This is a genomic window from Planococcus chinensis (genome assembly GCF_020071995.1).
GTDB lineage: Bacteria > Bacillota > Bacilli > Bacillales_A > Planococcaceae > Planococcus > Planococcus chinensis_A.
Window position 1 is genome coordinate 169,395 of sequence record NZ_JABWTK010000003.1, and the last position, 56,503, is coordinate 225,897.

61 protein-coding genes (2 of these 61 only partly in view) are annotated in these 56,503 nt (G+C 47.0%); 43 read left to right on the forward strand and 18 right to left on the reverse strand.

What is annotated here, in order from left to right:
• On the reverse strand, positions 1-685 hold the 5' portion of the coding sequence (locus HU147_RS06380; RefSeq protein ID WP_224075459.1) for a YkvI family membrane protein. The gene continues 395 nt to the left of window position 1, outside the view; only the first 685 of its 1,080 coding nucleotides appear in the window; its start codon is at positions 683-685; its stop codon lies beyond the left edge, outside the window.
• Positions 686-932: 247 nt separating this feature from the next.
• A complete protein-coding gene (locus HU147_RS06385; protein WP_224075460.1) occupies positions 933-1,247 on the reverse strand; it encodes a general stress protein in 315 nt (104 codons plus the stop codon).
• Positions 1,248-1,376: 129 nt separating this feature from the next.
• Between HU147_RS06385 and HU147_RS06390 the strand changes: the two genes are divergently transcribed.
• The 6 genes from HU147_RS06390 to HU147_RS06415 all read left to right on the forward strand — a co-directional run bounded on the left by HU147_RS06390 (position 1,377) and on the right by HU147_RS06415 (position 6,775).
• Positions 1,377-2,111, forward strand: a complete 735-nt coding sequence (locus HU147_RS06390; RefSeq protein ID WP_224075461.1) for an MBL fold metallo-hydrolase — start codon at positions 1,377-1,379, stop codon at positions 2,109-2,111.
• Between the two features lie 134 nt (positions 2,112-2,245).
• Positions 2,246-3,223, forward strand: a complete 978-nt coding sequence (locus tag HU147_RS06395) for a cation diffusion facilitator family transporter (RefSeq protein ID WP_224075462.1) — start codon at positions 2,246-2,248, stop codon at positions 3,221-3,223.
• Positions 3,224-3,310: 87 nt separating this feature from the next.
• Positions 3,311-4,318, forward strand: coding sequence for an LLM class flavin-dependent oxidoreductase (locus tag HU147_RS06400; protein ID WP_224075463.1), 1,008 nt, complete (start codon positions 3,311-3,313; stop codon positions 4,316-4,318).
• Positions 4,319-4,336: 18 nt separating this feature from the next.
• Complete coding sequence (locus HU147_RS06405; RefSeq protein ID WP_224075464.1) at positions 4,337-4,978, forward strand: NAD(P)-dependent oxidoreductase; 642 nt, start codon at positions 4,337-4,339, stop codon at positions 4,976-4,978.
• A gap of 155 nt (positions 4,979-5,133) precedes the next feature.
• On the forward strand, positions 5,134-5,403 hold the full coding sequence (locus HU147_RS06410; RefSeq protein ID WP_224075465.1) for a hypothetical protein: 270 nt from the start codon (positions 5,134-5,136) through the stop codon (positions 5,401-5,403).
• 85 nt (positions 5,404-5,488) lie between these two features.
• On the forward strand, positions 5,489-6,775 hold the full coding sequence (locus HU147_RS06415) for a purine/pyrimidine permease (protein ID WP_224075466.1): 1,287 nt from the start codon (positions 5,489-5,491) through the stop codon (positions 6,773-6,775).
• Between the two features lie 33 nt (positions 6,776-6,808).
• On the opposite strand, the gene pepF is transcribed toward HU147_RS06415, so the two are convergent.
• Positions 6,809-8,626, reverse strand: coding sequence for an oligoendopeptidase F (pepF, locus tag HU147_RS06420; protein WP_224075467.1), 1,818 nt, complete (start codon positions 8,624-8,626; stop codon positions 6,809-6,811).
• A gap of 710 nt (positions 8,627-9,336) precedes the next feature.
• On the opposite strand from pepF, the gene HU147_RS06425 reads away from it, so the two are divergent.
• From HU147_RS06425 to HU147_RS06440, 4 genes are all read left to right on the forward strand, one after another.
• Positions 9,337-9,816 (forward strand): PaaI family thioesterase, encoded by a 480-nt coding sequence (locus HU147_RS06425; protein WP_224075468.1) that lies wholly within the window; start codon positions 9,337-9,339, stop codon positions 9,814-9,816.
• A 182-nt stretch (positions 9,817-9,998) separates the two neighbouring features.
• Positions 9,999-11,057 (forward strand): LLM class flavin-dependent oxidoreductase, encoded by a 1,059-nt coding sequence (locus HU147_RS06430; protein WP_224075469.1) that lies wholly within the window; start codon positions 9,999-10,001, stop codon positions 11,055-11,057.
• Positions 11,058-11,068: 11 nt separating this feature from the next.
• On the forward strand, positions 11,069-12,019 hold the full coding sequence (locus HU147_RS06435; protein ID WP_224075470.1) for an ATP-grasp domain-containing protein: 951 nt from the start codon (positions 11,069-11,071) through the stop codon (positions 12,017-12,019).
• A gap of 98 nt (positions 12,020-12,117) precedes the next feature.
• A complete protein-coding gene (locus tag HU147_RS06440) occupies positions 12,118-12,312 on the forward strand; it encodes a hypothetical protein (RefSeq protein WP_224075471.1) in 195 nt (64 codons plus the stop codon).
• A gap of 19 nt (positions 12,313-12,331) precedes the next feature.
• On the opposite strand, the gene HU147_RS06445 is transcribed toward HU147_RS06440, so the two are convergent.
• A complete protein-coding gene (locus HU147_RS06445) occupies positions 12,332-12,631 on the reverse strand; it encodes a hypothetical protein (RefSeq protein WP_224075472.1) in 300 nt (99 codons plus the stop codon).
• Between the two features lie 133 nt (positions 12,632-12,764).
• Here HU147_RS06445 and HU147_RS06450 point away from each other — a divergent pair, with 133 nt between their 5' ends.
• Complete coding sequence (locus HU147_RS06450) at positions 12,765-13,445, forward strand: hypothetical protein (RefSeq protein WP_224075473.1); 681 nt, start codon at positions 12,765-12,767, stop codon at positions 13,443-13,445.
• A 46-nt stretch (positions 13,446-13,491) separates the two neighbouring features.
• Here the strand turns inward: HU147_RS06450 and HU147_RS06455 are convergent, their stop codons facing one another.
• The 3 genes from HU147_RS06455 to HU147_RS06465 form a co-directional block, all read right to left on the reverse strand.
• A complete protein-coding gene (locus tag HU147_RS06455; protein WP_224075474.1) occupies positions 13,492-14,187 on the reverse strand; it encodes a hypothetical protein in 696 nt (231 codons plus the stop codon).
• A 51-nt stretch (positions 14,188-14,238) separates the two neighbouring features.
• Positions 14,239-15,504 carry an erythromycin esterase family protein gene (locus HU147_RS06460; protein WP_224075475.1) on the reverse strand — a complete coding sequence of 422 codons (1,266 nt, stop codon included), beginning with the start codon at positions 15,502-15,504 and terminating at the stop codon, positions 14,239-14,241.
• Between the two features lie 115 nt (positions 15,505-15,619).
• Positions 15,620-15,889 (reverse strand): GNAT family N-acetyltransferase, encoded by a 270-nt coding sequence (locus HU147_RS06465; RefSeq protein ID WP_224075476.1) that lies wholly within the window; start codon positions 15,887-15,889, stop codon positions 15,620-15,622.
• Positions 15,890-16,063: 174 nt separating this feature from the next.
• Here HU147_RS06465 and HU147_RS06470 point away from each other — a divergent pair, with 174 nt between their 5' ends.
• From HU147_RS06470 to HU147_RS06480, 3 genes are read left to right on the forward strand one after another with little or no spacing between them, the layout of a single operon-like run.
• A complete protein-coding gene (locus HU147_RS06470; RefSeq protein WP_224075477.1) occupies positions 16,064-16,993 on the forward strand; it encodes an ABC transporter ATP-binding protein in 930 nt (309 codons plus the stop codon).
• Positions 16,986-17,249, forward strand: coding sequence for a hypothetical protein (locus tag HU147_RS06475; RefSeq protein WP_224075478.1), 264 nt, complete (start codon positions 16,986-16,988; stop codon positions 17,247-17,249). Before HU147_RS06470 ends, HU147_RS06475 begins: the two co-directional genes overlap by 8 nt.
• Positions 17,246-17,764, forward strand: a complete 519-nt coding sequence (locus HU147_RS06480) for an ABC transporter permease (RefSeq protein ID WP_317985495.1) — start codon at positions 17,246-17,248, stop codon at positions 17,762-17,764. Before HU147_RS06475 ends, HU147_RS06480 begins: the two co-directional genes overlap by 4 nt.
• Positions 17,765-17,945: 181 nt before the next feature.
• On the opposite strand, the gene HU147_RS06485 is transcribed toward HU147_RS06480, so the two are convergent.
• A complete protein-coding gene (locus HU147_RS06485; RefSeq protein ID WP_224075480.1) occupies positions 17,946-20,363 on the reverse strand; it encodes a bifunctional diguanylate cyclase/phosphodiesterase in 2,418 nt (805 codons plus the stop codon).
• 362 nt (positions 20,364-20,725) lie between these two features.
• Here HU147_RS06485 and HU147_RS06490 point away from each other — a divergent pair, with 362 nt between their 5' ends.
• Positions 20,726-21,643, forward strand: coding sequence for a catalase family peroxidase (locus HU147_RS06490; protein WP_224075481.1), 918 nt, complete (start codon positions 20,726-20,728; stop codon positions 21,641-21,643).
• A 38-nt stretch (positions 21,644-21,681) separates the two neighbouring features.
• On the opposite strand, the gene HU147_RS06495 is transcribed toward HU147_RS06490, so the two are convergent.
• The 3 genes from HU147_RS06495 to HU147_RS06505 all read right to left on the reverse strand — a co-directional run bounded on the left by HU147_RS06495 (position 21,682) and on the right by HU147_RS06505 (position 25,388).
• Entirely contained in the window at positions 21,682-23,121 is a 1,440-nt protein-coding gene (locus HU147_RS06495; RefSeq protein WP_224075482.1) for a Glu/Leu/Phe/Val family dehydrogenase, read from the reverse strand.
• 106 nt (positions 23,122-23,227) lie between these two features.
• Positions 23,228-24,721 carry a glycine betaine uptake BCCT transporter gene (locus HU147_RS06500; RefSeq protein WP_224075483.1) on the reverse strand — a complete coding sequence of 498 codons (1,494 nt, stop codon included), beginning with the start codon at positions 24,719-24,721 and terminating at the stop codon, positions 23,228-23,230.
• A 106-nt stretch (positions 24,722-24,827) separates the two neighbouring features.
• On the reverse strand, positions 24,828-25,388 hold the full coding sequence (locus HU147_RS06505; protein ID WP_224075484.1) for an SLOG family protein: 561 nt from the start codon (positions 25,386-25,388) through the stop codon (positions 24,828-24,830).
• A 151-nt stretch (positions 25,389-25,539) separates the two neighbouring features.
• Here HU147_RS06505 and HU147_RS06510 point away from each other — a divergent pair, with 151 nt between their 5' ends.
• The 17 genes from HU147_RS06510 (at position 25,540) to HU147_RS06590 (ending at position 40,719) form a co-directional block, all read left to right on the forward strand.
• The gene (locus HU147_RS06510; protein WP_224075485.1) at positions 25,540-26,490 is read left to right on the forward strand and encodes a threonine/serine dehydratase; all 951 of its coding nucleotides are present in this window, start codon (positions 25,540-25,542) and stop codon (positions 26,488-26,490) included.
• 70 nt (positions 26,491-26,560) lie between these two features.
• Positions 26,561-26,713 carry a YfhE family protein gene (locus tag HU147_RS06515; protein WP_224075486.1) on the forward strand — a complete coding sequence of 51 codons (153 nt, stop codon included), beginning with the start codon at positions 26,561-26,563 and terminating at the stop codon, positions 26,711-26,713.
• Positions 26,714-26,894: 181 nt separating this feature from the next.
• Positions 26,895-27,668: an SDR family oxidoreductase gene (locus tag HU147_RS06520; protein WP_176294422.1), complete on the forward strand. Its 774-nt coding sequence runs from the start codon at positions 26,895-26,897 to the stop codon at positions 27,666-27,668.
• A 151-nt stretch (positions 27,669-27,819) separates the two neighbouring features.
• Positions 27,820-28,377 carry a TetR/AcrR family transcriptional regulator gene (locus tag HU147_RS06525; RefSeq protein ID WP_224075487.1) on the forward strand — a complete coding sequence of 186 codons (558 nt, stop codon included), beginning with the start codon at positions 27,820-27,822 and terminating at the stop codon, positions 28,375-28,377.
• An 18-nt stretch (positions 28,378-28,395) separates the two neighbouring features.
• Positions 28,396-29,283, forward strand: a complete 888-nt coding sequence (locus HU147_RS06530) for a 3-hydroxyacyl-CoA dehydrogenase family protein (RefSeq protein WP_224075488.1) — start codon at positions 28,396-28,398, stop codon at positions 29,281-29,283.
• Positions 29,280-30,059 (forward strand): enoyl-CoA hydratase, encoded by a 780-nt coding sequence (locus HU147_RS06535; RefSeq protein WP_224075489.1) that lies wholly within the window; start codon positions 29,280-29,282, stop codon positions 30,057-30,059. The genes HU147_RS06530 and HU147_RS06535 overlap by 4 nt, the downstream gene beginning before the upstream one ends.
• A gap of 13 nt (positions 30,060-30,072) precedes the next feature.
• Positions 30,073-30,477: an acyl-CoA thioesterase gene (locus tag HU147_RS06540; protein ID WP_224075490.1), complete on the forward strand. Its 405-nt coding sequence runs from the start codon at positions 30,073-30,075 to the stop codon at positions 30,475-30,477.
• A gap of 3 nt (positions 30,478-30,480) precedes the next feature.
• Positions 30,481-31,548, forward strand: coding sequence for a phosphotransferase family protein (locus HU147_RS06545; RefSeq protein WP_224075491.1), 1,068 nt, complete (start codon positions 30,481-30,483; stop codon positions 31,546-31,548).
• Positions 31,549-31,562: 14 nt separating this feature from the next.
• On the forward strand, positions 31,563-33,335 hold the full coding sequence (locus HU147_RS06550; RefSeq protein ID WP_224075492.1) for an acyl-CoA dehydrogenase family protein: 1,773 nt from the start codon (positions 31,563-31,565) through the stop codon (positions 33,333-33,335).
• 11 nt (positions 33,336-33,346) lie between these two features.
• Positions 33,347-34,321 carry a quinone oxidoreductase family protein gene (locus HU147_RS06555; protein WP_224075493.1) on the forward strand — a complete coding sequence of 325 codons (975 nt, stop codon included), beginning with the start codon at positions 33,347-33,349 and terminating at the stop codon, positions 34,319-34,321.
• Positions 34,322-34,343: 22 nt separating this feature from the next.
• Entirely contained in the window at positions 34,344-35,285 is a 942-nt protein-coding gene (locus HU147_RS06560; RefSeq protein ID WP_224075494.1) for an MBL fold metallo-hydrolase, read from the forward strand.
• Positions 35,286-35,302: 17 nt separating this feature from the next.
• Complete coding sequence (locus HU147_RS06565) at positions 35,303-36,217, forward strand: ketopantoate reductase family protein (protein ID WP_224075495.1); 915 nt, start codon at positions 35,303-35,305, stop codon at positions 36,215-36,217.
• A 108-nt stretch (positions 36,218-36,325) separates the two neighbouring features.
• A complete protein-coding gene (locus tag HU147_RS06570) occupies positions 36,326-38,068 on the forward strand; it encodes a carbon starvation CstA family protein (RefSeq protein ID WP_224075496.1) in 1,743 nt (580 codons plus the stop codon).
• Between the two features lie 64 nt (positions 38,069-38,132).
• On the forward strand, positions 38,133-38,390 hold the full coding sequence (locus HU147_RS06575; RefSeq protein WP_036810625.1) for a cory-CC-star protein: 258 nt from the start codon (positions 38,133-38,135) through the stop codon (positions 38,388-38,390).
• Between the two features lie 24 nt (positions 38,391-38,414).
• Entirely contained in the window at positions 38,415-39,341 is a 927-nt protein-coding gene (locus tag HU147_RS06580; protein WP_224075497.1) for an ArsA family ATPase, read from the forward strand.
• Positions 39,342-39,356: 15 nt separating this feature from the next.
• Positions 39,357-40,337 (forward strand): zinc-binding dehydrogenase, encoded by a 981-nt coding sequence (locus HU147_RS06585; RefSeq protein WP_224075498.1) that lies wholly within the window; start codon positions 39,357-39,359, stop codon positions 40,335-40,337.
• A gap of 73 nt (positions 40,338-40,410) precedes the next feature.
• Positions 40,411-40,719, forward strand: a complete 309-nt coding sequence (locus HU147_RS06590) for a DUF4870 domain-containing protein (RefSeq protein WP_224075499.1) — start codon at positions 40,411-40,413, stop codon at positions 40,717-40,719.
• A 210-nt stretch (positions 40,720-40,929) separates the two neighbouring features.
• Here HU147_RS06590 and HU147_RS06595 read toward each other — a convergent pair whose 3' ends face one another.
• Positions 40,930-41,370 (reverse strand): YtoQ family protein, encoded by a 441-nt coding sequence (locus tag HU147_RS06595; RefSeq protein ID WP_224075500.1) that lies wholly within the window; start codon positions 41,368-41,370, stop codon positions 40,930-40,932.
• A 64-nt stretch (positions 41,371-41,434) separates the two neighbouring features.
• Positions 41,435-41,656 (reverse strand): transcriptional regulator, encoded by a 222-nt coding sequence (locus tag HU147_RS06600; RefSeq protein ID WP_224075501.1) that lies wholly within the window; start codon positions 41,654-41,656, stop codon positions 41,435-41,437.
• 128 nt (positions 41,657-41,784) lie between these two features.
• On the opposite strand from HU147_RS06600, the gene HU147_RS06605 reads away from it, so the two are divergent.
• From HU147_RS06605 to HU147_RS06635, 7 genes are all read left to right on the forward strand, one after another.
• Positions 41,785-42,951 (forward strand): exonuclease SbcCD subunit D, encoded by a 1,167-nt coding sequence (locus HU147_RS06605; protein WP_224075502.1) that lies wholly within the window; start codon positions 41,785-41,787, stop codon positions 42,949-42,951.
• A complete protein-coding gene (locus HU147_RS06610; RefSeq protein WP_224075503.1) occupies positions 42,948-46,040 on the forward strand; it encodes an SbcC/MukB-like Walker B domain-containing protein in 3,093 nt (1,030 codons plus the stop codon). Before HU147_RS06605 ends, HU147_RS06610 begins: the two co-directional genes overlap by 4 nt.
• A 94-nt stretch (positions 46,041-46,134) precedes the next feature.
• Positions 46,135-46,788, forward strand: coding sequence for a hypothetical protein (locus tag HU147_RS06615; RefSeq protein WP_224075504.1), 654 nt, complete (start codon positions 46,135-46,137; stop codon positions 46,786-46,788).
• 13 nt (positions 46,789-46,801) lie between these two features.
• Positions 46,802-47,014, forward strand: a complete 213-nt coding sequence (locus HU147_RS06620) for a hypothetical protein (RefSeq protein ID WP_224075505.1) — start codon at positions 46,802-46,804, stop codon at positions 47,012-47,014.
• A gap of 536 nt (positions 47,015-47,550) precedes the next feature.
• Entirely contained in the window at positions 47,551-48,819 is a 1,269-nt protein-coding gene (locus HU147_RS06625; RefSeq protein ID WP_224075506.1) for an acetyl-CoA hydrolase/transferase family protein, read from the forward strand.
• Between the two features lie 132 nt (positions 48,820-48,951).
• Entirely contained in the window at positions 48,952-49,356 is a 405-nt protein-coding gene (locus tag HU147_RS06630) for a MarR family winged helix-turn-helix transcriptional regulator (protein WP_224075507.1), read from the forward strand.
• Between the two features lie 21 nt (positions 49,357-49,377).
• Positions 49,378-50,553, forward strand: a complete 1,176-nt coding sequence (locus tag HU147_RS06635) for an MFS transporter (protein ID WP_224075508.1) — start codon at positions 49,378-49,380, stop codon at positions 50,551-50,553.
• Positions 50,554-50,590: 37 nt separating this feature from the next.
• Here HU147_RS06635 and HU147_RS06640 read toward each other — a convergent pair whose 3' ends face one another.
• Both HU147_RS06640 and trhA read right to left on the reverse strand, forming a co-directional pair.
• Positions 50,591-51,370, reverse strand: coding sequence for a 2-keto-4-pentenoate hydratase (locus tag HU147_RS06640; protein WP_224075509.1), 780 nt, complete (start codon positions 51,368-51,370; stop codon positions 50,591-50,593).
• A gap of 117 nt (positions 51,371-51,487) precedes the next feature.
• Positions 51,488-52,135, reverse strand: coding sequence for a PAQR family membrane homeostasis protein TrhA (trhA, locus tag HU147_RS06645; protein ID WP_224075510.1), 648 nt, complete (start codon positions 52,133-52,135; stop codon positions 51,488-51,490).
• A gap of 139 nt (positions 52,136-52,274) precedes the next feature.
• Here trhA and HU147_RS06650 point away from each other — a divergent pair, with 139 nt between their 5' ends.
• Both HU147_RS06650 and HU147_RS06655 read left to right on the forward strand, forming a co-directional pair.
• Positions 52,275-52,850, forward strand: coding sequence for a DUF1836 domain-containing protein (locus tag HU147_RS06650; RefSeq protein ID WP_224075674.1), 576 nt, complete (start codon positions 52,275-52,277; stop codon positions 52,848-52,850).
• Positions 52,847-53,293: a YaiI/YqxD family protein gene (locus tag HU147_RS06655; protein ID WP_224075511.1), complete on the forward strand. Its 447-nt coding sequence runs from the start codon at positions 52,847-52,849 to the stop codon at positions 53,291-53,293. The genes HU147_RS06650 and HU147_RS06655 overlap by 4 nt, the downstream gene beginning before the upstream one ends.
• A 53-nt stretch (positions 53,294-53,346) precedes the next feature.
• Here the strand turns inward: HU147_RS06655 and HU147_RS06660 are convergent, their stop codons facing one another.
• The gene (locus HU147_RS06660; protein WP_224075512.1) at positions 53,347-54,450 is read right to left on the reverse strand and encodes an S-layer homology domain-containing protein; all 1,104 of its coding nucleotides are present in this window, start codon (positions 54,448-54,450) and stop codon (positions 53,347-53,349) included.
• 170 nt (positions 54,451-54,620) lie between these two features.
• On the opposite strand from HU147_RS06660, the gene HU147_RS06665 reads away from it, so the two are divergent.
• Complete coding sequence (locus tag HU147_RS06665; RefSeq protein WP_224075513.1) at positions 54,621-55,340, forward strand: type 1 glutamine amidotransferase domain-containing protein; 720 nt, start codon at positions 54,621-54,623, stop codon at positions 55,338-55,340.
• Between the two features lie 12 nt (positions 55,341-55,352).
• Here HU147_RS06665 and HU147_RS19570 read toward each other — a convergent pair whose 3' ends face one another.
• Together HU147_RS19570 and HU147_RS06675 are read right to left on the reverse strand one after the other, a co-directional pair.
• Entirely contained in the window at positions 55,353-55,535 is a 183-nt protein-coding gene (locus HU147_RS19570; RefSeq protein WP_224075675.1) for a DUF4996 domain-containing protein, read from the reverse strand.
• The gene (locus HU147_RS06675) at positions 55,536-56,216 is read right to left on the reverse strand and encodes a glycerophosphodiester phosphodiesterase family protein (protein ID WP_224075514.1); all 681 of its coding nucleotides are present in this window, start codon (positions 56,214-56,216) and stop codon (positions 55,536-55,538) included.
• A 128-nt stretch (positions 56,217-56,344) separates the two neighbouring features.
• Here HU147_RS06675 and HU147_RS06680 point away from each other — a divergent pair, with 128 nt between their 5' ends.
• Positions 56,345-56,503, forward strand: the start of a protein-coding gene (locus tag HU147_RS06680; RefSeq protein WP_224075515.1) for a general stress protein. The gene runs 324 nt beyond the window's last position; only the first 159 of its 483 coding nucleotides appear in the window; the start codon lies at positions 56,345-56,347; its stop codon lies beyond the right edge, outside the window.

A 56,503-nucleotide genomic window follows, 5' to 3' on the forward strand; every position in this document is an offset into this window, starting at 1 on the left:
AAACTCCGAGTCCGAGGCCGCCAAAAAGACCGCCGCGTGCTGCAATTTTTTCATCTTTTTCGGTGCTGCCCATAACAATGGCCATGGAAGCTCCGACTGCAATATTAAAAGAGGCATAGTTCAGAGCGGACAAAAACCAGTTGGGAACAGCTGACAGCTGTTCTTTGGCAATCGGATCCAATAAAGAAAATGCTGAATCCATCGTTGCTAAACTATAAACCGCAAGAATGACAACCATCAAGATAAGAAAAGGCGTAATGCCTCCGATAATGGCAATGACTTTTTCCACATTCAGCATAATCGTTAAAATGACCAGCACAATCAGAAGGGTGCTTCCGAGAGCTGCCGGAAGGCCGAACTGCTGAGTGAAAATTGATCCGGCTCCGGCAACCATTACGACGCCTACGCCAAATAGCGTTAAGATAATTATATAATCCACAATCGTGCCGAGAATTTTTCCACTGATTCCATAAATAACATCTTTATGGGAGGTCTTTTGCATTCGGCTGCCTAAGCGTGTTAAGCTCATGCCGAGATAGGCAAACATGACCGTTGAAATAAGCGCAGCTAAAATGCCCATGAGGCCGAAACTTGTAAAGTACTGCAGGATTTCTTGTCCGGAAGCAAATCCAGCCCCGACAATAATGCCGATAAAGGCACTTCCCATTTTTAAACTCTTCTTCATATATATCCCCCTTGAAGTTATTTTCTCCTCATAGAAGTTATCCTCTCTATAATTAGAAAATTAACCTTATTCAAATATAACAAATCAAAGTAAGCGTTTCAATAGAGGAAAAGAGGGGGAAGCAGGACACGGCTATATGACTACAGGTATGGAAGACCTTTCCCAATAAAACTATAAAAACAGTCCAGAAATATTATAAAAACATAGAAAACCCACCTTCCGTACGGAAGATGGGCATGAATCTGTATTATGCATTCTTGTTGGCAATAATGACAAGTTTGCCTTTATCGAGTTCTTCTTCATATTCTGCAGCTTCATCGGTCGTTAAACCGGCTGCTGCCATTTCCGAGCGCAATTGGTCACCGCGTGAAACGGTCATGTTTTTCAAGGATTTTAAGAAGCCGCCGACTTGTTCTGTATCCAGGGCATCGGCAATATCAGCTTCACGGCGTTTGTCGTGTGCAAATACATAAATTTCATCGTGTGTGTATCCTTGAGTCTCCAACTTTTCAATTTCTGCCTTCGCCTGTACGGCGTTTTCTACGGTCATTTTTACTGTCAAAATAATCCCTCCAAAATTTATTTGTTAAGATCTATCTACTCTCATACATACCACTATGGCTCATCCATTAAACAAGATAGCTAAGCAGCAATCCGGTATACTATAGAAAAAACCGAGGGAGCGATTTGAATGAAGGTTACAACGATTGGGATTTGGGGAGGTTATCCGAATAAAAACGAAGCCACATCCTCGTTTTTGCTGGAACATGACGGATTCCGCTGTTTAGTAGACTGCGGCAGCGGCGTATTGGCTGCTGTCCAAAACTATACGGAACTGCGCCATCTGGATGCAGCGGTCATCAGCCACTACCATCCGGACCATGTGGCAGACATTGGCGTGCTTCAGCATGCGGCTATGGTCGGAATGCAATTGAAGGAATGGGATACACCGTTTCCGATTTATGGCCACGACCGGGATCCGGCTATGTTCGAAAGCCTGTCGTATAAAGGCGTGACAGAAGGACGGCCAATTGACGTTTCCCGTGAAATGCAAATCGGCCCTTGGCAAGTATCCTTCTGTGAAACCATTCACCCGGTTTATTGTCTGGCACTAAAATTTACAGCCGCCGGAAAATCGGTCGTGTTTACAGCGGATACGGAATGGACAGACGATTTGGTGCCTTTTTCAAAAAATGCGGAGCTGTTGGTCTCGGAAGCGAACTTATACGAAAAATACCTGGGCATTATTAAAGGGCATATGAGCGGGAGCCAAGCCGGGCAACTCGCTGCCCAGGCGGGTGCGAAAGAATTATGGCTGACCCATTTGCCGCAGTACGGAAACATCGAAGAAATCCTGGAAGCAGCCAAAAAAACTTATAGTGGAAAAGTTCAGTTTGCGGAAATTGGACAAACTGTTGAAGTTTGATAAACAACCGGCGGGGAGTTCTGCCGGTTGTTTATTTTTTTTTGCAGAAAAAATTACGTGTTTTTCTTCAAGAATCAGGGAAATAAAAAGAGAAATAACTTTTGAATCGCAGAAGACGGAAAGGGCGCTGACAGATGAAGGAATTTATAAGATTATTAAAAATGGGCAACAAATCAGCAATGTGGGCAGCCATTGTCAATTTAGTGGTGGGCTTGATCAAAACAGCGGCTTATTTACTATCAGGAAATGTCGCGATGTTCGCAGAAATGATGCATAGCTTCGGAGACGCAGCGAACCAGTTTTTCGTGTTCATCGGTTCGGCATTCAGCAAGAAAGCCCCGACAGAACGCTTTCCCGGCGGTTTTGGACGTTTAGTAAATCTTGTTCTGCTGGGAGCCGTATTAATCGTTGGCGTTTTGGCTTATGAAACGATTGTGGAAGGCCTTCACCATATCTCGGATACCGTGCATTCTGAAGAAGGGTTCTGGCTGAATATCGGCGTCCTGGGTGCAGCGGCTTTATTGGAAGGCTTTGTTTTGTACAAGGCGATGCGGGAAATTACGGAGCACCTGCCGGAAGAAAAGACGCGGGGATTGAAGTTTATCCCAGCGAGCTATAAAAACGTGAAAGATGCGAAACCGGCTACGAAACTCGTGTTTTTGGAAGACAACGTAGCAGTAGGAGGAGCGCTGCTTGCGTTGGTTGCCATTGTGCTGGCCACATATACACCGTTTCATAGCGCCACAGGCTACGCTTCGATCATTATCGGAATCATGCTGATTTTGGTAGTTGGACGTGTATTCCTTGATAATGCGGCAGGCGCTTTAGGAGCGGCAGATGTGAAAATGCAGGCCAGAATCGGCGCCAAGGTTCTGCAGCATCCGAAAGTGAACGATATCCAGGACCTCGATGTTATTAAAGAAGGCGACCACTTTCATGTGGAATTAAAGCTGGAAGTAGATCCTCAAATGACGATTGCAGAAGCGGATGACATTCGGGATTATATTGAAAAACGGATTAAAGAAGGGGTGCGGGGCGTCACAGATGTCATCATTGAATTTGATGAAGACGACCAGGTCCCTACGTGGATTCAACCAAACGGCAAAGCCTGATGATGGTCTTGCCGAGCAGATAGCTTGTATTCAAGATATTTTGGTTCTATGGTTAAATGGCAGCTTGAATTGAAAGGAAGTTATTTGATGAACCAACATATAAAAACATTGCCAGTATCCGTTCTGGATTTGGTTGCCATTTCCGAAGGGCAGACAGCAAAAGACGCACTTGAGGATATGGTCAGCCTGGCCCAGCACGTGGAAAAATTGGGGTATCGCCGCTTTTGGTTGTCAGAACACCACAATTCGCCGACACTTGCGAGTTCTGCGACATCGATTTTGATTTCTAAAGTGCTGGACCATACAGAGTCCATCGAAGTAGGTTCAGGAGGCGTCATGTTGCCGAACCACACACCGCTTGTCGTAGCCGAACAATTTGGGACATTGGAAACAATGCATCCGGGGCGCGTGAATCTGGGCCTCGGCCGCGCGCCGGGCACCGACATGCAAACTGCGCATGCCCTGCGCAGAACGACACAGGAAACAGCCTATGTGTTCCCGCAAGACGTAGTGGAACTGCAAAACTATTTAGGTCCGATTGAACATCAGGGCATGGTTCATGCCTATCCGGGAGTCGGAACCGAAGTGCCGATCTTTATTCTTGGATCGAGTACATCCAGCGCCCAGCTCGCTGCGCGGTTAGGATTGCCTTACGCATTTGCTGCGCATTTTGCGCCGCAGCAGCTGAAGCAGGCGATCCAGATTTACCGCAGCCAGTTCCAGCCATCTGAATACTTAGCTGAACCTTACGTTATTGTTTGTGTCAATGTAGTAGCGGCAGAAACAACCGAAGAAGCGGAAAGACTGTCAACTTCCAGCCAGATGTTCTATTTAAATGTGGTGAGAGGCACGAAAAATCTTCTTCAGCCGCCGGTTGATACGATGGACGGCAAATGGAGTTTATACGAAGAAAACGTGGCACGAAGCATGTCACAGTATACATTCATGGGAGACCGGGAAGCCGTCAGCGGCCAGCTGCGCTCGTTCGTTGATGAAGTGCAGATTGACGAATTGATGGCAGTTTCCTATATTTATGATCAGGAAAAGAGAAAGCGTTCATTTGAGATACTGAAGGATTCTATAGACCAACTATAAAAAATGGAGGCGGTCAGAATGAAAATCGGGATTATCGGTGCCACGGGAAAAGCAGGAAGCATGATTTTGAAAGAGGCGGTTTCAAGAGGCCATGACGCAACAGCTATCGTCAGAGACGCGGCGAAAATGGAAGATGCGTCCGTGAAGGTTTTGGAAAAAGACGTTTTCAGTTTGACGTCTGAAGATCTTAAGGCGTTTGATGTGGTCGTGAATGCTTTTGGTGTACCTCCGGAAAAAGCAGAGCAGCACGTTGAAGCGGGAAGAATACTGATTCAAGCGCTACAAGGGGCTCCGGACACCCGGTTGATCGTCGTGGGAGGCGCAGGCAGTCTATTTGTCGACGAAGCAAGAACCACCCGATTGATTGAAACACCGGAATTCCCGGATGCGTTTAAAGCCATTGCATCGAACCAGGGGCAAAACCTGGCCGACCTTGAAGCAGCAGAAGGTATCAGCTGGACTTTTATGAGCCCGGCAGCATTTTTTGATGCCGACGGCAAACGGACGGGCCAGTATCAAATCGGCGAAGACAGCATCACCGTCAACAAAAAAGGCAAAAGCTACGTCAGCTATCCGGACTATGCCATTGCTTTGGTGGATGAAATTGAAAATCCTCGGCACATCAATAAACGCTTTACCGTTGTATCGGAAAGCCGTTAACTTTTCAGCTTTTTTGAACCGGACGGAATCCCGGCATAGATGTACGGGAATTGCCAACAGTTCGCCACGAAATGTTCACGTTCCTTTCTAAAGTGGAATTTGCTTTCCTGTATAATGGAGGGAAACTTCAACATATAAAGGCGGGAAACAAAGCAATGGAATTTTTATATTTTCCTGAAGATAAATCAGAATACATTCCAGGGATCATCTCGGTAGTCATCATTTTCATTTTGTCGATTCTGATTGTATGGCTTTTGATCAGAGCTTCCAGAAAACAAGTAAAGCAATTGGAAGAGCAAGGTTATCCGGTTGTTTACCATAAAAATAGCGAAATTGGCAGTAGCCAGGAAGACAAAGTTGAAATTCCGGCGGAGCAGAAACAAAATGCCCGGAAAAACGATTTTGAACGCGACAAGAAGTCCTGAATTCTTCAGGGCTTCTTTTTTTATGTCCAGAAAAAGGGGTATACTCAAAAGATAGAATAGCTTTCAGGAATTGGAGCAATGGAACATGAAAAATTTATTTGGCGGAGTTCAATGGGCGGTCTTTCTTTTGGCGTCCTCCATTGCTGCTCCGATCGCCATTGCCAATGTGTTTGGCATGGACAGCGGCGACACGGCTTTATTCGTCCAGCGGACGATTTTCGTGCTGGGCATTGCCTGCCTCGTCCAGGCCTGGCTTGGGCACCGGATGCCGATAAACGAAGGGCCAGCCGGCTTGTGGTGGGGAATCTTCATTGTCTATGCAGGGCTAATCGGCGTTATGTATCCTACAATGGAAGCCTCCTTGCAGGCCTTGCAAAGCGGCTTGCTTTACAGCGGAGGGCTATTCGTCGTTTTTGCCTATACCGGAGTAGTCCGGAAAATGAAAACCTTGTTCACCCCGACGATTACGTTTGTTTACTTGTTGCTTCTTGTCCTGCAATTAAGTGAATCGATCATCGGCGGCTTGCTCGGCATTGTGGAAGCGGGGCAGCCGGTGGATTTGCTGGTTTTGCTTGGGGGAATTGCGGTTGTGAGCATCACATTTTTCCTGATGGACCATCGAACAGCCTGGGTCAATCGCTATTCAGTATTGCTGGCGATTGCAGCGGGCTGGCTGATTTTCGCATTGTTGAATAAAACAGAACGCATCACCTTCAATCCGGATGTCATTGTGGCATTGCCGGAAATGCTGGTATTTGGTCCGCTTGTCTGGGACAGCGGCATGTTTGTGACGGCGCTTTTCCTGACCATTTTGCTCATTGCCAATATGATGGCATCGATCCGGGTAATGGAAATGGTGCTGAAAAATAACTTTTCCATTGAACGGGAAGACCGTGTCAAGCAGGCGTCTGTAGCCTCCAGCATCAACCACGTGCTGGCGGGCCTGTTCTCCGCCATCGGGCCGGTACCGATTTCAGGCGCAGCCGGGTTCGTCAGCGCCACGCGGAATCCTTCCATCAAACCATTCATCATGGGCGGCTTGCTTGTTACGTTTATCAGTTTGTTTCCCAACTTGATGGCTGTGCTTGCAGCCTTGCCGGCACCTGTCGCCTACGCTGTGATATTTGCCATCTTTACAAAAATGGTGGAAATGGCGTTTAACGAGCTGTCGCAGGAAAAAGACAGCGAACAGGCCTATAAAGTCTCCGCGTTCGGCTTGATGATCGGTGTTGGCTTCATGTTCCTGCCGCCGGAAAGCGTAGCGGAACTGCCGGCAGTAGTCGCCGCCACGTTCTCAAACGGGCTGATCACCGGAACACTGGCAGCGATTGCCATCGAACAGTACCTGCTATGGAGAAAAAAATCCCGTTAAAAAAGGAGGAGCACATGAGTGCTCCTCCTTTTATCATTTCGCTACTTCTTCAATTTCTTCTGTCAACGTAACCAGCTCATCAATCAATTCGCCGATGTAAGCAATCGTATCGCGTAAAGGCTGTTCCGTTGTGATGTCGACGCCGGCCATTTGGGCAAGCTCGACAGGTGTTTTGGTGCCGCCGGCTTTTAATACTTCAAGCCATTCGTCGACCGCCGGCTGTCCTTCATTCAAAATGCGTTTGGACACTTGCGTGGAAATGGTCAACCCTGCACTGTACGTGTATGGATACAAGCCCATATAGTAATGAGGCTGGCGCATCCACGTCAGTTCGGCGCCTGGTGTGATTTCCACTGCGTCTCCCCAGAATTCTTCGAGTACCCCTCGTTTGAGGCTATTCAACACACCGGCGTTGACGCTTTGCCCGGCATCGATGCGTTCGTACACTTTGCGCTGATAAGCCGCTTCAAGCAAATGCGTCACAAAGTTGTGGTAATACGTTCGAGCCACGATGGAAGAAATGACCCAGCGCTTGAATTTCGGATCATCTGAATTTTTGAGCAGGTGGTTCGCTACCAGCATTTCGTTCATTGTAGAAGGTGCTTCGATAAAATAAAGCGACGGGCGCGCGTTGAACAGGTTTTGTTCACGGTTTGCGTTATAGAAATGGCCGGCATGGCCAAGTTCATGAGCCAGAACGAATACTTCGTTCATACGGCCGGTCCATGAAATCAGGATATACGGATGGTTGCCGTAAGGGCTTGAACAAAATGCCCCGGTCGACTTGCCGGTGTTTTGGGCAAAGTCGATCCAGCGCTCTGAATACGAGCGTTCCACCATTTCCAAGTAGTCATCTCCCATGATGCCAAGTGCGTCATTGATGTATTTTTTGGATTCTTCCACCGTAATCTCCGGTTCGTAGGAAGGGTCCAGCGAGATTTTCAAGTCTGCAAATGTCATTTTATCCAAACCGTGCGCTTTTTGAAGCAATTTCGCGTATTTCCGCATGTGCGGCGCCAATTCTTTCATGATCAAGTCGATTTGGCGATTGTATAAGGAACGATCCACTTCCTGATTGAACAATAAATAATCAAAGGTGGTGTCGTAGCCGCGCAAGTCGGATGTGGTTTTTTCTGTTTGGAGCTGCATGTCATATGTTTTCGCCGTCGTGTGCTGGTATTCTTTCAGCTTATTCGAAAAGGCGGTAAATGCGGTGCGGCGAAGTGCAGCATCCGGCTCTGCTTCCCAATCGCCTTCAAACGATACGTAGCTGAGCGGATAGCTTTTGCCATTCACTTCAAAATCATCGAAAGCCATATCGACCATTTTGGTGGTGTTGTACAAGCCGTAAGGCGCGCTGAATGTAGAAGAATAGGCGGCCAGAGTTTTTTCTACTTCGGGATGCAGCTGATGAGGCTTTCTCCGAATCAAGTCTTTTAAGTAAACTTCAAATTCCTTAGACTGCTCCATGGCAGATTTCAGCGTTTCTTCCGGCAATGCCAAAAGCTCGCTCGTAACAAAAGATAATTGGCTGCTCATTCTTGCAGAAACAGAGCCGAATTTGCTTGAACGCATTTGGGCTTCGTCGTTTGTCTGGTCGGTGCTTAACGACAGGCTTGCATATGTACTGAGAGGAACCAGCTTTTCCAAAAGCGCCAAGTAAGCAGTAAGCACATCTACCACCGAAGCCGCATCTTGGATATTTCCTTTGAATTGCTTCTGGAATTCGGCTACATCCTGTTCCAATGTATGTAAGCTTTCGTTGAATTCTTTGTCGGATGCAAATAGGCTATTCAGATCCCATGTTTCTTCTGCGGGGACCTCTGACCGTTGGGGCAAACTTTTTACCATACTATCTCTCCTCTTTTATTACGGATGTCGAACTAACCTTTAGTATAAAGGGAACAATAAAAAAAGTAAAAAAATAATTAATTTATTTTAAAAATTCGAAAAAAGAGGTTTAAAAAAGAAAAGCACGTGGTACATATAAAGTACAAGGCGGAATAACGTAGGGAAACGCGTATAAACGAAGTAAGTTTATGAACGCATCCAGACGATAACTTGCACAGCCTTGGCGGAAAATTTTGCTTTACTGGCGATAGTTACTCTTGTCAGAGACCGAAAGTACCAGTGGTTTCTCTCCAAAAGAAGTGAATCAAATCAGTAAAAGAAGTAAGTTTTTTGTGGAAGTGCATCTAAACGTTTAACTGCAAAACATTTTATTCGCTGAGAAGTAGATGCGAACCAAAAGCCTTAATGGCAAAAAGCAGTTAGCGCAACAAACTGCATTGGCGAGGGTTACAATTTCGTCAGAGCACGAACAAGTTAGTTGTAGAAGGAATTGAATAAAAAAATTTTCCGCGTGCAAAACCCCTCTACGGTTTTATTGAGGGGGCAGAAAAAGGAAAAGCATGATCTGATGAAAAGGATCATGCTTTTTCCTTTGCATTTTTTCCTCTTAACAAATCAGAATACTTTATTTATTTTCGAACCCTTATGATAAACTAGTAAAAAGATTTGACGCTCTGCAACTAAACCATACATAGAAAAGGGGAACTGACATGAACGAGACAATTATGAACGCCATACAGGATGACTACCCGGAAGAATTTGCCTGGTGCTACGGATGCGGCCGCCTGAATAAGGAAGGCCATCATTTCCGCACGAAATGGAACGGTGAAGAAACAGTTACTTTATACAAGCCGGATCCGGCACACAAAGCAATCCCCGGTTTTGTCTATGGCGGATTGATTGCTTCGCTGATCGATTGCCACGGGACCGGTTCAGCATCGCTTGCCCTGCACCGGAAAAATGGTTTTGAACCCGGAAGCGGGGAAGAACCGCCGCGTTTTGTTACAGCATCTCTCCATGTGGACTTTATGAAACCGACGCCTGAAGGAATCGTGTTGAAAGCGATTGGGCATGTGGAAGAAATTCATCCGAAGAAATTTAAAGTGAAAGTGGAAGTATTTGCGGATGATTCCATTTGCGCCACTGGAGAAGTAACGGCAGTAGTTATGCCGAAATCATTCGGAAAATAAGCAGCAAAATGCAAGGCTGGTCCGGTCTAATTCATGCACACTTCATCCAAGTAGTGTGCTAAAATTTTATAACCTAGTTTACTGGTAAGAATACATAGCTTTATAGTATAATCAAGAAGTTCTTTGAAAGTGATTGAAAGTTTTCACGATTGAGATTTTATAAGTAAAGGGAGCGAATGAGGATGAAATATGGGTTTTGGCTGCCGATTTTCGGCGGATGGCTACGCAATGTAGAAGATGAGAAGATGCCGGCAACATTTGATTATGCCAAACAAGTCGTACAGTCAGCTGAAAAATGGGGCTACGATACCACCTTGATCGCTGAACTGAACTTGAACGATATAAAAGGGATGGAAGCCGATTCACTGGAAGCTTGGTCTACAGCGGCTGCCTTGGCAGCTGTAACGGAGAAAATCGAAATCATGACAGCGATCCGCCCGGCTTTCCACAATCCGGCTGTCACAGCCAAAATGGCCGCCAATATTGACCGGATTTCAAATGGCCGTTTTACACTGAACGTCGTGTCCGCTTGGTGGGCAGAAGAAGCACGCCAGTACGGCGGGCAATTCACCGAGCACGATGAGCGGTATGACCGCACAGACGAATTTTTACAAGTCGTCAAAGGCATGTGGACCGAAAAGGAATTTTCTTTTAAAGGAAAGTACTACGATATCCAGAACGCACGCTTGGAGCCGAAACCGGTCCAAACACCCAATCCGATTCTTTACGCTGGCGGAGAAAGTCCGCGCGGCAAAAAGTCGATTGTGGAGTCGTGTGATGCGTACGTTATGCATGGCGGCACGGTAGAAGAAATCAAAGCAAAAGTTGAAGACATGAAAAAGCTGCGCGAAGAAGCCGGAAAAGCGCCGCTGCAATCGTTCGGCATGGCCGCTTATGTGGTTTGCCGTGATACCGAAGAAGAAGTGAAAGCGGAATATGCCCGCATCGTCGATATGAAAGATGCCAGCGGCTATGTCGGCTACAACGATTTTGTTTCAAAATCACAATTGGAACAGCAAGTGAAGCTGGAGGACTATTCCGTATCGAACCGCGGCTTGCGCCCGAATTTGATCGGTACACCGGAACAGATTGCCGACCGTATTCTGGCTTACGAAGAAGCGGGACTGGATTTGCTGCTGCTGCAATTCTCGCCGCAGCTGGAAGAAATGGAACGCTTTTCGAAACAGGTAATGCCGCTGGTAGAAGAGAAACGGCGAGCTTTGGAAACATTGTCTAATTAGGAGGAACCCACATGACTGAAAAAATATATGTAATTCACGAAAATGAAGAATGGACAACACATCTTTTTAAACGCCTGGATGAATTGGAATTGCCATACGAAGACTGGTTTATCAATGAAGGCCTGGTCGACTTGACCGAAGCGCCGCCGGAAGGTGTATTTTACAGCCGGATGAGTGCGTCTTCTCATACAAGAGGGCACCGATACGCACCGGAATTGACGGAGTCCTTGCTTGCCTGGCTTGAGCACCATGGCCGAAAAGTCTTTAACGGCAGCCGCGCTTTGCGTTTGGAAGTCAGCAAAGTCAATCAGTATATGGCATTGAACGCTGCCGGCATCCAAACACCGAAAACGATTGCTGCCAACGGCAAAGAGCAAATTGTGAAGGCAGCAGAAAAACTTGGCGAGTCTTCTTTCATCATTAAACACAACCGTGCCGGTAAAGGCCTTGGCGTGCAATTATTCCATTCAATGGAAGCTTTGCATGAATACTTGAACGGCGGCGGTTTTGAACCGTCAATCGACGGCATCACCCTGGTTCAGCAATATATCCAGGCGCCGGAGCCGTTTATCACGCGCTGTGAATTTGTCGGCGGCAAGTTTGTCTATGCCGTACAAGTGGATACGTCAGAGGGCTTTGAATTGTGCCCCGCAGATGCATGCCGAATCGACGATTTGTTCTGCCCGGTTGGCGAACAAGTGGAAGAAAAACCGAAATTCCAAGTGGTGGAAGGATTCGATGATCCGATTCTTGCCAAATATGAAGAATTCCTTCGCCAAAACGGGATTGCAGTTGCGGGAATCGAGTTTATCCGCAATGCAGAAGGCGATATTTTCACATATGATGTCAACACAAATACCAATTACAATGCAGATGCCGAAGCTGCTCATGGCACATACGGCATGTTGGAACTTGCAACCTTCCTTGGCAAAGAGCTAAAAGGCGCAAAAGTTACTGCATAAAGCACGGGCATCGCTGAAATCAGCGATGCTTTTTTTGGTTTAAGGCGAATGGGTTAAGGGGAAAATTAAGTAACGGGATTTAATCGAGAAAGGAATGGATGATTATGGAGAAAGAACGCAATGAGGAAGAGCTAGTCGAAGCCGAAGAGCTGGAAGAAGAAGCAGCGGAGCCGGCGGAAGACGATTCGCGTTTTGATAAGATCTACAGCAAGGTGGCTTCAAACCGCTATGAAAATCTGCGGACAAGCTATATTGAAAATAAGGCAAAAGAACTTCGGAAAAGAAAAAAGTAAAGGTCGGGTGCCGGTGCACTCAATCTTTACTTTTTTCTGCTTCTTCCGCTACTACGAAAGCCAAGTCGTCGTTTCCGAAAATCTGTAAAACTTCCAGCATAGTTGCGGTACCGACTTCAATTTCTGCCGGATCTGTTTTCGTTTCTTCCACCACGTTCAAAAGCGCCTCATTTGCAGGCTGATGCGGATAAGCACGTGTATACAGCGCAACAGGATCAAGGTCGTGGTTGTGGCACCAATGCACAAAGAGGCGAATCATCGTGTCTTCATCCTGCTGGTATTTCTTGATGATGTATTCATCGCGGTTTTCAAATTCCATAAGGCACATCCTTTCACAGATTCTTTGTCCGTTATACCATATCCGGCGAGACAATTCGAGTGGATGCATGGACTTATGCTGTTTTTTCCTCTAGAATGAAGCCGAGAGAAATGATAGCATCGGAGGGTAAAAAATGAAATTACTTCAAGTGAGAAAGGGACAACTCGTCTATTTTAACAACGAGTTACATAAAGTCTACTCCGTGAAGCCGTTAGCGAAAAAATCCGTCTTGATGTTCCGGTTAAAAGACATGGAACAAGTAGCGAGCAAAGCAGAGCAGGTCTCGTACTACAAACCGAAACACCTGGATTCGTTCCTGTTCCTGGGAGCGCGTTATACGCTTCGGGACGATATTCCGGCAGAGCCAGGCGGCTATATTTTCATCACAAAGCCGGATCCGGATTACATGGACCATTATTCGCTGAATGAATTTGAAAAAGTCGAATCGGTCGAAGGAAAAGACGTAGTGACCACACGCCAAAATACGGTGAAGTTCAAGGAATTCTTTGTCATGGTGCCGGGCGAAGAACCAGGCAGCAATGACATCACGTATTTGGACAAATCAAAAGTCGCACCTGAACAATTGGAAGAAGACGCCCAATTGGAAGAAAAGCTGAGAGAAGAAAATGCAATCAAGCCTTCTATCGGAGACGTTTACTTAAACTTGGATAACGGGGCAATGGCAATGGTCATTGCAATCGAACAAGACATTGTCACCATGGGAACAGGCGACAAACTGACTTTCCACGCCTTATACAAATCCGACAGCTGGAATTACTTGTATTCTCTTAACAGTACCGACAGCGACCTGTAAGCAAGAAGACTTAAAAAGGATGGCCCTTGGGCCATCCTTTTTGCTTTTATTCGGGTTCAACGATATGGAATTCCTTCAGCATCGCATAGAAGCGGGCACCGTGTCCTTCGGCTGCTTCAAGGAAATAGCGTTCGGTGATGACGAAACTTCCGGATTGGCCGTTGCTGATGACGTAGGCATGGACGACCGGGTCATTCCATTGCTGACCGCCATTCGCAATGCCGTGAAGCTGGTAGCCTTCTACCGGTTCCGTCACCTGCTCGACTTCTCGCAAATCCGGAAATTCCACTTTCAATTCGGCTTCAAATTCCTCCACTAAAACTTCCGGTGCGGTATCCGGCACTTGTTCGATGGTCATGGACACTTCCGGGAAATTCTCGGGAAGGGCTTCTTTAGTGGTAATGGCATCCGGGCTATCGCCTTCGCCGCTCACCATTTTGTAGCGCTCTTCATCAATGTAAATGACGTAAGCGCAATCTTTTCCTTTGTTTAAGTGCATGATCACTTTTTCTTCCATGCCTTCAATTTGGACAACGACTTCTTTTTCTTCTTCAAAATTTTCTTTAGTTGATGCTTTTCCCTCTTTTTCTCCGGCTTCGACTTTGTTGCCATCGGCTGACAGGCCATCTTCAGATTGCACACTTTCTTTCAACGGATTGTTCCATATGTCGCTTTGAAAACTAAATAGCACGAGCAGAACGGCAGCTGCAGCAAACAAGAAGAGAAACATGGTTTTTTTCATGGTAGCTAACCCCTTTCTTCTATTGCCCCGTGCAGGGTTCTCCAGTGTTATTTACACAACAGTGTTTTGGATTTCCAATGGAATTAAGGCCTTGGTCCGGTCAATGAATACAAAGGCGTCATAGCGGCTTGCGATGCGGGAAGGGACGTAATTGCCGTACGCTTCATGTTCCGGATTGTAGACGACTCCAATTGCCCGGTGTCCGGTCCAGCGGTCGAAGGAGGAAAAGTTGCCGGAATCGAACAGCAGGTATTTATCGTGGGCGCCGGTGCGGTGCAGAATTTCTTCCCACGAGTTAATGCGGGCAGGAGGGACCGCCATCACTTCATACGGAACGCCCCAGGATTGGGAGGCAATGACGGTGCCTTCATATGTGCCAAAGCCGACCGCAAAAACGTCTTCCGGCCGGTTTTGTTCACGGAGGACCTGTCCGACATTCAGCATGCCGTCATTTCGCATATCGGTTGCCCTCGCATCGCCGATATGGGTATTGTGTTCCCAAATGATGATCTTGGCGTCTTTTCCGTGATAATCACGGACTTCGTTGATCGCTTCAACCATATGTTCATCCCGGATGTTCCAGGATATTTTGCCGCTCTTGACCATGGCCCGGTAGTAATCTTCCGCGTTTTTTGTAACCAATGCATTGATTTCCAAGTTGAGTCCGTTTTCTTGTTCGTCCCGGTATTGCTCTTCGTTTGCCCGTATGGAAGCCAGCAGTTTCGACACTTCGTCCACGCAAACGGTGGAGAAGTTCGCTGAAGAGATGGCGTAGCCTTCCGGTTCCCGGTTGAATGGCTCAAAGCAGGAAAAAGCTTTTTTCGCGAGTTCCAGGTCGGCCCCGGTCGGGTTGGTATGGGTCAGGTAATGGACAACCTCATCCATGGATTCCCACAAGCTGTAAATATCAATGCCATAAAATCCGGTTTTTGTTGCGCTATGTTCATTATGCAGTTTCAGCCAATCGATAAACTCTGCAATTTCTTCGTTGGCCCACATCCAGGTCGGCCAACGGGTAAAAGCCTGCAGCACTTCATGCGCCGTTTTTCCGCTATGCCCATAGCCTTTTATGAAGCGATTGACTTGCTGGGAAGATGGCCAGTCGCCTTCTACCGCAATGAGTGAAAAGCCTTTTTCCTGAATCAAGCGTTTGGATAATTCTGCACGGACCGTATAAAACTCGGAAGTTCCATGGCTTGCTTCTCCAAGCATGACAATTTTGGCGTCGCCAATTGCTTCAATAATCGGCGATAAGTCTGCGGGAGAATCAAATGGTTGGGCGTGTATTCTGACCGCTTCTTCAAGTGATTGTTCCACGTGGAAAACTCCTTTCCAGCTCGCTTGTTACTCCTACTGTTCCCGCATCTGCACATCTAAAACAAGAGCTGGAAAAAGACAAATAAAAAACACCTGCTAAAAAGCAGGTGCCGAATTATTTTGCTAAGACATCTTGAAATTCGGGAGTTTTTTCAATAACAGAGTGAGCGAATGGGCATTGCGGATCAATGGTTTTTCCTTCATTGCGTGCATATTGCACGACTTGCTCGACCAGTTTTTTTCCCATGCCTTGCCCTTCCAGCTGCGGCGAAACTTCGGTGTGGTCCACCGTCAATACATCACCATTTGGTACATACGAAATAAATCCAAGTTCCTCTGAATCTTTCACGACGACGAATCGATTATTGTCTTGTTTGATATCCATTCAGCTGCCTCCTTTGATTTGCTTTCCTTTCTGTATTCCCGGTTTGGCAGAAGTTATTCAAGTACTTGGGTTTGTTTGGAAAAAGAATTGAATTTTCAGTCTGGGAAGATCATACTGTGGGCATAAAGCCAGTGAGGAGTAAGTTCAAGTCAAGCGTAAAAGGAGGGAAGCTTCATGGAGAGCATGATTCAAACCGAATACTTGTCAAAGCATTACAAAGGCTTCCGTGCAGTTGATGAAGTTTCGTTGGAAGTCGGAAAAGGCGAAATTTACGGCTTTATCGGCCTAAACGGTTCAGGAAAGACGACCACCATCCGCATGTTGCTCGGCATGATCCGGCCGACTTCTGGGCGCTGCTACTTAAGCGGGCAGCAAGTGAAATTATCAAACTACAGTTTATGGGAGAAAGTAGGCTATCTGGTGGAAACGCCATATGCGTATCCGGAATTGACCGTAAACGAAAATCTAGAGATCTTTCGCCGGCTTCGCAAAATTCCTGACTCTCAGGCTGTGCCGAGGGTCATTGAGCAGCTCCAGCTCGCTGCGTATACCGACAGGAAAGCAAAACATCTCTCTTTAGGCAATGCTCAGCGTCTCGGAATTGCCAAAGCCCTGTTGCACAATCCCGATATTTTAATCCTGGATGAACCGGTCAACGGGTTGGATCCTGCAGGCATCGTTGAAGTGCGGGAACTTCTTCAGCATTTGGCCATGAATGAAAAAAAGACGATTTTCATCTCCAGCCATCTGCTGAGCGAAGTGGCAAAAGTCGCCAATAAAATCGGCATCATCCATGAAGGCAAGTTGCTGCAGGAAATGGAGTCGACAGAACTCAACAGGCTCTTAAAACAGCGTTTGATTCTGGATGCCCGGCGAAAAGATCTAGCACAATCGATTTTGTCGGAGGCTGGCATCCATAGCTTTTTAAACGCAAAAGGATTGATTGAAAGCTATGATACGAATGCAATCCACTATCCGAACGATATCGCCCGCTTGCTGGTTAAACAAGGATGTCCACCAACCCGGATGATGGTGGAAGAAGAGGATCTCGAGTCGTATTTCTTAAGGGCAATCGGCAGGAAAGGGGCGGAGCATGATGAGTAATTTATGGGTGGCGTTTTGGGCCGAAAACATGAAAGTCCGCAAATCCAAAATGATTTGGGTGACGTTTGCTGCATTTACTGTGGCTCCGTTAATGGCTGGTTTTTTCATGTTCATCTTGAAGAACCCGGATTTGGCAGAAAGTTCCGGCTTGGTAGGGGCAAAGCGCAGATTCTGGGAGAGGCGAATTGGCCGGCTTATTTCAGTATGCTGGCGCAAATCATTGCTGTCGGAGGAATTCTGGTCTTCGGCTTTGTGACGAGTTGGGTATTTGGAAGAGAATACACCGACCGCACGCTGAAAGATTTGCTGGCTCTCCCTTACCGCCGGACGACCATCGCAGCGGCTAAGTTTTTCACCGTTTTTGCCACCGCGCTATTATTAAGCATCCATGTAGCGGTCGTTGGTATACTGCTCGGCTTTCTTATCGGTCTTCCAGGCTGGTCAAGGTCTAGTTTGAGTGATGGATTAATCGTACTGCTTGTTACGACTCTGCTTACCATCGCGCTTAGCACACCTGCCGCTTTTGTTGCCTGCTGGGGGAAGGGTTATCTTGCACCGCTTGGTTTTGTCATTTTCATGGTGGTGGTGGCCCAAGTAGTAGCGGCCATTGGCTACGGCCAATATTTCCCTTGGGCAGTGCCGGCTCTATTCAGCGGCATTGCAGGAGAGGAGCCGACTTTACCATGGAGCAGCCTGCTGCTTATCCTATTGACCAGTATGGCAGGGATTGGAGCGACATTTAGCTGGTGGCTATGGGCCGATCATCAATAAAAAAATCAATATCAGAAGGAAGCTTTTAACTTTTGTCTGGTTTTATTTAAAGACCATAAAAGCCGATTTTTTAAACGAAAAAAAACTCCTGAAATTCAGGAGTTGAGGTTCAAATTGGAAAAAATGAAAACGGAACGGTGTACTTGGCTTTTCCTGTCTGGTGCAGGTGACTGGCATAGGGTCAATAAGTTTTGGCTTTCCGATAAATTTCTTCTATTTTTTGGGACGGAAGAGGACGATTGAAATAATATCCTTGCGCTTGGTTGCACCGATGGGTTTTCAGGAAATCCACTTGTTCCTTGGTTTCAACACCTTCTGCAATCACATTCAGCTCCAAGTCATGTGCCATACGAATAATTGTCTTGACCAGTGCCGCATCTTTTTGATCAACTTCAATGTTTCGTATAAAATATTGATCGATTTTCAATGTATCAATGGGAAATAACTTTAAATAACTCAGGGAAGAATAGCCGGTCCCAAAATCGTCGATCGATAAATGAATGCCCATTGACTTTAATTTGTTCATTGTGGCGACGGCGCTAGGGGAACTTTGAATAATGCTTTCTGTCAGTTCAAGTTCTAAATAGTGCGGGTCTAATCTCGCTGCTTTTAATGCATTTTCTACAATTTCGGCCAGGTTTTTTTGTGAAAATTGACGGGCAGACATGTTGACGGCTATGCGAATCGGAGGCAATCCAGCATCATGCCATGCTTTGTTTTGCCGGCAAGCCTCCTGCAAAACATATTCGCCAATTTGAATGATGATTCCGGTTTCTTCTGCAATCGGAATAAACTCGTTAGGAGAAATGATGCCCCATTCCGGATGGTTCCAACGGACAAGAGCCTCTACTCCAATGATTTCCTTTGTCAGCAGGCTGACTTGCGGCTGGTATTGAACCGAAAATTCTCCTTGCTCCATTCCTTTTCTTAACCCGTTTGCCAGTTTGGATTTCCTGGAAATTGCTTCTCTCATATCTTGTGTAAAAAACTGAAGGCCGTTTTTGCCTTCTTCCTTCATGCGGTACATGGCGATATCCGCATGTTTGGTTAAGGTTTCAACATCCTTTCCATCCGAAGGATACAAGCTGATGCCGATTGAAAGAGTTGTAAAGACTTCTTCGCCCCCAAATTCAAACGGTTCATTGAGCGCATCAACCATTCTTTTCGCATAATTTGCAGCCTTCTTGTAATTAACACCGGGCAATAAGAGTACAAACTCGTCGCCGCCTTGGCGGGAAAGCATGGCATTATTGGGAAGTTGAAGCTGCAGCCGCTCGCCGGCTTTTTGCAGTAAAAGATCGCCTGTTGAATGGCCGAGCGTATCATTGACCAGTTTGAATTGATCCAAGTCCATATAAAAGAGGGCAAATGTGGAGCCGTTTTCCCTGGCTAGCGCCATTACTTCCGTTAATCGTTCATTGAAACGGCGGCGGTTCGGGAGCCCCGTTAAAGGATCGAGATAAACCAAGTCATTCATTTTCTTTTCTGCCAGCTTGCGCTCTGTAATATCTCGTATGATGCTGCTGTAAAAAATTCCTTTTTCTGTTTCCCAGGCCCCTAAAGACATTTCCAAGGGAAATTCACTGCCGTCTTTTTTGCAGCCGGTCATTTCGATGGTCTTTCCAATGACCCGCTGTATTTTTGTTTGGCTGTATCTTTTCATTCCTTCATTGTGTGCTCGCTTAAAGCGCTCCGGTATAACCAAGTTGATATTTGACCCCAGCATTTCCTCAGTGGAATACCCAAAAATTAATTGGGCTCCATGATTCCATTGAATGATCATCCCTTGTTCATCAGCAACAATAATGGCATCGTTCACGGATTCAATAACGGATTGAAATTTCAACTCAGATTCTTTTGAATGTGTTTTTATTCTCTTCTTAATCCACAGGCTGCTAAATGCTATTCCAAAGAGAATAAACAGGCATGCTCCGACACCGTATATCAATATATTGCTGTCGATTGAAGAAGGTGAAAAGTCCATATATTGCTGAGTAGCGGAAAAAAAGGCGGCTGCCGTTATGGTGAAATGAATACCCGCTACAGCTGGGCCGACGAGAATGGCGGTTATGAATTTTTCCCGATAAAATCTTGGTACATTCGATAAGTAAGACAGAAGGTATAAGCTAAGAATAGAAGCTACAAAAACAATGACAGCCAAAAGAATCCAGATGATTGGATCATAGGCAAAGGATATTTCGGCTTGCATGGATTTGATTCCTATGTAATGCATGGAAACGATTCCTATGCTGATAAAAAAAGCTCCGATGAATACGGATCTACGGGTAATCTCAGGTCTGCTGATAATAAAAAAGGCGATTGCGCCAGAAATCAGTACGGGAATAATTGATAAGCTGACCATGCTCAATTGATAAGTCACTGCCACCGGGAAATTAAAAGCAAGGTGTCCGATAAAGTAAATTGTCCAAATGCCAAGGCTTAGGGCAAAAGTGCCTATCAGTATCCAACGAAGGCGTGCGGCATCTTTGGCAGTTTTGACCCGGCCACTGACGTAAAACGCAGCAAACGCAGAAAAAATAGCGATTAAAATTGAAAAGAATACAAAAGGTAGATTATAAGTGTCTGCTAAATTTTCCATTACATTCACAACGCTTCCCTAAATTATATTTATTTGGTGATTTGAAATCAGTTTTCTAACGAAATTTTGAAAAGTTGCTATTGAAGATGAAAATTTTACTTACATATAATAACATATAAACAATCAGAATTTATTGGCTAGCAGCTTTCTTAATATGAATTCTCTAAAATTATTTGGCTGTTAAATTAATAAAAAAGTAAAAGGGAAGTAAAAGAAAATCCAGCTGCAAGTGCTGGTGAATGTGGTTGAGGCATATAAGATTTTGGAAAGATTTGACTCCGTAAACACAGGAATATAATTAATTGCCGACAGTTTTTAAGTTGCTTTAAAAAAGGGTATAGCACGGGGTAAGAGGTGAGGACATGGAAAAGAAACCATTAGCTGAAACCGCAGTAGACCGGATAGAGAAAGTGTTTGGGGAACATCGTGAATACCGGCGTGCCCATGCCAGAGGAGTGATTTATGAAGCTGTATTCTCTGCAAACGGCTTCGGGGCAGAATATACAACGGCGCCGCATCTGCAAGGGGGGGAAGTAAAGGCACTTGCCCGATTTTCCCATAGCTCCCCGGATCCCACCTGGACGGACGTCATGTCGCCGGTAAAAGGGCTGGCCGTGCAGTTTCTCTTGCCGGACGGGAGCATAACGAATATAGTGGGGGTCAATTCCCCTATTTTCTTGGCTAAAACCCCGGAAGCTTTTACTAAGATTCTGGGCGTTGTAACTTCATTCAAAAAAGGGAAGCCGCGGCTTCGCGAATTAGCCAAGCTGTTGATCCAATATCCGGAAAGCCGGGCAGCCATTAAAATCGTGCAGAAAATGCATGCGCCCGCCAGTTTTGCGACAGGGCGCTATCATTCCATCCACGCTTTTTACTTTATCGACAAGAACGGGAACCGGCTGCCGATCAAGTATGAATGGGAACCGGATGCCGGAGTGGAAACTTTAACGCCGAAAGATGCCGGCTCACTGCCATTCGGTTATTACGAATGGGAACTTGAAGACCGTCTGCAGAAAGAGCCGGTCAGCTTCCGGTTAAATATTGTCATTGGGGCAGAAGGCGATCCGACCGATGATCCGACAGTTGCCTGGCCGGAAGAACGGCACAAGCTTACCGTTGGGAAACTGACGATTTCGGCTAAGCCTGCTCCAGAAGCAGGTGATCGAAAATTTGATCCGACCGCTGTAACAGAAGGAATCGAGTGTTCAGAAGACCAAATCCTCCATTTCCGAAAAGCGGCGTATTCCATTTCTCAGGAACGGAGAAACAGCGAAAAATAAAAAACGTTGAAGCCGTATTCGGCTTCAACGTTTTTTATTTAATACAGCTTTCCTTGGCGGTATAAGACGGTTGTCAATCTCATCACGGCATGGATGAAGCAATTTTGGCGGAGTGGGAAAGGATCCCCGAAAAATTGCGGTAGAATAATATCCATTGTGGATTTCATTTTTGCAAGGAGCAGCCGGAATACTTCTTCTTCCGTATAGAACTGGGTTTCCCGGCCTTGCAGCCATTCAAAATAAGAAACGATAACCCCGCCGGCATTGGCAAGGATGTCCGGGATGATGATGACGCCTTGGTCACTCAAGTATTCATCCGCTTCTTGCGTAGTCGGAGCATTTGCGCCTTCCACGATGACACGTGCCTGGATCTCCCGCATATTGCCTTCATGGATCTGATTTTCGAGAGCAGCCAGTATCAGGACGTCGACTGGCAAAGTCAGCAGTTTATCCCGGCCTTTAATGCTTGCTTTTACACCCGTTTGGGCGATTTGATCAATGGTAGAAGGCAAATCTCCGCGATTCGTATTGGCGAATGCAATCAATGCCGGAATATCCAAACCTTCTTCGTTATAAAGCGTCACGTTGCGGTCGCTGACTGCAACGACTTTATTGTCGGTTTCGGTGCTGTTATATGCTTCGAGCGCGGCAACCGATCCAACGTTCCCGAAGCCTTGGACAGCCAGTTTCAATGGCCGGTTCGCATGTGCAAGAGCAGTCGCAGCAAAAGGATTGTCCGAAGCGGCCAATTCATCTGCATGTTCTCTTACATAGTCCGAAAACAAATAACGGAACGTAAAGTAAACGCCTTTGCCAGTAGCTTCTCTTCGGCCGAGCGATCCGCCGTTCGCGACGCTTTTTCCGGTGAAACTGCCGAGATACGGAGATCCGTGTTTGATTCTCTTGTACTCGGCCATCATCCAGTCCATTTCCCGTTCCCCTGATCCAACGTCAGGTGCAGGAATGTCTTTGTCAGGTCCGATAACATCGGAGAAATACCGGACATATTTGCGGCAAATCAAGTTGAGTTCTTTGTCTGAGTAATGCCTTGGATTCAGGAGGATGCCGCCTTTGCCTCCGCCGAATGGCACATTATGCAGCGCGTTTTTCAACGTCATCAAAAAGGCCAAGTTGACGACTTCCTCTTCGTTCACGCTTTCGTGAAAACGGATGCCGCCTTTGTACGGGCCGAGTGCATCATTGTGCTGTACGCGGAAAGAAGGAATCCGAACTACACTGCCGTCATCGAGCGGAACCCGCAGGAACGACTTATGTATTTTGTTCGGAGTGGAAAGAATCGAACTCATTGAAGTGAACGCTTGTACACGCATATTGTCTTTCAGTTCAGGCAAGAACGTGTTGCTGTCGAGCAGCGCATTGAGCGAACTCTGGATGATTGCCCGCGTTTGCCCTTCAACTTCTTCGACGCCGGTCGGGTTTTCAGTGCCGGCACCCGGTGAATTAATATTTCCGTCCATGTTCAAGACACCTCCAAGTATTTTCATTATTCTTCCTATACCCTTCCTGCTTTTATTTATGCACGCAAAACGCCCCCCCAATTATGGAAAAGGGAGGGCGTTAATCTTATTTTTTGGTTGTTTTGCTTAACTTCACTTCTGCATTCAGCGCCTTGAATAAGGAGATGATCATTAAAATCATCACAAACGAGAAAGGCAGTGCAGCGACAATGATCGTATTTTGGACAGCGGACAATCCACCGACCCATAATAGGATAGCTGCGACCAGGGATTGCGCGATTCCCCAGAGAACCTTGATTTGGTTGCTCGGCAGCAGTGAGCCGTTGGTCGACTGCATGCCAAGGACGAACGTCGCCGAATCGGCCGAAGTGATAAAGAATGTGCTGACCAAAAGGATGGCGAAGATCGACATAACAAAACCGAGCGGCATTTCACTGAACATGGCAAACAGCGTCTGCTCAGTAGCGAAACTGGCTAAATCGACACCGCTTTTTTGGATATCGATAGCAGTCGTGCCGAATGCCGAAAACCAGAAAGCGCCAAAAATGGTCGGCGTCAAAACCACGCCAATCAAAAATTCACGGATGGTCCGGCCTTTGGAGACGCGGGCGATGAACATGCTGACAAATGGCGCCCAGGAAATCCACCAAGCCCAATAGAAGATGGTCCACGCATTCAGCCAAGAGCGGTTTTCCGCATCAAGCGGCGCGGACTGGAAACTTAAGCTGATCAGATTCTGGATGTAATTGCCGAATGTTTCTGTGAACATATTAAGAATCAGCAAGGTCGGTCCGAGCACAAGGACTGAGATCAGGAGAATGATGGCCAATACCATATTCGTATTGGACAGGTATTTGATGCCTTTGTTTAGACCCGACCAAGCCGAAAGAATGAACAGGAACGTCACGGCCAGGATAATGATAAGCTGGCTCGTCGGACTCTGCGGCACACCGAAAAGATAGGCGAGTCCGCCGTTAATTTGAGCAGCGCCGAAGCCGAGTGAAGTCGCCACGCCGAAGACTGTAGCGAATACCGCCAGCACGTCAACAAGTGTTCCTAATGGCCCTTCCATTTTCTTGCCGAAAATCGGCTTCAGTGTTGATGAAATTAACGCAGGTTCCCCTTTGCGGAACTGGAAGAATGCAAGTGACAGGGCGATGATCCCGTACATGGCCCATACATGGATGCCCCAATGGTAATAAGTGCGCTGCAGCGATTCCTTGAATGCTGCATCGGTTCCGGGTTCAGCAGTTGCAGGCTGTACGGCGAAATGGCTCAACGGTTCAGAAGCGCCGTAAAACACCAGCCCGATTCCCATTCCAGCTGAGAACAACATGGAAATCCAGGAAATGGTCGAGAATTCCGGACGGTCTGTGTCTTTCCCAAGACGGATTTTTCCGTAGGGGCTGATGATGATGATAAAGGTCAAAATTAAAATAATCGCCATGAGCATCAAATAATACCAGCCGAAGCCTGTATCGATGAAGCTGCGGATGCTGCCGGTTGCTTTTTCGAAGCTTTGCGGGGCAATGACGCCAAATGCGACGGTCAAAATGACTAGGGCAAACGTGATGTAAAATACTTTCGAAGCTTTTTTCATACTTCCTCCTTTAAGGTTTAAACAGATATAACTTATAAGGTTAGCGAAAATAATTGACAGAGTCAACTAAACAGAGGAGTTCAACAATTTCAAAAAAGGATGTGATTTACTGTTCCCAATCATTCAACTGTTCTTCTTCCGCCACAACCCGCAAATCATCGGCTGTAATGGTTAACACTTGATACTCATTCTTTTCGGCATAAAGGTCGGCTTCCCGTTTCGTGAATTTAGGCGAACCTTCTGTTTCTTCATCGTATATGATGAGCATGCCGTCGGAATTGCGCAGGAAGAATTTATTCTTCTCGATAAACTGCCAAGGGGCTTCGTAAGGCCGGTTGGTTAAACTGCGGTGAAAATCGGCCTGTTCTAAAATCATTTGGTACTTTTCCTGCTTGGCTTCGTTCCATTTCTTTTCCTGTTCGAGAAAAGGGGTAAGGACCGCGTATTTCAATTGCGGAAATTCTTCCTGCAAATCCAGCACCACTTCTGCAGCCCAGGTCTCGACACCAAGCTGGCCGCTGATGATGACCCATTCCAACCCTTCATCGAGCAAAACGCGCAGACGGTTTTCAAGCGCTTTTTTGATGAACCGGACACCTGGATGCTTATCATCGAATATTCCCAGTTCATGTTGTTTATATCCTGTAATAACCAATCGTTTTAACATGTCACTTCTCCTCTCAAACAGCATACCCAGCTTCTTATTTTACAGCACTCTTCTTTTAAGGTGTACCCGGATAACTAGGTGGATTAAAACTGAAAAATCTTATAATTTAATTTGGATATGCTAAACTAAGGGCAAATAAAGGAGGTGCGGCTTGGTGAATTTGGGCGAAGTAAAAAAAGCACAGCAGCAAATTTCAAGGCTTGTCCATAAGACGCCGGTTTTAACATCTGGTCTTTTAAACGAACGGACCGGCAATGAAGTTTATTTGAAGGCGGAGCATCTGCAGAAAACCGGTTCGTTTAAAATACGGGGGGCAACAAATGCAGTCAAGCAGGCAATTCAGGAAGGCGCGCAATTTATTACAGCTGCCTCTTCCGGCAACCACGGGCAAGCGGTCGCCTATATTGCAGATCAGCTTGGCGTGCCGGCAACGATTGTGGTGCCGGAAGATGCGAACCGCGCAAAAGTGGCAGCGATCAAAGCCTACAACGGGAAGATTGTTTACTGCGGCTTGACTTCCGCAGACAGGATTCCAAAAGCCAAGCAGCTGGCAGAAGAAAACGAAGGCGTCTACATCCCGCCATATGACCATCCGCTTGTCATCGCTGGGCAGGGAACCATTGGCCTTGAGTTGCTCGAACAAGTGCCGGACATCGAAATCATCGTCGTTCCTGTCGGCGGCGGGGGATTGATCAGCGGCATCCTGACGGCGGTAAAAGAGCTCAATCCGGATATCCGGGTCATAGGAGTGGAGCCGGAAACGGCCAACGATACGTATTTGTCGCTTGAGAACAAACAAATCACTGCGATTTCCGGAACAACGACAATCGCGGACGGCTTGCGGACATCGCAGCCGGGCCAATTGACGTTTCCGATTTTGCAGGAGTTTTTGGATGACCTTGTATTGGTGACAGAAGACGAAATCAAAGAAGCTTTTCAATTTACATTGGAGCGCACCAAGCAGCTCATTGAACCCTCGAGTGCGACTGCGCTCGCTGCTGTATTGTCAGGGAAGTTGGAAGTGAGAGGCAAAAAAATTGGCGTGATTTTATCCGGCGGCAATGTGGATTTAAAGCAGATAGATCAGTTTCTTCCAGAGTGAAAATCAGGTTTAGCCTCTTCCGGAATGGGAAAAGATACGTATACTTTAAAACCAGGAAGGAGCGGTAAGAATGGCAGAAGAAAAACAACCGCATGAAAAGCTGGCGGACAAGGAATTGAACGTGAAAGCGGCCCAAGAAGTACATCTGCAAGATGATTTTAAAAAAGCAGATAAGGCTGGAGAACAGGCGGACAAGGAAAGTGAAAAATCAGATGAGAAATAAGTTAAAATGACCGGCGGATTTGGAAACTATTCAAATCCACCGGTCATTTTTTTGGGAAAAGGCAAAATTCCTTTATTCGAATCTTGCATTCTAGAAATGAAAGCGTTAACATAATGTTTAAGTATTCTGAACATACCAACTAGTTAGTATGTAGAATAGCAATCGGATGGAGGAATGGAAAATGGACGTTATGGATTTATTCAGGTTGGATGGCAAAACGGCAATTGTAACAGGAGGCGGGCGCGGCTTGGGCGCGCAAATCGCGGAAGGTTTTGCGGAAGCGGGTGCCAATGTAGTGGTGTGCTCCCGGAAGCTGGAGGCATGTGAAGAAATCAGTGAACAGCTGAAGCAAAAAGGTGTGAAATCCCTGGCTTTAGCTTGTGACGTGACAAATCCGGAAGACGTAAAACGTGTCATCCAAAAAACCTTGGAAGAGTTCGGCACAATTGATATTCTCGTCAACAATTCGGGTGCCACATGGGGAGCCCCGGTTCTCGATATGCCGTTGGAAGCATGGCATAAAGTCATGGAAGTCAACGTCACTGGAACATTTCTGATGAGCCGGGAAGTTGGGGAAACGATGATCCGCCAAAAAAGCGGGAAAATCATCAACATCGCTTCGGTCGCCGGGCTCGGAGGAATCGACCCGCAGCTGATGGATACAATTGGCTACAATACCAGCAAAGGCGCTGTTATTACATTCACAAAAGACTTAGCCGCGAAATGGGGCCAGTTCAATATAAACGTCAACGCATTGGCGCCTGGATTCTTCCCGACGAAAATGTCGAAAGTGCTCATTGAACAAGGCCGGGACCGGTTCCTTGAACAAACGCCATTAAAGCGTTTTGGAACAGATGAAGACTTGAAAGGCGCCGCCTTGTTCCTGGCATCCAAAGCGTCGGATTATGTGACAGGAGATGTCGTCATTGTGGACGGCGGGATGCACGCTATTTAAAGCGGGATCAAGAGAAGCTTCAGCCAGCGCAGTTTTGCCGCACCGGCTGTTAGTTGAACCAACCGGACTTTTGCGGTCAGTTGATTTTGGCTTGTTAAAGCGAAAATCCTGCTGACCATCAAAGCGGGATAAAGAATAGCGGGGAATTGGCATGAAAGCAAAAATCAAGCAGCAAAGCATTAGCCTATTCGAACAAAAAGGTTTTAGCGGAACTTCTATCCAGGATATTGTCGAAGCGCTCGGCGTCACAAAAGGAACTTTCTATTATTACTTTCCAAGCAAAGAACAGCTGTTGATGGACATCCATTCCAACTATATCGATGACTTGCTTGAAAGGCAGAAAGGCATTCAGGAAACGGTTTCGGGCAATCAGCAGAAACTACAGGCGATTGTGGAGCTGCTGATTGGCGATATTCAGGACCACGGTCCGAGCGGGCGGGTATTTTTCAGGGAAATGCGGCACCTGACTCCTGAAAATTCCAAGGAAGTTAAAAGAAAGCGGGAGCAATTCCGCTTGAATATCGAAAAGCTCATCTCGGATGGCATTAAAGCAGGGGAGTTCCGCAGTGATTTGCCGCCTGGCATGGTGGCTTTTGCTGTCCTCGGAGTAACGAACTGGAGTTACCAGTGGTTCAATCCGACGGGAGGCATAACCGCAAAGCAATTAGCGAAGATTTACAGCGATATGATTTTAAACGGCATCACTTAATCTAGGAGGCGAACAGCAGTGAACGACTTTCCAATTCAGAAAATGGCAGTAATCGGAGCAGGGCAAATGGGGCATCAGATTGCTATGCTCGGTGCACTTGGCGGCATCCATACGGCACTTTACGATGTGGATAAAGAAGCGCTTGCTAAAGCACAAAGCAGCTTGGAAATGCTGATGGACCAGTGGGTAGTGAAAAAGAAAATTACCGATATGGAGAAAACGGCGGCGTTCAATTTGCTGCAGTTTACGAGTGATTTGGAAAAGGCGGCAGGTGATGCTGATTATGTAATTGAAGCGGTCGTGGAGAAGTTGGATGTAAAGCGTGAGATTTTTAGGAAATTGGACAAGATCACACCGCAGCATACCATTCTTGCGACGAACAGCTCGACCATCGTCAATTCGCTTCTCGCAGAAGTGACCAGCCGTCCTGAAAAAGTATGCAATATGCATTTCTTTTTTCCGCCGCTTGTGATGGACTGCGTCGAGGTGGTCATGAGTGAACAGACGTCAGAAGAAACCGCGCAAATTTCCTTGGAATTATGCCAGCGGATCAACCGCACCGGCTTATTGCTGCGAAAAGAAATTTCAGGCTTTGTTGCCAACCGGATTTTAGGCGCCTTGCAAAAAGAAGCGATGCATCTATACGAAGAAGGCGTCGCGGATTACAAAGAAATTGATTTGATTGTCAAAAAAGCGCTCCGGCATCCAATTGGGCCGTTTGAATTGATGGATTTATCCGGAATCGATGTAGCGTATTATGTGATGCAGCAACAGTATGCAGAAACCGGTGATCCGAAGGACAAGCCTTCCTCAGCCATTGAAGAAAAAGTGAAGGCAGGGGAATTGGGACGAAAAACCGGGAAAGGTTTTTATGACTATCCAAAAAAAGAGGTGAAAACGCCATGACAGCAGTATTGAATGTAGAAAAAACGGATGGCTATGCGGTAGTGACCATCAACAATCCGCCAATGAACGTCATCAGCAATCAAGTATTCAAGGAACTGGATAGAGTGTTCGGCGAATTGGGAACAGAGCCTGAAGTGAATGCAGTCATTGTGACGGGGCAAGGAAGCAAAATTTTTGCGGCGGGGGCCGACATCAAAGAGTTTCCTCAATTGATCGGCCAAGGGGGCCTGAAAGAGAAATTCCTGGAAACTCACGCCATTTTAAATCGAATCGACCGCTTTGAAAAACCGGTCATTGCCATGCTGAACGGGCTGACTTTTGGCGGAGGCTGTGAAGTGGCGCTGTGCTGCGATATCCGGATTGCGGAAGAACACGCCCAGATTGGCTTGCCTGAAATTACGCTTGGCCTGTTTCCTGGAGGCGGCGGTACACAGCGCTTGCCGCGCCTTGTAGGGGAAGCAAAAGCGAAAGAGCTGATGTTTACCGGTGAAGCGGTCACAGCAACCGAAGCCGAACGCATCGGTCTGGTCAATAAAGTAACGGCCAGCGGAGAAGGAATGGAAGCGGCACGGAAAATGGCGAAGCGGATTGCCCGATTCTCGCTGCCGGCTTTGTCCCGCATCAAAAAAGCAGTGGATGAAGGACTGGAATTGCCGCTTGAACGTGGCACTGACCTTGAAGCAGGCTTATTCGAAGAAGTGTTCCAAACAGAAGATGTACAGGAAGGTGTAAAAGCCTTTATCGAAAAAAGAAAACCGGCATTCCAAAACAAGTAAGGGGCGAAAACCGATGGCGCATGAGATTACAGTAAAAGTCCGTTTTAGTGAAACCGACGCGTTGGGGCATGTCAGCAATATCAGTTATTTCATCTATTTGGAAGAAGCGCGGATCGAGTTTTTCCGGGAACTGGGGCTTGAAATGGATATTGATAAATGGAGCGTCATTATGATATCTGCGAATTGTGTGTTTTACAAACAAGCTTATTTTGATCAGCGTTTGAAAATCACTTCCTATGTGGCGAAAATCGGCAATTCCAGTTTCAAAATAGGCCACCGGATCACCGATGAAAATAGCGGCGAGCTGATCGCGGAAGGCGATGCGGGAGCGGTTTATTTCGATTTCTCTTCCCAGAAAAGTGAACGGATTCCAGACGGCATCCGGGCGAAACTCGAGATGCATAAGGAAGAGGTGTGAGCGATGGTCGGGAAAACAAGTGACACGATCCCTGTCCGTTCCGGAGAAGAGCTTGATGAAGCCAAGCTTGTCCAGTTCTTAAAAGAGAATATCGAAGGACTGCCTGAAGGGCCGCTTGAAATCCGTCAGTTTGGCGCAGGGCACTCGAATTTGACTTATGCATTGACCATAAGAGATTGGGAAGCGGTGTTGAGGCGTCCGCCGCTCGGGCCGGTAGCGCCGAAAGCCCATGACATGGAACGGGAATTCAATATCTTATCGACGCTTTATCCGGTTTTTCCGGCAGCGCCAAAACCTTTTGTTTTTTGCTACGATGAGTCCATCATTGGCAGCCGCTTTTTCATCATGGAACGGCGCCGCGGCGTAGTCATTGATTCTGAATTTCCGCAAGGCATTGAACCGACTGAAGAACTGGGGCGCAGGATATCCGAATTGATGGTGGATACACTGGTCGACCTGCACGCCATCGACTATACCAAGACAGCGCTGGCGGATATGGCGAAGCCGGAAGGGTTTATGGAACGCCAAGTCCATGGCTGGATCGGACGCTATGAACGCTCGAAAACAGATGACATTCCTGAAGTGGATGAACTCGCAGAATGGATGCGCACGCACATACCGGATTCTCAGGAGCCGTCCATCATCCATTATGATTTCAAGCTCAACAATTCAATGTTTTCAGCAGATTTTTCGGAGCTCACGGGCCTTTTCGATTGGGAAATGACAACGGTTGGCGATCCGTTGGCCGATTTGGGAGCAGCGATGAGCTACTGGATTCAAGCCGATGATCCGGAGCTCTTGAAAACGGCTTTTGGAAAGGCTCCTGTAACGGTAGGGAAAGGGTTTTATACGAGGAAAGAATTTATCGCACGCTATGCGGAGAAAAGTGGAAGGGATGTCTCAACAATCGACTTCTACTTGACCTTTGCTTATTTCAAATTGGCGGTCATTTGCCAGCAGATTTACTACCGCTATGCAAAGGGGCAAACAAAAGATGCCCGCTTTGCCCATTTTGGGGAGTTTACCAAAAGCCTGATCCAGTATGCATTGGTGACAGCGAAGAAAAAGTAAAGGGATGAAACGAGATGGAACCTAAAACCTTAATGTACCGGGGCGGCAGCTTTTTATATGAAGAAACCGACGCAGCGAATATCTTTACACCGGAAGATTTTACAGAAGAGCATAAACTGATCGGCAAAACGGCCAAGCGCTTTATGGAAAGCGAAGTGCGGCCGAATAATGAGGCGATTGAGAGCCAAGATTTTGTCCTGGTGAAGGAGTTGCTTGAAAAAGCAGGTGATCTTGGGCTTCTTGCGCACAGCATCCCGGAAGCATATGGGGGGCTCGGCCTCGACAAAATCAGCAAAGGCATTGTCGGGGAAGCTTTGGGGCCTGCTGGCAGCTACAGCGTCGCGCAGTCCAATCACACCTGCATCGCGACTTTGCCGATCACTTATTTCGGGACGGCCGAACAAAAAGAGAAGTATTTGCCGAAACTGGCATCCGGAGAATTTATAGGCGCTTATTGCTTAACCGAACCGAACGCAGGGTCGGATGCTTTGGCAGCGGAAACAACTGCGAAACTGAACAGTGCAGGAACGCATTACATATTGAATGGCACGAAGATGTTCATTACGAATGCGGCCTTTTCGGATACGTTTATCGTCTATGCAAAAGTGGATGGTACAGCCTTTACGGCATTTATCGTGGAAAAAGGATTTCCCGGATTGATGCTTGGAGCGGAAGAACAGAAAATGGGCATTAAAGGCTCTTCTACCCGGGCCGTCATTTTTGAAGACTGCGAAGTCCCGGTTGAAAATCTTCTCGGAGAAATTGGCAAAGGCCATGTCATTGCTTTGAACGTATTGAACCTTGGCCGCTACAATTTAGGCTCTGCAACAATGGGTGCTGCGAAATACGGCCTTGAACTGGCAGTGAAGTATGCAAAAGAACGGCGCCAGTTTGGCAAAGCCATTGCCGACTTTACCGCCACCCAGGAAAAAATCGCCGATATGGCGCTTCGTATCTATGCATCGGAGTCGCTGCAATACCGGACAGCCGGCTATTTGGAAAAAGCGCTTGCCGGTCTTTACGATGCGGAAGATTCAGGTCTTGTGGCGAAGCGGATGATGGAGTATGCCACTGAATGCGCGGTGTGCAAAGTATACGGCTCGGAAACACTTGATTTCACTGTTGACGAGGCACTGCAATTGCACGGAGGCTATGGTTTTATCAAGGAATACAAAATTGAGCAGATGTACCGCGACTCGCGCATCAACCGGATTTTTGAAGGCACCAATGAAGTCAACCGCCTGATTGTTCCAGGCAACCTGCTGAAAGCAGCGGCTAAAGGCCAAGCACCGCTCACGGAAGCTGTCGAACGGGCGATTTTGGAAATCAGATCACCGGAAGTGGAATCGATCGGTCCCATTTCCCGGGAAATAGAAGCGGTCCGTGCCATGCGACGGGTATTCCTGTTATGCGCCGGACTTGCCTACAAAAATTACGGAGCAGCACTCAGCGAAGAACAGGAAACCTTGATGAAGCTGGCGGATATCGGCATCGCTTTGTTTGCGGTGGAGTCTGCGGTATTGCGCACTGCCAAAGCCATTGAATCACAAGGCAAGGACGCTGCAGCTTTTAAAATCGAACTGGCAAAAGTGCTGGTCGACGATGCGTTGCTGGAAGTGGAAATGTCAGCACGGAAACTGTTGCAGGGTGCAGCTTCTGAAAAAGGGCTGCACGATAACGTTCGGGCTGTGGCAAGTGAATTGAGCCGGCTGCAGCGGGCAGGCGGAAAAGCCTCGAAACGGGCAATTGCGAAGAAAATTTTGGCAGCAGAACAATACATTTCATAGGGGGAAAAAGGATGAAAGTCATTAAATTCGAGCAATTCGGAGGACCGGAAGTGCTGCAATGGACGGATGAGGAGAAACCGGCACCCGCTGAAAACGAAGTATTGATTGAAATCAAGGCAAGCGGCGTTAATTACGCCGACACAGCTAGACGCGAAGGCCAGTATGTAGTGCCGACAAAGTTGCCTTACGTACCGGGAGCTGAAGTGGCGGGTGTCATTGCGGAAACCGGAAGCGGCGTGAAGCGGTTCCAAAAAGGGGACCGGGTGGTCGCGTTGATCGAATCGAACGGCTATGCCGAATACGTGGCAGTGGACGAACGGGTTTTAACACCTGTTCCGGACGGTGTGGACTTTGAGCAAGCGGTTGCTCTGCCGCTGCAGGGCTTGAGTGCCTACCATATTCTGAAAACCATGGGGCGCCTAGAGCCGGGTGAAAGTGTATTGATCCATGCGGCTGCCGGCGGGGTCGGACAGATTGCAGTTCAGTTGGCGAAATTGTTCGGTGCCGGCAAGATTATTGCGACAGCAAGCACGGACGAAAAACTGGCACATGCCAAATCAATGGGTGCCACGCATCTGGTGAACTATACAGAAGAGGGCTGGGTAGACAAAGTGAAGGAAATCACGGAAGGCAAAGGGGTGGACGTTGCCCTTGAAATGGTCGGCGGCGAAGTGTTTAACCAGACGGTGAAATGCCTGGCTCCATTCGGCCGTTTAGTGATTTTTGGTGCGGCGAGCGGCAAGCAGGCTACATTCAACCCTGGCCAATTGATGCGGAAGAATCAATCCGTTATCGGCTTTTTCCTGCCGCAGATCATGCGCAAGCCGGAATTGTTCCAAAGCAGCTTCAAAGAATTGCTGGGCTATATGGCAAGCGGCGACTTGAAGCTGACAATCGGCGGAACCTATCCGTTGGAAGAAGCGGCCGAAGTGCATCGCTTACTGCAAGGCAGAAAAACCATCGGAAAACTGGTGTTGAAACCGTAACTTTTCGGAAAGAAGGGATTGTATGCTTGATCAACTGGGGATTGAAGCCATCCGGATCGATTTGCCATTCCGTCTGAACCATGTGAATTGCTTTATGGCGGAAGGCGGAACAGGGTGGACCATCATTGATGCCGGCTTGAACAATGACTATACGAGAAGGTTGTGGGAGCAGCAAATCGGAAAACGCGAAATAACGGACCTGCTGATCACCCATTATCACCCGGATCATTTCGGCTATGCCGGCGGGCTGCAGGAAAAAACAGGAGCGAAAGTTTCTATGACGAAGACAGATGCCAATTCGGGTCTGTCTTCTTGGCAGTCCGAATTTCTAGAGATGATGCCGGATCATTACAAAGCTTCGGGTGTGCCGGACGAAAAGTCGGCGCAAATGGCAGGCAATACGGCGGACTTTCAGCCCTTGGTCAATCCGCTGCCGAAAATCGATCATTATTTTGAAGAAGGAGAGACAGTGCTGATTGGCAAATATAAATACGAAGTGATTTTTACGCCCGGCCATTCGGACGGCATGGTGTGCTTTTACAATGGAGAAAAGAATGTCTTGCTTTCGGCGGACCATATCCTGCCGAAAATTTCGCCCAATATTTCTTACTGGTACCATGGCGACGAAAATCCGCTGGCTTCGTATTTGACTTCTTTGGATAAAATCAAGGAACTGGATGCTGAATTTGTCATTCCGTCTCACGGCAAACCCTTTTACGGCGCCAACAGCCGGATAGCGGAACTGAAAACGCATCATGCTGAACGGCTCGAAGAAACGGCGGATGTGCTCCGTGAAACTGCTACGGTCTACGGGGCATGTGAGCAGCTTTTCAACCGGCCATTGACGGTTCATGAAATGCGTTTTGCGGTAGGCGAAACACTGGCTCATTTGGAGTATTTGCGTCATGCTGGAGAGTGTGAACGTGAAATGGACAACGGCGTTTGGCATTACAGAAGGCGCTAGGAAAGGATGGATAGTAAATGAAGATTCTTGTAGTGGGGGCCGGGGGAATCGGCGGCTATTTTGGAGCAAGGCTTATGGAGACAGGCCAGGATGTGACGTTCCTGGTGCGCGAACGGCGTAAAAAGCAGCTGGAAGAAACCGGCTTGAATGTTGAAAGTGTACATGGCGATGTGCATGTAAAACCAAAACTGGTAACGGTGCAAAATCCAGATGGCCACTATGACTTGATTGTCCTGACCGTGAAATCGTATCAATTGGAGAATGCTATTGAAGACATCCGCCCATTCGTTAGCGAGGGCAGTATGATTCTCCCGCTATTGAACGGCATTGCGCATATTGATGAACTGGAGCAAGCGTTCAGCGAAGAACAGGTGCTTGGCGGTCTGTGCTTTATTGAAACCACGCTTGACAGCAACGGAACAATTATCCAGACCAGTCCGATGCACCAGCTTGTTTACGGAGAGCGTTCCGGTGAAGAAACGGAGCGGATTTTAAAAGTGAAAGAAGCATTGAGTGGAACGAAAGCAGAATTCGCCTTAAGCGAAAACATTGTACAGGATATGTGGCATAAGTATCTGTTTATCACCGCGATGTCCGGGATTACAGCCTCAATGGAGTCAGCGATCGGACCGGTCCGGGAACTGGAGAGCGGAAAGGGGACAATTGGCGCCTTATTACAGGAATTGGTTACGGTTATGAATGCACTTGATGCCCCGATCAAAGAAACGATTGGCGAAGAGCAGTATGCAAAAATCATGTCGCTTGCACCTGAGATGAAATCGTCGATGCAGCGGGATGCGGAAAAAGGGCAGCCGATCGAAGTGGATCATCTTCAAGGATATCTGCTGCAGGAAGCGAAAACCCGAGGACTGGCTGTACCCGTTTTGGAAACGATTTTTACCAAGCTTAAGCTTTATGAAATCAGCAGGTAAAAAGATTAAGCTATTTTTCCTAATAATATTTACATTATTCTGAATGTTTTCTATGCTTGATTTACAAGTTTATTTAGACTTGTAAAAAACAAGAAGGAGTTGAAGCAATTGAATGCTATCGCCCTTGCTGCCATCGGAATTTTTGTTTTTATTTTAGGTTACCGTTTTTATTCCAAATTTGTGGCAGAGAAAATTTTCAAGCTTGATCCGAATTACGTAACGCCGGCACATAAGTTTAAAGACGGTGTGGATTTTGTTCCGACCAATAAATTTGTATTGTGGGGACATCATTTCACTTCGGTCGCAGGAGCAGCTCCGATTTTAGGGCCGGCAATTGCGGTGTACTGGGGCTGGCTCCCGGCGGTTTTATGGGTGGTTCTCGGAACCGTTTTTGCAGCCGGTGTCCATGATTTCGGTACGCTCGTCCTGTCCGTCCGCAATAAAGGCCAATCGGTCGGCACACTGGCGCACCGCTTGATCGGCCAGCGCGGGAAAGTGTTATTCCTTTTCATCATTTTAATACTCGTGCTGATGGTCAACGCAGTGTTTGCCTGGGTTATTGCAAACTTGTTCATTTCCTTCCCGGCAAGCGTTTTGCCGGTGTTCATCCAGATTCCGCTTGCCGTGTGGATTGGCCATGCGGTTTACAAGCGAAACAAGAAAATGCTGGTGCCGTCGCTTGTCGCCTTGGCGGTTATGTATATTACAGCCGTCATCTCAAGCCAAGTCAATTTCCTGCAAATCGACTTGGTGCGCTATATGGGCGGAGAAGAAGGAGCAGGGTTGTTTGGTTTAGGGGCGATTTCCACTGCGTTCTTCATTTGGATCATCATTTTAATGATCTATGTGTATATCGCTTCCACCTTGCCGGTGTGGAAACTGCTTCAGCCGCGCGACTTTATTAACTCGCATCAATTGATCGTCGGGCTTGGCATCTTGTATCTCGGTCTATTGTTCACCAACCCGCAGATTACCGCGCCGATTTCGAATCCGGATGCGGACGTCTCGTGGTTCCCGCTCCTGTTCATCACTATTGCCTGTGGAGCCATTTCCGGATTCCATGGACTGGTCTCGTCCGGGACTTCTTCCAAGCAGCTTGATAAAGAAACCGAAGCGCGCTTTGTCGGTTATCTGGGGGCTGTAGGAGAAGGGATTTTGGCTTTGGTTTCCATTATTGCGGTCATCACGTTCTTCCCGAACCGCGAGGCATTCTTTGCGACTTACAGCAGCTTTCAAGCGGCAAGCGGAGCCGGTCTTGGGACATTTATCCAAGGGGCTTCCCAGTTGGCGGAAGGTCTGTTAATCCCCGCAAACGTCGCTGCGACAATTGTATCTATTATTGTCGTGTCGTTTGCAGCAACTACGCTTGATACATCTGTCCGCTTGATGCGCTACATCATTTCAGAACTCGGCGTAGAGTACAATGTTCCTTCTTTGGAGAAAAAGCATGTAGCGACAACGATTGCGGTTGTGGCAAGCGCCGCGCTGGTATTGCTCCCGGAAGGGCCGAACGGCTTCGGTTCCGGTGGGTACTTGCTCTGGCCGCTGTTCGGAACATCGAACCAGTTGCTTGCCGGCATCAGTTTGCTGCTGATTTCCATTTGGCTGAAAAAACTCGGAAGAAATTATGCGGTCACCATCATCCCGATGATCTTCCTGATGTTCATGACGCTTTGGGCAATGTTCCAGCAGGTCTTCCTGCAATGGGCTTGGTACGCAGATTCCCCGAATACCTTGCTGTTTGTTTTCGGAGCCATCATTTTCGTCTTTACACTGTGGATTATCCTGACAGCGATTCAGGCGTTGATGAATCCGCGGGATGCAGGAATATCGGAAATCGATCTGGATTAAAAGGGCGGGAGGGATCATCTTTATATGATCCCTCTCTTTATACATATGAAGGAGGCGTGCAGGTATGCTCGATAAGCTGAAAAAACTCATCGCCTATTACGAGGAAGTTTTGGAATTGCCGCACCGCACTGAAATTGCACGGGAATTGCGTGCTGAAGATGATTTGTTTCTGCTGATGCTGTACTCAGAAATGCTTGGAATCCCCAATCCGGCTTATTATTATACGCTTGAACTGTATCCATACATGATCGAGGAATTTCACGACTGGCACCTGAGGATGGGCATGGAAAAATCACCTTTAAGCGGCATCCGCTGCTGTTAGTTCAGGAAGAAATGAGGAGAATCAATGGACGTTTTATCAAAAAGCATCATTTTTGTGGGCGGCAAAGGGGGCGTCGGCAAATCGACCTCGGCTGCAGCCATCGCCTGGCAATCGGCGAAAAGCGGGCATAAGACTTTGTTGATTTCCACCGATCCGGCACATAATGTCGGAGACATTTTCAATCAGCGAATTGGTGGCAAGACCTTAAAAATTGCAGATAATTTGTATGCCTTGGAAATCGATCCCGAAATTGAAACAGAAAAATACATCAAAGGGGTCAAAGAAAACATCAGAGGCACCGTCCATACGAGCATGATGGAAGAAGTGAACCGCCAGCTTGATACGGCGAAGGCTTCCCCGGGGGCTGACGAAGCGGCATTGTTTGATAAGCTGATTCATATCATCTTGGAAGAACGCCAAAACTTCGATAAACTGGTCTTTGATACAGCGCCCACCGGGCATACGATCCGGCTCTTGACCTTGCCGGAACTGATGGGGGTCTGGATTGAAGGCCTGCTCGAAAAAAGGCGCAAAACGAACGCAAACTATACGGCTTTGCTGAATGACGGCGAGCCCAGGGAAGATCCGATTTACGATGTGCTTCGGGAACGGCAGGAGCGATTTTCGAAAGCGCGGGAAGTGCTTCTTGATGAACAAATAACCGGATTTATTTTCGTCTTGAATCCGGAACGTTTGCCGATTCTTGAAACACAGAAAGCGTTGGAATTGCTGCATAAATATCATTTGCATGTAAATACGCTGATTATCAATAAAGTCCTGCCCGAAGAAGCGGATGGGGAGTTTCTGCGCGAAAGGAAAAAGCATGAGCAGCAGTATCTTGAATTGATCCGCAAAAAATTCCCGAAACAGGAACTTATTTTCATTCCGCTGTTTTCAAGGGACATCATCAGTATGGAACAGCTGGAGCTGTTCAGTGGCCAATTTGTCTAGGAGGGGTTAGAACACATGAAAGCATTTGTCATCGAATCTGGAGAATTGAAAGTAAGAGACATGGAAGAACCACAAGCAAAAGCGGACGAAGTGGTCGTCGCGCTGAAAACCGCAGGCATCAACCGGCGAGACCTTGGATTGCCGAAGCGCTATGGCAGCCGCCCGGAAGCGCTCATCATTGGTTCGGACGGAGCTGGGGTTATCGAAGCGGTCGGAGATAAGGTTAGCGGATTTTTAGTAGGCGATGAAGTGATCATCAATCCGGCGCTTCGCTGGTACGGCAACAGCGATGCACCGCCGGCAGAGTTTGATATTTTGGGCATGCCCGACCACGGCACATTTGCTGAAAAAATTGCCTTATCTGCAGAGCAAGTCGAGAAGAAACCGGCCCATTTGTCGTGGGAAGAAGCCGGGTCGCTCGCCTTGGCAGGGTTGACCGGTTACCGGGCGCTGTTTACAAAAGGCGAAGTAAAGAAAGGCGATACGTTGTTTATTCCCGGAGCGGGAAGCGGTGTGGCAACGTATTTGATTCAGTTTGCGAAAAATGCAGGCGCCAGGGTCATTGTCAGCTCCAGAAGCGAAGAAAAGCGGAACCATGCTCTTGAGCTTGGTGCAGACCGGGCCATTGCGAATGACAGCGACTGGCCGCAGGGGCTGTCCGATGAAACGGTCGACCTTGTCATTGACAGCGTCGGTGCGGCGACGTTCAACCGCTCACTCGAAGTTTTGAAAAAAGGCGGGCGCATCGTCATTTTTGGCGCTACAACCGACGACAACGTGGATTTCAATCTTCGCAGTTTCTTCTATGGCCAATATCAATTGTTCGGTTCGACAATGGGCTGCCGGGAAGAGCTGCGCGCCATGCTTGCCCATATGGAAGAACACGGCACGCATCCTGTCGTTGACCGGGTCTTCGATTTGGAACACGCGCAGGAAGCATTCGATCATTTAGGCAACGGAAAGCAATTCGGCAAAGTCGTATTGCGGATAAAATAATTTTGAACTTCTGAAACTTTCCGGTCAGTCAGCCGTAAATAAGGTATTAGAAAAAGACTGGAGATGAAAATAAATGGAGAATACAGGCTTTAAAATACTTGTCCATGCCAGTGCGTTCTTTGCTCCGTTTTTAGTGCCGTTTATCGTATTTCTGATTACGAGCGACCCGGAAGTGAAAAAACTGTCCATCCAGGCGTTGCTGTTCCAAGTTGTGATGGGTGTGCTGTTGACGATTTCAGGTTTCCTAGTGATCTTCATCATCGGTATTCCAATGCTGATCGTGTTTGGCTTGATGACCGTCATCGTGCCGATCATGGGCATTATCCGCGCATTGAACAACGACAAATTCGACTATCCGATCGTTGGTGCCTGGTACCAATGAAACCCCTCCTCTTGAGGGGTTTTTTTATTGGCAAAAAGGGTCTGTTTTATTAAAAATTTCTGATGGAAGCATATTTTAACCTTAACCGGGCGTATTTCGAGAACAATGGAGCGTATTTCTCGAGTAGTAGAGCGTATTTTAACTTTAACTGAGCGTATTTTCAAAAACCCGCATAAAAACCCGGCCATCCTTGTAGATGGCCGGGTTTTATCAATCGAAAATATACGCCAATGCTTTAATCGCCTGGTCGACAGTTTCGACGGTGGCATTTGCTTTGCGCGATAGTTCTTTCAGCGGATGGTGCAGTTTCTCGGGACGGATCAGGATGACCGGTTTGCCCAATGCAAGTGCGCTGCTGGCGTCCATCGCGGTGTTCCATTGTTTGTACTGTTCGCCGAAAAGGGCGATGACAAGATCCGCTTTTTGCATCAGCACACCGGTGCGCAGATTATTGAAGCTGGAAGCGGCCGCGTCTTTAAATACGGCATTTGGCTGCTCGCCTAGAATTTCCTCTCCGATATTGTCCGAGCGTTCGTGGTCTTCCATCGGCCCGACAAAATCGACCGGCAAGTTCAGAGCCAAAGATTTTTTCTTGATCTCATCGCGCCACGTGCTATGAATTTCTCCCGCAAGATAAACAGTTAATCGCATGTACATATCCTCCTTGAACCCATTTCCTTCAGTGTATCACAACTCCGGAAAGGGCAGAGAGGCTTTAAATGATCTGGCGTTCTTTGCGTTCCACCGGAATCAATGAAAGCACATTTTCTATTTTGAATGTGCGTTTTTTGTTCCGGAGAAAGCAATATGCTTGAAACGAGTCCCCGCTCACTTTTAAAATTTTAATGCGGCGTTTGCTGATGCTGCCGTCGTTCGCCATGTACATCATGTCAATCAGCTGCTGATGTTTGAAGGCCTTAAGAATCTGTGCTTTCATCAATTTTCACTCCCTTAATAGAACGTTTGTTCTTATTATAATCCTAAAAAATGAAGAAAACAAGCAAACTGTTTTCGTGTATAATGGAACGAACATATATTCTTTTTGCCCTAGAAAGGAGCATGATCATGAAATTTTTCCATACCGCCGACTGGCATCTTGGCAAGCTGGTCCAAGGTGTTTATATGACTGAAGAACAGCGCCATGTGTTAGAACAATTTGTTGCTGCAATCGAAGAACAGCGTCCGGATGCCGTCATTATCGCAGGAGATTTGTATGACCGTGCAGTGCCGCCGACAGAAGCGGTCAATTTGCTGGACGAAGTGCTGGCGAAAATTGTGCTGGAACTCGAGACGCCGGTATTTGCTGTAGCTGGAAACCATGACAGCCCAGGGCGTTTGAATTTCGGGAGCCGGGTCATGAAAATGAACGGCATCCACATTGCTGGACACGTTCAAAAAGAACATGAACCGGTTGTCTTGACCGATGAATTTGGAGAAGTGCATATTCATTTGATTCCGTATGCCGATCCGTCCCAGGTTCGTTATGCACTGGGGAATACGGACATTCGCTCACATAACGATGCAGCAGAAGCCATCGTTGAAAACATAAAACAAACATCAAATCCGAAAGCCCGCCATATTGCCGTCGGACATGCCTTTGTGACGCCTCATGGAGAACAGCAGGAAAACACCAGTGATTCAGAGCGGCCATTGTCAATTGGCGGTGCCGAGCACGTGGAAGCTGGCCACTTTGCGGGATTCCATTACACAGCGCTCGGGCATTTGCACCAGGCGCACCATGTACTGAATGAAACAATCCGCTATTCGGGGTCGCCGCTCAAATATTCGATTTCGGAAGAGCGCCACCAAAAAGGATTTTTGATCGTTGAAATGGACGGCAGCGGAAACATCTCGGTTGAAAAACAATTGCTGACGCCGAAGCGGGATATGCGTACCGTTGAAGGTTTTATGGAAGAAATCCTGCGCCACGAAATCAATGAAGATTATGTTTTTGTGAAACTGCTCGATGAAACGCCGATTTTGTATCCGATGGAAAAAATCCGTTCGGTTTACCCGAATGCCATGCATGTCGAACGCAAAAGCTTCGGCCAGACAAGTGGCAAGAGCACGGCGGAATCGCGCCGCAACATGGATCCGATGGTGCTGTTTAATGCTTTCTACGAAGAAGTCAAAGGAGAAAAAGCGACAGAAGAAACCGAAGTGATTTTTAAAGAAGTGCTTCAGGAATTCCTGCGCGAAGAATCTGATGAGAAAGAAGGGGTAAAACAATGAAGCCCTTAAAATTGAAATTGACAGCTTTCGGACCTTACAAGCATACGGAAACCATTGATTTTGCCGATTTGAAGGGAAACCAGCTGTTCGTCATTTCGGGCAGCACAGGTTCCGGGAAAACGACGATTTTTGATGGCATCTGCTTTGCCTTGTACGGTGCTGCCAGTGGTTCGGACCGTGCGGAAACGCGCCATTTGCGAAGCGATTTTGCCGAAGATGGAACGCACACGTGCGTGGAGATGGAATTCGAAATACATAACAAAGTCTACCGGATCCTGCGCCAGATGAGCCATGTCAAAACAGGCAATAAAAGCGCGACCGGCGAACGCTATGAATTTTTCGAGAAGACAAAAGACGGGGAAGTGCCTTGTGTAGAGCGGCAAATCGTTTCGGAAATCAACCGCCGGGTAGAAGAAATCATCGGGCTGACGCAAAATCAGTTCAGCCAGATTGTCATGCTGCCCCAAGGCGAATTCCGCAAGCTCTTAACATCTGAAACCGACAATAAAGAAGAAATCCTGCGGAAAATCTTTAAAACAGAGCCGTATAAAATGATTGCAGAACGTTTAAAGCAGAAAAGGGATGCGGCAAAAGAAGCATACCAAGGTGAACAGCATGGATTGGCCAGCCATGTCGGCAATATCAAAGGGGCGTTGCCGGTACGTGATTCCGAATTATTCGAGCTATTGCAACGCGAGCATTACAATGTCCATCAAATTGTGGCGGGGCTTGAAAGCGAAACTGCTTTTTACCAGGAAAAGATGCAGCAGGACGAGCAATACTACTTGAGCCTTTATAATAAGCACGATGAAAAAATGAACGCCTTCCACGAAGCAAAAAAATGGAATGACCGTTTCAGCGACTTGGACGACAAAGTGCAGCGCCTTGAACAAGTGGAACAGCAGCTGCCGGCAATCGCTCAAAAAGAGCAGCAGCTGAAAGACGCCGAACGCGCCGGTTTCATTGAAGGCATTGAAAATGTCTACAAAGAGCTGGAAAAGGACAAAGCGGAAAAGCTTCTACTCTTGGAAAAAGCGTTAAAAGCGGAACAAGCAGCAAAAGAAAACTTGGCAAAAGCTGAATCCGCTTTTGAGGCGGAACAAAAGCGTGAAATTGAACGAGAGGAAATGCGCCAGCGAGTGATTGAGCTCCGGAAACTATTGCCGGCGGTTGAAGAATTGGATGGCAAAAAAGCCCAGTTGCGTAAGCTCCAAACTGCAGCAGCACAAGCTGAAAAAGAACTGCAGGCAATAACTGGCCAGTGGGAGACGGAGAAGGCTGCGTGCCAATTGGTGGCTGAAAAAATCGAAACGCTGGACCGGAAACTTGAAGCATTTGATGAACAGCAAGAAAAATTACAGGCGTTAAACGAACAATACCGGGTGCTGGCTGATTTGCGCGGCCTTCAGAAAAAATGGTTACGGCAGCAAGAAGCGAACGAAGAAAAAGAAAGAGCGTTCCAACAAGTTGCGAATGAGTACCGCGAACTGGAAGCTGTCTGGTTCGCGAATCAAGCTCAAGTGCTTGCGGCAGCGCTGCACGACGGCGATGCCTGCCCGGTCTGTGGCAGTGTGGATCATCCAAACAAAGCGATTGAAGCCCATCAGCCGTCTGTTTCCAAAGAGGAGCTTGACCGGTTAAAAGCTCAACTTGATGGGGTGGACAGCGAGTACCGCAATGCAGCAGCAACATGGAATGCATTGTCTGAGCAGCTGGAGCGCCAAAAGGAAGAAGCGGTCAAAATAGGGCTTGACCCGACAGAAGCGGACGCTGACTACCGGGAAATCGAAGAACAAAAAGCTGCAAAGGAGCAGCAAGTGGCTGAATTGCAAACGGACAAAAAGAATTTGCGTGCTTTGAGAGAAAAGTTCAGCACCCAGAACGCAAAAGTTAGCCAACTGGAAAACGATAAAGCAGGGCTCACTGAACAAGTGCAGCAAGCGGCATCTGCCTACGGCATAGCCAAAGCGGTTTTTGAACAGGGATTGCTGGCCATTCCGGAAGAAGTCCGGGTGTTGTCTGTGTTGAACGAAAAAATCGCCGAAGCGGAAGCCGAAAAGGGGAAACTGGAACGCCTTTGGGAAAAGATCCAGCAAGAGCTTCAACGAACAAAAGAGCAATATACGGAAGCATCGGTGAGCGTAAAACATGCAGCCGCTACAGCCGAAGAAATTGAACAGAAAAAAGATAACGCCCAACAGCAATGGAATGAAGCGCTGCAAAAATCCGAGTTTGCTTCAGAACAAGCGTATCAATTGGCGAAGCTCGCGGAACGGGAGCGCACGGCCTTGAAAGAAGCCGTTCAGGCGTTCAAGCAAAACCGCCATACCTTGACAGAACAAATCAAAGAATTGCAGGAACAACTGTCCGGGCAGGCTCCATCTGACATCGGCTTGCTGGAAACGGAACTCAGCCAATTGAAGGTGGAATACGAAGCTGCGCTGAATACCTGGAACCGGTCGCAAGATTTCCGGAAATCAAGTGAAGCGTTGATGAACAGCATCATCGCGGCATCTGAAAAAGCGATGCAGGCCGAGCAGCAATTTAACCGGATTGCGGACTTGCACGACATGATTCGGGGCCAAAACGACTTGAAGATTTCGTTCGAGCGCTATTTACAGATTGAGTATTTGGAACAGATTATCCAGTCAGCAAACGAACGGCTGAAAAACCTGTCAAATGGCCAGTTTTACTTGATGCGCAGCGACCGCCAGGAAGCCCGCGGCAAGCAAAGCGGCCTTGGCCTGGATGTATACGACGCTTACACAGGGCAAACGCGCGATGTGAAAACTTTATCCGGCGGCGAGAAATTCAATGCCTCTCTGTGCCTGGCACTGGGGATGGCTGATGTGATCCAGAGTTTCCAGGGCAATGTGGCGATCGATACGATGTTTATCGACGAAGGATTCGGGTCATTGGACGATGAATCGTTGAACAAATCAATTGATACACTGATTGACTTGCAAAAATCAGGGCGCATGATTGGCGTCATTTCCCATGTCCAAGAACTGAAAGCGGCGATACCAGCCATCCTGGAAGTGAAAAAATCAAAAGAAGGTTTCAGCCAGACAAAGTTTGTGATCAAATAATTAAAGCGGTGAGCATCTTTCCTTCTATTTGTTTAAACCGGCCCTGAATAGTGAATGATAACAACAACAGGGAATTTTCGGAAGGAAGGTGCAAATGGATACTATTCTTTATTTTGCTTTTACTGCAGCGTATATTCTGCTGTTTGTATGGGCATTTTCTAAACAGAAATCCTGGAATTTCATGTCGTTTATCTACTTCGTGCTGCTTGGCCTTATTTACGACAATGGCATGATTGCGATTGGAAAATTTATCGGCGAAGGCCCGGTGCTCGAAAACTTGAGCCTGCTGCGTTTTTGGAGCCACGCTTTCCTAACGCCGACACTGGTGCTGTTTTCGTGGGGAGCTTTAAACCATGCAGGAATTGGCTGGGTAAGGAAAAAAGCGGTTTTTGCCGCAGCCATTATTTATACCTTGGCATTGATTGCAATGGAAATTGCTTTGGAAACCTGGGGATTGGAGTTAGCGACCGAACGGCAGTATGGCGTATTGCGGTATGTATCGGCTGAGTCGTCTAGTGGGCCGCCCATTATGGTGCTGCTCGTTTCAGTAGTGTTGATCGCTGCTGGTATTCTGCTCTGGAAAAAGGTAGGCTGGAAATGGATGCTGATTGGCGCTGGCGTTATGACAATAGGCAGTGCAGTGCAGATTCCAGTGGAGAGCTCGGCTGTCACCAATGCATTTGAATTATTCCTCTTGACCACCTTGGTATGGACCAAGGTTCACCTCGAGTCAAAGGAACAAAACTAAAGGGGCCGAAATTATGAAAAAACTTAGTTTTAAAACACGTATGATTTACTTCGGAGTAATAGCGGCAATCAGTCTGGCGTTTTTTGCTCTGCAATTGTATGTCTATTTAAACAGTTCGGATGGAACCGGTTCAATGGTTCTGCTGATTTTATGGGGTCTTATGGTTGCCTTTGGGATCGCTGGAATTGTTTATAATGTGGCAAAAAAAGACCGTCATTCCAAATGACGGTCTTTACAGCTTGTTGAGAAAGATATAGAAAAATTCCTCTTAGAATATCTCCGATATTCCGCAACCCAGCTGCGCTTGCCGCGGGCGAGCGCCAAGCCTCCTCATCCGCTGCGAAAACCTTGTGCTCCTGCATCGCTGCGCTAGCTTCGTCGCAAATGATTGGGCAAAGCCCAATCATTTCTTGCGGGGTCTCGGCTGTCTCGCTTTCCCGCAGGCGTCTTCGCTGGTTGCTTCATATCGAAGGAAAGCACTGAATAAATAACATGCTTGCTCTTCCACTCTTTCTAATGAAAACAACTCTTTATTAAAAGCGTGCTTCGAATGAAGCGGCTGAAGCCGTGCCCGCGGAAAGCGTCCACTTGGAGCGAAATGGCTTAGAGAATGGAATGTTTCTCGATGGCCTAAAAAGACCGTCATTCCAAATGACGGTCTTTTTCTTAGGCAATGCAAAACGAAATCCCAGGGATTCATGGGCAAGCATAGGAAGCTGTGGTAAAGTTTAAAGAGATTTCATAATCAGGAGTGAAAATCATATGACAAAAAAGTTGAATCCTCAAGAAGTTACCGAGTTGATTGATAAAGGCGCAGACATCATTGTTCCAATCGCAAATGGCGAACCGATTCATCTGCTGGACATACTGGAAGAAAATGTGAAAAAGCTGGAAGGTGTGAAAATCCATCAATTGTTGGCTTTGCGGAGCCGCCGTTACATTCAAGGTGAATTTGAACAGCTCAAGCACGTTTCTTATTTTCTAAGCGGCGCTACGCGAAAAGTGTACCAGCAAGCAAAAATGGAGCTGATTCCGAATAATTTCCATGAAGTGCCGCGTTTGCTGAAAAAAACGACGAAAATGTCAATGATCATGACCGTGGCTTCTCCCATGGATGAACATGGCTATTTCACTTTCGGCACACAAGCGGACTACATTTCTGAATTTGTCGGGAAAGTCCCTTTTATCCTGGAAGTAAATGAACATATGCCAAGAACTTACGGGCGCAACCAAATCCATATTAGCCAAATTGCCGGCTTTGTGGAACATCATGCGCCATTAACCGAAGAGAAAGCAGCTGAACCGAGCGACAAGGATTTATTGATTGCGGCTTCGATTATCGAAGACATTCAAGACGGGGACACGCTGCAAATCGGCATTGGCTCTGTTCCGAATGCAGTCATTTCGATGCTGAAAGACCACCGCCATCTAGGCATCCATACTGAAATGCTGCCGGACGGGGTGGTGGATTTGGTTAAATCTGGTGCAGTCGATGGAACCCGTAAGTTTACGAATCCAGGAAAAATTATCACGACATTCGCGTACGGTTCAAAGAAACTATATGATTTTCTTGATAACAACCCGGTAGTCGAATTCTTGCCGGTAAGTCAGGTCAACGATCCGCGTGAAATCGCGAAAGAGAAAAACATTGTTTCCATCAATGCGACGACTGAAGTGGATTTGTTTGGCCAGTGCGCTTCCGAAACTGTAGGAGGCAAGTATTATTCCTCCAGTGGCGGACAAGTGGACTTTGCCCGCGGTGTGCGCTTTGCGGAAAATGGAAAAGGCTATATCTGCATGCAGTCCACGGCGAAAAATGAAACCATCTCCCGCATTAAAATCAACCTGACGCCTGGCTCGGTCGTGACGACAGGAAAGAATGATGTGGACAATATTGTAACCGAGTACGGCATTGCGCGTCTGCACGGGGCATCAATTTCGGAGCGTGCGAAACGCCTGATTGCGGTAGCCCATCCGAATTTCCGGGAAGAGCTACTATTTGATGCGAAAAAGAACGGCATTGTCATTTAATAAGGAACTTGAAACTGAAAACCTTTCTCCGTCCATTCGGGAAAGGTTTTTTGTTTCGTCCATTTGAGAACTTTACTTATCTATCTATTACCCATATACTTACTTAGGTAAGTAATTTCGGAGGAGACGAGTATGCAGAAATTGTTATTTCACGAAATCCATCAAAAATCCCGTTTATCTGTCAAAGAAGTTAACGATGCGCTGAAAGAATTTCATTTATACAGTTCCCAGTGGTCCATTCTTTTTTGCCTGAAGCAATTCGGCGAAATGACGCAAAAAGAGATTTGGCAGTATTTGAATGTTGAAGCGCCTACCGTGACGAGGACGTTGATGCGCTTGGAACATAGCGACTGGATTGTCCGCAAAGAAGGAGAAGACAAGCGGGAACGCCTTGTCCAATTATCGGAGCGCGCAAAGGCGATGGTGCCGCAGATTGAAAAACGGATTCAGGAAGTGGAAAAAGGCCTTCTGTCTCCTTTATCGGAAGCAGAGCAAGAGCAGCTGATCGAGCTGCTTAAAAAAATTGGCAATAACTGAACGAAGAAAAGGATGTAACGAATGACTGAAAAAAGACCGATTTGGACAAAGAGCTTTATCAATATTTCAATAAGTACGTTTTTTATTTTTGTTGTTTTTTATGCCTTGCTGACGTATATACCGATTTACGTTATGAGTGATTTGGGAGGAACTGCGACACAAGGCGGATTAGCCGTTTCGGCTTTCCTGGTTTCCGCTATTATAATGCGCTTTTTTGCGGGGCTGATTCTGGAGAAGTACGGCAAAAGAAATGTACTGGTTTTAAGCATTCTGATGTTTGCTGTCAGCACCATTTTGTATATTTTTGTAGGGAACTTTACCGTTTTGCTGTTTCTTCGTTTTTTCCATGGCATCTGGTTTAGTTTGATGACCACGGTGGGCGGAGCGATTGCGGCGGATCTCATTCCGCCGGAACGCCGCGGAGAAGGGCTGGGCTATTACGGGATAGCGATGAACCTGGCAATTGTAGGAGGGCCTTTTATCGCTTTGACGTTATTGCCATATGTAACGGCGCAAAGCATCTTTTCCATTTTTGCGGTGATCATGGTCATCGGCTTCTTATGCGCTTTGTCGGTTAAACTTGACGAATTGCCGGCGGCGCCAAAAGAAGCGAAGCGCAAACTGGTCTTTAGCGACTTCGTGGAGAAAAAAGCGGTGCCTATCGGCAGTGTGGCTTTCTTCGTTTCGTTTGCTTATGCCAGCATTATTTCGTTCATCTCGGTATATGCTGAATCGCTCGGCTTGATCAAAACCGCAAGCTTCTTCTTTATTGTTTATGCTATAGCGATGCTGCTCGTCAGACCCTTCAGCGGCCGCATTTTTGATTCTATCGGGCCGAATGTGGTGATTATCCCTTCACTCATCATTTTTGCCATTGGGCTGTTTTCGCTCAGCCAAACCGACTCCGCCTGGATGCTGTTGTTTTCAGGTGCGTTGGTCGGTGTCGGCTATGGCACGTTGCTGCCGAGCTTTCAGACACTGGCGATCCAGGCGGCGGACAAACACCGGAGCGGGCACGCAACCGGTACATTTTTCGCTTTATATGATACGGGCATTGCGATTGGCTCTGTATCGCTCGGAATCATTGCCGCCGCTTTCGGTTACTCGAATTTGTATTTGATCCTGGCTGCTTTTATTCTATGCGCTGTCTTGTATTATGTATGGGTCATGAAAAAACAAGCAACAGCAACCAATTAAAAACAGGCGTCCCGCGTATAAGGGACGCCTGTTTTTGTTATTCAACGTTTAATGCAACTTCGCCGATTCCTTCAAAGCGGGCTGTGTAAACGCCTTTTTCCAGTTTTTTAGGGAGGATGAATGTACCGGATGAAACGGCCATGCCTTTTTCAAGCTTCAGTCCGTGCGCTGCCAATTCGGCGATCAGCCATTTCACTGCATGAACAGGGTGACCCAGAACCGCTGAAGAAGTATCAGCAGCGATTTCATCTTCATTAAAGAACAAGCTTCCTTTTATGCCGTCCAGTTGTTCATACGTCAATCCTTCGACAGGCTCTCCGGCAACGATTTTTCCGGCGACGGCACTGTCGGCCACCACTTGTCCTAAACTGATTTTGGGAAACCAGTCTTCAAACCGGGAGTCCGGCACTTCAATTCCCGGGGCGATTGCTGTCTTCTCAAGAATCGCTTGGATATCGTCTTCTATAGACAACTCTTCTTTGACAATAAAAATCAATTCGATTTCAATCAAAGGCGAGGACATGGTCTCCAGAAGGATGGTCCCGCTGTTTAACGCAGGCGCTGTCAACGCGCCGTATAAAGGGGTATCGGAATGAAATAGCTCCTGTGTTTCGAGGCTGGTTAAACTGATTTTATAGCCGGCCAGTGGTTCTTTTGCTTCGGTTGCTTTTTTATTCGTTAAGGCATGCTGGATACGGTAGGCATCATTTTTTTCTAAAGAAGCAGGGATAAGGTCTTTTGCAATCGGCTGTTTCCCTATGTATGCATCGTACAAAATATCGGCCATTTTCTGGTTATCCAAATCGATTTGCTCCATTATCAACAACTCCGTTCGAATCTTTTAAATAATCTTAACATTATAATTGCTATTTTGGAATAAGACTTTCTTGCAAAAAAAACGTTTTCCTTTTTAAAGGAAAACGGTTTTTTAAACTTAAAGAACATAATAGAAAACGGACAGGAAATGGCATAGGCTGCCGGCTAAAATGAAAAGGTGAAAAATTTCATGGAAGCCTAAGTGTTTGGAAGAAAGAAAGTTTGGTTTCAATCCGTAAATGATGCCGCCAATTGTGTAAAGAATCCCTCCGGCAATCAATAGAAGCAGGCCTTCTATAGGCAAGCTGTCCGCCAGCGGCACTACGGCGAAAATGATGATCCAGCCCATTGCAATGTAAAGGGCAGTGGAGAGCCAGCGCGGCGAATGGAACCACACCATTTTAAACAGAATACCGGCAATGCCAATGGCAGCTACAAAACCGAACAACGACCAGCCGAGCGGACCGTCGAGTGCAATCAGGCAAAAAGGTGCATAAGAACCGGCGATCAAAGCAAAAATCATCGAATGGTCCAGTTTTCTTAAAAAAGCGATCAATCGCGGATTGGCGATAGCTGTATGATAAATGGTAGAAGCGAGATACAAACAAATTAAGCTGACGCCAAAAATGATGACCGCTGCAAGATGCAGCGCCGGAGCATCGACGTAAGCGGCTTTAATGACCATGGTCAGCAGAGCGGCAAAAGAAAGAACAGCTCCTGCTAAATGGGAAAGGGCATTAAAGGGTTCTCTTATGTAACGATTCATATTTATACGCACCTTTCGATATGTAGTTATTGAAACTACTTGTAATGATACTCCTGTTATTTTTATTGGTCAAGCTTGGAGGATTGAAAATAGTAAGGTAAAATTAACAGCATCAAATAATGTATTGAAGGTGAACGAAATGGAAAACATGGACCGCCTTATTGAGAATTTGGGAGTAAAAAGCGGCGTTTTGCTGGAAGATATTCCGAAAATCGATTTGTATATCGATCAAGTCATCCAATTGTTCGAAACGAGCTTTGCTGATGCCAAAAGAAATGAAGAAGAAAAAATCCTGACAAAGACGATGATCAACAATTATGCCAAAGGAAAGCTCTTTTATCCGGTACACAATAAAAAATACACGCGCAACCACATTATGCTCATCAGCCTGATTTACCAGATGAAAAGTGCTTTATCCATCAATGACGTCAAACAAGTGTTGGACGGCCTCAACGAGAGAGCCCTGCAGCAAGGGTTGAATTTGGAAAGCTTCTATGAAAGCTACTTGGAACTTCAGCAAGGAAATATCGGCAGCTTTGCCGCAGAGTTAAACGAACAAGCGGGGCGGGTATCCCAGCAAGCGGCAGGAATGGAAGATGCAGAAGAGCTGGAACAGGTATTACTCATTGCCTCATTGGTGCATACCAGCAATCTTTACAGAAGAGCTGCGGAAAAACTGGTGGATGACATGAAAGAGCGGGGGAAGGCGAAATGACAAAAGTGTTGATAGATGCAGACGGCTGTCCCGTCGTCGATCTGACGATTTCCATTGCCAAGCAATTTCAGCTTCCGGTCCTGCTCTTATGCGATACAGCCCATAATATGCAGCGGCCAGGCGCGGAAACCATCATTGTTTCAAAAGGAGCAGACGCAGTTGATTTTGTCCTGGTTAACCGGGTCGATAAGGGAGACGTGGTCGTTACGCAGGATTATGGCTTAGCGGCGATGGTGCTTGCGAAAAGAGGATATCCAATCGACCAGAATGGCCGTGTTTATTCCGAGCAGAACATCGACCAGCTCCTTTACAGCCGCCATATTGCCAAAAAGGTGCGCGATGGAGGCGGCCGCATGAAGGGGCCGAAAAAGCGCAAGCCCGAAGACAATGAAAAGTTTCAAGAAAGCCTGCTTGGGCTGCTCCGAGAAATAACCACTTCCTGACACAATAAAAAGCGGAACCGGCAAGCTTGCCGGTTCCGCTTTTCAATTGTCCGTTAAATGGTCCAGCGGTTATTGACCAATGCAACCAAAATCCATTTGCCGCTGCTGTTTTTCTCGAAGACCATGTTGAGGTTTTGCCAATCCATGCCGTCGTATTGCTCGGTTCCAGGGTGATAGAACTCCACAATCGTAGCATTTGGGAAACGTTCCTTGATCTGCTCGTGTGTCATTGGCTGTTCGGTACGGCCATACCGTTCTTTCTCATTGTAGGTGGCATCCATCAGGTACTCGCTGTAGTACTGGGCAGGAGTCAGCTTGATCGGGAAGCCGCTGCCATCCTGATAGCCCCATTGATAAACTCGGCTGTTCTGCATAAAGCCGGGCACTTGGGCTTTTGTAAAAGTGACGCCGCCATTGTCCAGGCAACCGCCGCTATAAGGGCAGAACGTCAAGCCTTTTTGCGTGCCTACATAGGAAGAAACTGCTGCAAAATCTTTCGCTTTCAAGTCGGCCAGGATGTCATTGGCCGTTTCCAGGAGAGCCTGTTTGTCAGGAATGAAAGAAGGTTCAATGGCCCGTGCCAAAAATACGGCGAAATGGACGCGGCTGACATTGGTGTCCGGACGGAACGTATTATCCGTATAGCCTCTCGCCACTCCTTGATAGGCAAGCCGGGAGATAGCTTCATAGGCGAAGTGATTCGGGCCAACATCGGAAAACTTTGCGTTTGGCGCATTCGGAAAATCAAAAGCGCGGTCGAGCATAACGGCCGTTTGGGCACGGGTCACTTTCCAGTCCGGACGGAAATAGTTTCCGGGGAATCCATTGACGATTCCAGCTTCCGCACCAGAAGCAATATAGCCTGATGCAAAGGAACCGGCGCTTACATCTTTAAATGGAGTTGCCCGTTTGGTTCCGTCAAGTTCAAGTGCACGCCCGATCATGGTGATGGCTTCTGCACGGGTTACTGAGGCATTTGGACGGAATGTGCCGTCCGGATAACCGGAAACAATTCCTTGTTCATGCAAGTAGATCACTTCAAAAGCAAACGGGTCAGTTGCAAAAAAATCATCGAATGTGACAACGGCTTTGGCAGGAGCAGAAAACGCACTGAATAGAAGGAAGAACGCCGCTGCTAGAAACAGAATTTTTCTCATGATTCCACCTCCCTAATTAAGTCGATTTTACCACAAAATATAGCGGAAATAAACAAAAAGACTGTATTTTCTGACAAATATAATTTAAACTTACTATGCTGCTTGATGAATAATTCCGGAGAGCAGGGGAATACTAAACTAAAGACTTTACGAGTTGAAAGGAGACTGTTATGGATAAGATTCTGATCGTCGTAACCAATTATTCAGCCCTTGGAGAAAGAGGAAAGAAAACCGGGCTTTGGCTGAGGGAGCTGACGGATTTTTACCATGAAGTCAGAGAACTTTTTGACGTCGATATCATTAGTACCGCCCCGAAGCGGGTGCCCTTGGATCCGAGGAGCTTGCTTGAAGTGCTGACTAACAAAAAGACGCGGGCATACTATATGAATGATGAACTGATGGACCGCATCAAAAATCCGCTAACCCCTGAAGAGGTGGATGGCCATGACTATGTAGCCATTTATTTTGCCGGCGGGCACGGCACCATGTACGATTTCCCGGGAAATATCCGCCTGCAAGAGCTGACCAAAACCATCTATGAAAAAGGCGGAATCGTTTCAGCCGTTTGCCACGGTCCGTGCGGGTTATTGAATGTCCGGCTGTCTGATGGCCGGTACCTGTTGTCGGGCCATGTCGTCACCGGTTTTTCCAATCAGGAAGAAAAGCTGATGGGCATGTTCAAAGACATTCCTTATTCGCTGGAAGAAAGCATGAGGGAAAGAGGGACTTTGTTCAAGCAGGCGGCATTGCCGTTCACTTCCTGTGTCATTTTATCCGGACGCCTCATTACCGGGCAGAACCCGGCTTCGGCCAAAGATGTCGCATTAAAAGTGATAGAACAGTGCCGGGAATTTGGGAACCGTGAATATGATTACGAGATGGAAGCTTAATTAGCTTCCATCTCATTTTCGCTGCTGTGCGTATTGCAAAGCTTCCACGGCATGATCGGTTTGGAGAATGTTGAATCCCCTGTCCAATAGCCAGCCCCATCCTTTATCCGGATCAGTTTTGGACAGCGAATCAAAGTGGCCTGCATTTTCAGCGCCATCCAGGGAATTGCCCCATATATTCGTACGGTTTCTCAGTTAATCAAAGACAGCCTTTGAGATGACTTGATCCTGTTCACTGTGAAAAAGAAGTTCAACAGCAATAGGGGAAATCTGATCCAGCAGTTCATCAAGCTGAGCCAAATTTTTGTCCTGAAGTTTATGCATATAATGCATTGCTTTCTTTTTGGAATGAAGAAATTCCAGTACTTTTTCAACGGGTTCTCCGCTTTTAAGCAAAACGTGGTCAAATGAATCGGTTTCATCCAAAATTTCATAAAGTTGTTCACGGTACAGCCAAGCTTTATCGGCGTTAATCACAGCCTTCCCTTTTACTAGAGCAAGCACTTCCCGGAAAGTCGGCACTTTTTCAGAAGTGAGCGGTGCTTGGCTCCCGCCCTTGCCCTCTTTTAGGAACAACGAATGAATGTCGGATAAAGAAAGGTCGGAAATCTGCCCTTTTCCATTCGTGGTCCGGTCGACAGTAGCATCATGCATCACAATCAAATGGCCGTCTTTTGTTTTTTGGAGATCCAATTCAATGAAGTAAATGTGAAGAGCCAGACATTCTTTGACAGCGGCCATGGAATTCTCAGGAGCTTTTCCCCAAAGGCCGCGATGTGCAGCGACGAAAAAAGGATGCTTTTTTTGTTGAAAAGCTTTAAAAAAATCAGTGAAATTGTCGAATTCCAAAGATGTTCTTTTTTGTTTTTCCTTCATTCACAATCTCTCCTGTCGGTAAGCGCAGATAGGATATTTTCTATTACCCGCATACTGCGGCGTTTAATCCAGTACGTGAAAGGGTAATTTCAACTAAATTACTGCTTTAATAAGAAGGAGTTTTGATAATGGCCCAAAGATCGGTGACAGGTTATTACGACAGTGAACAAGAAGCGATTGAAGCAATCGAAGAGTTGAAACTGCAGGGCTACCGGCAAGAAGATATTTCCGTCATCAGTAAAAATAAAGGCGAAACAGAAACGGTCACAGAAGAAACCGGGACTCAT

Bases quoted from the DNA above. Each gene is read 5' to 3' on its own strand.
- HU147_RS06535 (WP_224075489.1), top strand. From the start codon at position 29,280: ATGACAGCAGTATTGAATGTAGAAAAAACGGATGGCTATGCGGTAGTG.
- HU147_RS06415 (WP_224075466.1), top strand. From the start codon at position 5,489: ATGAAAAATTTATTTGGCGGAGTTCAATGGGCGGTCTTTCTTTTGGCG.
- HU147_RS06430 (WP_224075469.1), top strand. From the start codon at position 9,999: ATGAAATATGGGTTTTGGCTGCCGATTTTCGGCGGATGGCTACGCAAT.
- HU147_RS06440 (WP_224075471.1), top strand. From the start codon at position 12,118: ATGATTATGGAGAAAGAACGCAATGAGGAAGAGCTAGTCGAAGCCGAA.
- HU147_RS06650 (WP_224075674.1), top strand. From the start codon at position 52,275: ATGGAAAACATGGACCGCCTTATTGAGAATTTGGGAGTAAAAAGCGGC.
- HU147_RS06655 (WP_224075511.1), top strand. From the start codon at position 52,847: ATGACAAAAGTGTTGATAGATGCAGACGGCTGTCCCGTCGTCGATCTG.
- HU147_RS06465 (WP_224075476.1), bottom strand. From the start codon at position 15,889: ATGGATATCAAACAAGACAATAATCGATTCGTCGTCGTGAAAGATTCA.
- HU147_RS06485 (WP_224075480.1), bottom strand. From the start codon at position 20,363: ATGGAAAATTTAGCAGACACTTATAATCTACCTTTTGTATTCTTTTCA.
- HU147_RS06605 (WP_224075502.1), top strand. From the start codon at position 41,785: ATGAAATTTTTCCATACCGCCGACTGGCATCTTGGCAAGCTGGTCCAA.
- HU147_RS06545 (WP_224075491.1), top strand. From the start codon at position 30,481: ATGGTCGGGAAAACAAGTGACACGATCCCTGTCCGTTCCGGAGAAGAG.
- HU147_RS06475 (WP_224075478.1), top strand. From the start codon at position 16,986: ATGAGTAATTTATGGGTGGCGTTTTGGGCCGAAAACATGAAAGTCCGC.
- HU147_RS06540 (WP_224075490.1), top strand. From the start codon at position 30,073: ATGGCGCATGAGATTACAGTAAAAGTCCGTTTTAGTGAAACCGACGCG.
- HU147_RS06450 (WP_224075473.1), top strand. From the start codon at position 12,765: ATGAAATTACTTCAAGTGAGAAAGGGACAACTCGTCTATTTTAACAAC.
- HU147_RS06665 (WP_224075513.1), top strand. From the start codon at position 54,621: ATGGATAAGATTCTGATCGTCGTAACCAATTATTCAGCCCTTGGAGAA.
- HU147_RS06390 (WP_224075461.1), top strand. From the start codon at position 1,377: ATGAAGGTTACAACGATTGGGATTTGGGGAGGTTATCCGAATAAAAAC.
- HU147_RS06500 (WP_224075483.1), bottom strand. From the start codon at position 24,721: ATGAAAAAAGCTTCGAAAGTATTTTACATCACGTTTGCCCTAGTCATT.
- HU147_RS06555 (WP_224075493.1), top strand. From the start codon at position 33,347: ATGAAAGTCATTAAATTCGAGCAATTCGGAGGACCGGAAGTGCTGCAA.
- HU147_RS06610 (WP_224075503.1), top strand. From the start codon at position 42,948: ATGAAGCCCTTAAAATTGAAATTGACAGCTTTCGGACCTTACAAGCAT.
- HU147_RS06495 (WP_224075482.1), bottom strand. From the start codon at position 23,121: ATGGACGGAAATATTAATTCACCGGGTGCCGGCACTGAAAACCCGACC.
- HU147_RS06600 (WP_224075501.1), bottom strand. From the start codon at position 41,656: ATGAAAGCACAGATTCTTAAGGCCTTCAAACATCAGCAGCTGATTGAC.
- HU147_RS06490 (WP_224075481.1), top strand. From the start codon at position 20,726: ATGGAAAAGAAACCATTAGCTGAAACCGCAGTAGACCGGATAGAGAAA.
- HU147_RS06590 (WP_224075499.1), top strand. From the start codon at position 40,411: ATGGAGAATACAGGCTTTAAAATACTTGTCCATGCCAGTGCGTTCTTT.
- HU147_RS06400 (WP_224075463.1), top strand. From the start codon at position 3,311: ATGAACCAACATATAAAAACATTGCCAGTATCCGTTCTGGATTTGGTT.
- HU147_RS06640 (WP_224075509.1), bottom strand. From the start codon at position 51,370: ATGGAGCAAATCGATTTGGATAACCAGAAAATGGCCGATATTTTGTAC.
- HU147_RS06575 (WP_036810625.1), top strand. From the start codon at position 38,133: ATGCTCGATAAGCTGAAAAAACTCATCGCCTATTACGAGGAAGTTTTG.
- HU147_RS06620 (WP_224075505.1), top strand. From the start codon at position 46,802: ATGAAAAAACTTAGTTTTAAAACACGTATGATTTACTTCGGAGTAATA.
- HU147_RS06455 (WP_224075474.1), bottom strand. From the start codon at position 14,187: ATGAAAAAAACCATGTTTCTCTTCTTGTTTGCTGCAGCTGCCGTTCTG.
- HU147_RS06580 (WP_224075497.1), top strand. From the start codon at position 38,415: ATGGACGTTTTATCAAAAAGCATCATTTTTGTGGGCGGCAAAGGGGGC.
- HU147_RS06625 (WP_224075506.1), top strand. From the start codon at position 47,551: ATGACAAAAAAGTTGAATCCTCAAGAAGTTACCGAGTTGATTGATAAA.
- HU147_RS06445 (WP_224075472.1), bottom strand. From the start codon at position 12,631: ATGGAATTTGAAAACCGCGATGAATACATCATCAAGAAATACCAGCAG.
- HU147_RS06630 (WP_224075507.1), top strand. From the start codon at position 48,952: ATGCAGAAATTGTTATTTCACGAAATCCATCAAAAATCCCGTTTATCT.
- HU147_RS06470 (WP_224075477.1), top strand. From the start codon at position 16,064: ATGGAGAGCATGATTCAAACCGAATACTTGTCAAAGCATTACAAAGGC.
- HU147_RS06405 (WP_224075464.1), top strand. From the start codon at position 4,337: ATGAAAATCGGGATTATCGGTGCCACGGGAAAAGCAGGAAGCATGATT.
- HU147_RS06675 (WP_224075514.1), bottom strand. From the start codon at position 56,216: ATGAAGGAAAAACAAAAAAGAACATCTTTGGAATTCGACAATTTCACT.
- HU147_RS06505 (WP_224075484.1), bottom strand. From the start codon at position 25,388: ATGTTAAAACGATTGGTTATTACAGGATATAAACAACATGAACTGGGA.
- HU147_RS06395 (WP_224075462.1), top strand. From the start codon at position 2,246: ATGAAGGAATTTATAAGATTATTAAAAATGGGCAACAAATCAGCAATG.
- HU147_RS06525 (WP_224075487.1), top strand. From the start codon at position 27,820: ATGAAAGCAAAAATCAAGCAGCAAAGCATTAGCCTATTCGAACAAAAA.
- HU147_RS06635 (WP_224075508.1), top strand. From the start codon at position 49,378: ATGACTGAAAAAAGACCGATTTGGACAAAGAGCTTTATCAATATTTCA.
- HU147_RS06585 (WP_224075498.1), top strand. From the start codon at position 39,357: ATGAAAGCATTTGTCATCGAATCTGGAGAATTGAAAGTAAGAGACATG.
- HU147_RS06560 (WP_224075494.1), top strand. From the start codon at position 34,344: ATGCTTGATCAACTGGGGATTGAAGCCATCCGGATCGATTTGCCATTC.
- HU147_RS06515 (WP_224075486.1), top strand. From the start codon at position 26,561: ATGGCAGAAGAAAAACAACCGCATGAAAAGCTGGCGGACAAGGAATTG.
- HU147_RS06425 (WP_224075468.1), top strand. From the start codon at position 9,337: ATGAACGAGACAATTATGAACGCCATACAGGATGACTACCCGGAAGAA.
- HU147_RS06435 (WP_224075470.1), top strand. From the start codon at position 11,069: ATGACTGAAAAAATATATGTAATTCACGAAAATGAAGAATGGACAACA.
- HU147_RS06520 (WP_176294422.1), top strand. From the start codon at position 26,895: ATGGACGTTATGGATTTATTCAGGTTGGATGGCAAAACGGCAATTGTA.
- HU147_RS06410 (WP_224075465.1), top strand. From the start codon at position 5,134: ATGGAATTTTTATATTTTCCTGAAGATAAATCAGAATACATTCCAGGG.
- pepF (WP_224075467.1), bottom strand. From the start codon at position 8,626: ATGGTAAAAAGTTTGCCCCAACGGTCAGAGGTCCCCGCAGAAGAAACA.
- trhA (WP_224075510.1), bottom strand. From the start codon at position 52,135: ATGAATCGTTACATAAGAGAACCCTTTAATGCCCTTTCCCATTTAGCA.
- HU147_RS06550 (WP_224075492.1), top strand. From the start codon at position 31,563: ATGGAACCTAAAACCTTAATGTACCGGGGCGGCAGCTTTTTATATGAA.
- HU147_RS06615 (WP_224075504.1), top strand. From the start codon at position 46,135: ATGGATACTATTCTTTATTTTGCTTTTACTGCAGCGTATATTCTGCTG.
- HU147_RS06660 (WP_224075512.1), bottom strand. From the start codon at position 54,450: ATGAGAAAAATTCTGTTTCTAGCAGCGGCGTTCTTCCTTCTATTCAGT.
- HU147_RS06595 (WP_224075500.1), bottom strand. From the start codon at position 41,370: ATGCGATTAACTGTTTATCTTGCGGGAGAAATTCATAGCACGTGGCGC.
- HU147_RS06565 (WP_224075495.1), top strand. From the start codon at position 35,303: ATGAAGATTCTTGTAGTGGGGGCCGGGGGAATCGGCGGCTATTTTGGA.